32 protein-coding genes and 2 pseudogenes are annotated in these 48,230 nt (G+C 68.8%); 14 read left to right on the plus strand and 20 right to left on the minus strand.

Going from position 1 to position 48,230, the window contains the following annotated elements; translation table 11 throughout:
• Positions 1–456 precede the first annotated feature (456 nt).
• Complete coding sequence (locus ACN6LD_RS05755) at positions 457–2,226, minus strand: copper resistance CopC/CopD family protein (RefSeq protein ID WP_334450257.1); 1,770 nt, start codon at positions 2,224–2,226, stop codon at positions 457–459.
• 95 nt (positions 2,227–2,321) lie between these two features.
• Positions 2,322–3,038, minus strand: a complete 717-nt coding sequence (locus tag ACN6LD_RS05760) for a DUF1775 domain-containing protein (protein WP_334450258.1) — start codon at positions 3,036–3,038, stop codon at positions 2,322–2,324.
• A 957-nt stretch (positions 3,039–3,995) separates the two neighbouring features.
• Between ACN6LD_RS05760 and ACN6LD_RS05765 the strand changes: the two genes are divergently transcribed.
• Positions 3,996–5,789, plus strand: coding sequence for a chloride channel protein (locus ACN6LD_RS05765; RefSeq protein WP_334450259.1), 1,794 nt, complete (start codon positions 3,996–3,998; stop codon positions 5,787–5,789).
• A gap of 168 nt (positions 5,790–5,957) precedes the next feature.
• Positions 5,958–6,203 carry a hypothetical protein gene (locus ACN6LD_RS05770; protein ID WP_256905189.1) on the plus strand — a complete coding sequence of 82 codons (246 nt, stop codon included), beginning with the start codon at positions 5,958–5,960 and terminating at the stop codon, positions 6,201–6,203.
• 228 nt (positions 6,204–6,431) lie between these two features.
• Here the strand turns inward: ACN6LD_RS05770 and thpD are convergent, their stop codons facing one another.
• Genes thpD through ectA form a run of 4 tightly spaced genes read right to left on the minus strand, consistent with a single transcriptional unit; the run spans position 6,432 to position 9,520 of the window.
• Positions 6,432–7,289: an ectoine hydroxylase gene (thpD, locus tag ACN6LD_RS05775; protein ID WP_334450260.1), complete on the minus strand. Its 858-nt coding sequence runs from the start codon at positions 7,287–7,289 to the stop codon at positions 6,432–6,434.
• Between the two features lies 1 nt (position 7,290).
• Positions 7,291–7,689 (minus strand): ectoine synthase, encoded by a 399-nt coding sequence (locus ACN6LD_RS05780; protein ID WP_334450261.1) that lies wholly within the window; start codon positions 7,687–7,689, stop codon positions 7,291–7,293.
• On the minus strand, positions 7,686–8,975 hold the full coding sequence (gene ectB, locus ACN6LD_RS05785; RefSeq protein ID WP_334450262.1) for a diaminobutyrate--2-oxoglutarate transaminase: 1,290 nt from the start codon (positions 8,973–8,975) through the stop codon (positions 7,686–7,688). Before ectB ends, ACN6LD_RS05780 begins: the two co-directional genes overlap by 4 nt.
• 23 nt (positions 8,976–8,998) lie before the next feature.
• Entirely contained in the window at positions 8,999–9,520 is a 522-nt protein-coding gene (gene ectA / locus ACN6LD_RS05790) for a diaminobutyrate acetyltransferase (RefSeq protein WP_334450263.1), read from the minus strand.
• A gap of 1,318 nt (positions 9,521–10,838) precedes the next feature.
• Here ectA and ACN6LD_RS05795 point away from each other — a divergent pair.
• Positions 10,839–11,403, plus strand: a pseudogene (locus ACN6LD_RS05795) (transposase); the annotation flags it as partial.
• A gap of 90 nt (positions 11,404–11,493) precedes the next feature.
• On the opposite strand, the gene ACN6LD_RS05800 reads toward ACN6LD_RS05795, so the two are convergent.
• The 4 genes from ACN6LD_RS05800 to ACN6LD_RS05815 form a co-directional block, all read right to left on the minus strand.
• The gene (locus ACN6LD_RS05800; protein ID WP_445034229.1) at positions 11,494–12,063 is read right to left on the minus strand and encodes an SMI1/KNR4 family protein; all 570 of its coding nucleotides are present in this window, start codon (positions 12,061–12,063) and stop codon (positions 11,494–11,496) included.
• 634 nt (positions 12,064–12,697) lie between these two features.
• The gene (locus ACN6LD_RS05805) at positions 12,698–13,708 is read right to left on the minus strand and encodes a hypothetical protein (RefSeq protein ID WP_334450265.1); all 1,011 of its coding nucleotides are present in this window, start codon (positions 13,706–13,708) and stop codon (positions 12,698–12,700) included.
• A 737-nt stretch (positions 13,709–14,445) separates the two neighbouring features.
• Positions 14,446–15,276 carry a hypothetical protein gene (locus ACN6LD_RS05810; protein WP_334450266.1) on the minus strand — a complete coding sequence of 277 codons (831 nt, stop codon included), beginning with the start codon at positions 15,274–15,276 and terminating at the stop codon, positions 14,446–14,448.
• A gap of 65 nt (positions 15,277–15,341) precedes the next feature.
• The gene (locus ACN6LD_RS05815; protein ID WP_445034228.1) at positions 15,342–16,193 is read right to left on the minus strand and encodes a hypothetical protein; all 852 of its coding nucleotides are present in this window, start codon (positions 16,191–16,193) and stop codon (positions 15,342–15,344) included.
• Between the two features lie 420 nt (positions 16,194–16,613).
• Between ACN6LD_RS05815 and ACN6LD_RS05820 the strand changes: the two genes are divergently transcribed.
• A complete protein-coding gene (locus ACN6LD_RS05820; protein WP_334450268.1) occupies positions 16,614–16,778 on the plus strand; it encodes a hypothetical protein in 165 nt (54 codons plus the stop codon).
• A 93-nt stretch (positions 16,779–16,871) separates the two neighbouring features.
• Here ACN6LD_RS05820 and ACN6LD_RS05825 read toward each other — a convergent pair whose 3' ends face one another.
• From ACN6LD_RS05825 to ACN6LD_RS05845, 5 genes are all read right to left on the minus strand, one after another.
• Positions 16,872–17,477: a hypothetical protein gene (locus tag ACN6LD_RS05825; RefSeq protein ID WP_334450269.1), complete on the minus strand. Its 606-nt coding sequence runs from the start codon at positions 17,475–17,477 to the stop codon at positions 16,872–16,874.
• 172 nt (positions 17,478–17,649) lie between these two features.
• Positions 17,650–18,084, minus strand: coding sequence for a hypothetical protein (locus ACN6LD_RS05830; RefSeq protein WP_445034226.1), 435 nt, complete (start codon positions 18,082–18,084; stop codon positions 17,650–17,652).
• A gap of 107 nt (positions 18,085–18,191) precedes the next feature.
• Positions 18,192–18,338 carry a hypothetical protein gene (locus tag ACN6LD_RS05835; RefSeq protein ID WP_298561783.1) on the minus strand — a complete coding sequence of 49 codons (147 nt, stop codon included), beginning with the start codon at positions 18,336–18,338 and terminating at the stop codon, positions 18,192–18,194.
• 150 nt (positions 18,339–18,488) lie between these two features.
• Positions 18,489–20,825 (minus strand): sensor histidine kinase, encoded by a 2,337-nt coding sequence (locus ACN6LD_RS05840; protein WP_445042638.1) that lies wholly within the window; start codon positions 20,823–20,825, stop codon positions 18,489–18,491.
• Entirely contained in the window at positions 20,822–21,673 is an 852-nt protein-coding gene (locus tag ACN6LD_RS05845) for a response regulator transcription factor (RefSeq protein ID WP_355981768.1), read from the minus strand. The genes ACN6LD_RS05840 and ACN6LD_RS05845 overlap by 4 nt, the downstream gene beginning before the upstream one ends.
• A gap of 359 nt (positions 21,674–22,032) precedes the next feature.
• Between ACN6LD_RS05845 and ACN6LD_RS05850 the strand changes: the two genes are divergently transcribed.
• Positions 22,033–22,293: a hypothetical protein gene (locus ACN6LD_RS05850; protein ID WP_445034223.1), complete on the plus strand. Its 261-nt coding sequence runs from the start codon at positions 22,033–22,035 to the stop codon at positions 22,291–22,293.
• A gap of 30 nt (positions 22,294–22,323) precedes the next feature.
• Here ACN6LD_RS05850 and ACN6LD_RS05855 read toward each other — a convergent pair whose 3' ends face one another.
• On the minus strand, positions 22,324–22,551 hold the full coding sequence (locus ACN6LD_RS05855) for a hypothetical protein (protein WP_306187973.1): 228 nt from the start codon (positions 22,549–22,551) through the stop codon (positions 22,324–22,326).
• 320 nt (positions 22,552–22,871) lie between these two features.
• On the opposite strand from ACN6LD_RS05855, the gene ACN6LD_RS05860 reads away from it, so the two are divergent.
• From ACN6LD_RS05860 to ACN6LD_RS05870, 3 genes are all read left to right on the plus strand, one after another.
• Entirely contained in the window at positions 22,872–24,974 is a 2,103-nt protein-coding gene (locus ACN6LD_RS05860; protein ID WP_445034222.1) for an AAA family ATPase, read from the plus strand.
• Positions 24,967–26,223 carry an McrC family protein gene (locus ACN6LD_RS05865; RefSeq protein WP_445034221.1) on the plus strand — a complete coding sequence of 419 codons (1,257 nt, stop codon included), beginning with the start codon at positions 24,967–24,969 and terminating at the stop codon, positions 26,221–26,223. The genes ACN6LD_RS05860 and ACN6LD_RS05865 overlap by 8 nt, the downstream gene beginning before the upstream one ends.
• Positions 26,224–27,139: 916 nt before the next feature.
• A complete protein-coding gene (locus ACN6LD_RS05870; RefSeq protein ID WP_443042340.1) occupies positions 27,140–28,237 on the plus strand; it encodes an IS110 family RNA-guided transposase in 1,098 nt (365 codons plus the stop codon).
• Between the two features lie 568 nt (positions 28,238–28,805).
• On the opposite strand, the gene ACN6LD_RS05875 is transcribed toward ACN6LD_RS05870, so the two are convergent.
• Complete coding sequence (locus ACN6LD_RS05875; protein WP_445042639.1) at positions 28,806–29,234, minus strand: helix-turn-helix domain-containing protein; 429 nt, start codon at positions 29,232–29,234, stop codon at positions 28,806–28,808.
• Between the two features lie 537 nt (positions 29,235–29,771).
• On the opposite strand from ACN6LD_RS05875, the gene ACN6LD_RS05880 reads away from it, so the two are divergent.
• Positions 29,772–35,105, plus strand: a complete 5,334-nt coding sequence (locus tag ACN6LD_RS05880) for a sacsin N-terminal ATP-binding-like domain-containing protein (RefSeq protein WP_445034220.1) — start codon at positions 29,772–29,774, stop codon at positions 35,103–35,105.
• Positions 35,106–35,414: 309 nt separating this feature from the next.
• Here the strand turns inward: ACN6LD_RS05880 and ACN6LD_RS05885 are convergent, their stop codons facing one another.
• Both ACN6LD_RS05885 and ACN6LD_RS05890 read right to left on the minus strand, forming a co-directional pair.
• Positions 35,415–36,728 carry a PD-(D/E)XK nuclease domain-containing protein gene (locus tag ACN6LD_RS05885; protein WP_445034219.1) on the minus strand — a complete coding sequence of 438 codons (1,314 nt, stop codon included), beginning with the start codon at positions 36,726–36,728 and terminating at the stop codon, positions 35,415–35,417.
• On the minus strand, positions 36,725–39,007 hold the full coding sequence (locus ACN6LD_RS05890; protein ID WP_445034218.1) for an argonaute/piwi family protein: 2,283 nt from the start codon (positions 39,005–39,007) through the stop codon (positions 36,725–36,727). Before ACN6LD_RS05890 ends, ACN6LD_RS05885 begins: the two co-directional genes overlap by 4 nt.
• 496 nt (positions 39,008–39,503) lie before the next feature.
• Between ACN6LD_RS05890 and ACN6LD_RS05895 the strand changes: the two genes are divergently transcribed.
• Positions 39,504–42,434, plus strand: a complete 2,931-nt coding sequence (locus tag ACN6LD_RS05895) for a putative dsRNA-binding protein (protein ID WP_445042640.1) — start codon at positions 39,504–39,506, stop codon at positions 42,432–42,434.
• A gap of 37 nt (positions 42,435–42,471) precedes the next feature.
• On the opposite strand, the gene ACN6LD_RS05900 is transcribed toward ACN6LD_RS05895, so the two are convergent.
• Entirely contained in the window at positions 42,472–43,995 is a 1,524-nt protein-coding gene (locus tag ACN6LD_RS05900) for a hypothetical protein (RefSeq protein WP_445034216.1), read from the minus strand.
• Between the two features lie 248 nt (positions 43,996–44,243).
• Between ACN6LD_RS05900 and ACN6LD_RS05905 the strand changes: the two are divergent.
• The 4 genes and pseudogenes from ACN6LD_RS05905 to ACN6LD_RS05920 all read left to right on the plus strand — a co-directional run.
• Positions 44,244–44,486, plus strand: a pseudogene (locus tag ACN6LD_RS05905) (transposase); the annotation flags it as partial.
• An 89-nt stretch (positions 44,487–44,575) separates the two neighbouring features.
• The gene (locus ACN6LD_RS05910) at positions 44,576–45,934 is read left to right on the plus strand and encodes an AlbA family DNA-binding domain-containing protein (RefSeq protein WP_445034215.1); all 1,359 of its coding nucleotides are present in this window, start codon (positions 44,576–44,578) and stop codon (positions 45,932–45,934) included.
• A gap of 468 nt (positions 45,935–46,402) precedes the next feature.
• Entirely contained in the window at positions 46,403–46,657 is a 255-nt protein-coding gene (locus ACN6LD_RS05915) for a hypothetical protein (RefSeq protein ID WP_445034214.1), read from the plus strand.
• Between the two features lie 522 nt (positions 46,658–47,179).
• A complete protein-coding gene (locus ACN6LD_RS05920; RefSeq protein ID WP_445034213.1) occupies positions 47,180–48,070 on the plus strand; it encodes a DUF5655 domain-containing protein in 891 nt (296 codons plus the stop codon).
• The last annotated feature ends 160 nt before the right edge of the window (positions 48,071–48,230 follow it).

The raw sequence follows: 48,230 nt of genomic DNA on the forward strand, positions 1-48,230 counted from the left end.
CCCCCCCTCCCCCCCCCCCGGGGCGGGTAAGGACGGCCGGCCGAACCCCCTGCGCTCGAGTCGTCATCCCCGAGACGCGCACCGCTCGGGCGACGCGGCCTCGCCAGGCGCCGGCTCACTTCCGAGGCAGCCCCTACTCCGCGGCTTCCCAGCGATTCCCGCATAGTCAGCGCCTGGGCCGCCATCCACACCATCGACTTCGACCAGCGCCACCTCGCCCGGACGGTCACCCGTCGCCCAGAGTCAGGTTGCTTCGCGAACCCGGAGCCGACGGGCCAGAACGTCCGCCACGCTGCGTGTCTGGGCGCCCGCCTCGGTCCTGACCCACGCCGGACGAGCTCCTGAGTCAGGCGCCCGTGGACGACCAAGGGCGCCTCACTCGCCTGCTCCCGCCCAGGAAGACCCGGAGGCTCAGCGCGCGTTTTGTGCAGTGCGAGAAGACGGGACGAGGGGTTGTCAGGGTCCGATGTCGACCTGGTGCTCCACGGTGACCTGGTCGACTTCCGACACCCGTACAGTGACCCGCATCGTCCACGTCCCTTCCGTGGGCAGGGTGAGACTGTCACTGCCCCAGTAGCCGCGCTCGTCCACGAGCTCCGCATCCAGGGGGCCCACGCCCTGCGAGGCCAGGGTGAAGGCGAGACGCAGTTCGGGCACAGGTACGAGCCCGCCGTCTGCGCCGTAGACGACCGCCTGGACCGCGTTGCGTCCGACCCGCCCGGGTTCCAGGACGATCTGCACCCTGCCGCTCCCCAGGGGTCCCAGGGTGCGACTGCCGGTGTCGAAGGGGACCATCGACAAGGACTGAGTGGGCTGACCGGGCACGAGAACCGCCAGCGCCGCCGACTCCTCGGCCGCCCGTCCGGTCTGCGTCCCGGTCAGCATGGTGGTGAGCATCAGGACCACCATGCCGACCGCCACCTCGGCCAGCACGCACCGGCGCAGCCCGCGCCGCTGCGCTGTCCGCTCCGTCGAAACCCCGGCCCTGGACGGGAGGGTGCCGCAGGGATCGTCCGCCTCCCGGCCGCCCACCGCGATCGGCACCCGCTCCGGCTCGGTCGCCGTGAGCAGCCGCCCGGTCCAGCGCCGTGACTGCGCGGCCACCGCCAGTACCACCAGCACGGTCCACACCTTGAGCGACAGCGTCCTGCCATACCCGGTGTGCAGCAGCGCGTCCCAGGACCCAAGCCCGCGCCAGGACTGGTAGACGCCGGTGGCGGCGAGAACCGCCACCGAGACGAACGCCAGCCGAGAGAAGCGGGCGACCGCGGCGGGAGGGAGCGGATCCTCGGCCGGTGCCCGGTACAGGATGGTGAGCAGGGCGGCCAGCCCGCCCAGCCACACCGCCATCGCGAGCAGATGAAGTGCGGTGGAGACGACCGCCACGGGGACCTGGACGCCGACCGCGGCATGCTCGGCCACGACCCAGGTCGCTGCCAGAGCCAGGGCGAACAGGACACCGGCCATCCTCCCAAGTCGGCCGGCGCCTTCCCGGACCCTCCGGTCCCGAACGAGCACGGCCAAGACGAGCAGCAGCACCAGCCGCACCAGCAGGGCGACACCTGACCGGGTCTCCATCGTGCCGCGCAGCGACCGCGCGTCGAACACCGCGCCCGGTCCTTCGCCGCTGTCGTACGGTCCGCGGAGCAGCACCAAGGCCAGGGTGGACAGCGTCAGCACCCACCAGCCGGTCACGAAGAGTCGGCGTACGGCTCGCCGGGCCGTGGCCGTCGGCCAGCAGGCCAGGACGAACACGGCGATGCCGATGAGCAGGGCCAGTCCCGCGTAGGCGACGTAGCGGGCCGTCTCGTTCAGCGCGCTCGTGGCCCCGGGTACGGCCGGCTGCGCGGTGGCAGCGGGCCTGGCGGGCGAGCGTTTGCCGACGGAGAAGGTGAAGGCTCCGGTCACGGCGTGGCTGTCCGCCGACACCACCCGCCAGGAGACGGTGTACGTGCCCTGGCCAAGCCCTCCGGCGAGGCGGACGCGGGCCGTGTTGCCCTGTCCGTCGGCGTGCTCCGGATCGCCCGCAGTCGCCGGGCGGTTGTCGGGGTCGAGGACGCGGACGGAGTTCTCGACGAGAGCGACGGCTTCGTCGAAGGTCACCGTGATCTGTCGTGGCACGGCCTTCAGGACGACGCCCTCGCGGGGGTCGCTGCTCGTGAACACGGCGTGCGCGGAGGCCGGGGTCACACCGGCCAGGAGAAAGAGGGTGAACGCCACAGCCACGACGAGCAGGGCCCGGTACGTCCGGTGGTCGTCAGGTGTCGGCCGACGTACGGGACAGGAGGGCGTTACCCGGACGCCGAAGGCGGACGCTCGGTTCACCGCGCACCGCCCCGCCCGGCGCGGCGCCGGTTCAGCCGCCAGGCGAATGCGCCGAGCCCGAGCAGGGCGGCGGCTGTGCCGGCGGCGATCAGCCCTCCGAGCGGGTTCTCACCCTCCGCGCGCGCCGAGGCACTGGCGTCGCCGCCGCCGGAGGGGCCTTCGGACGGTGTGCGGGACGCCCGTGTGGAAGGCGGGCTGAGGGGCTGCGCGTCGGCGGTCGCGGGCCTCAGCTTCAGCACCGGAGCGGGCTGGTCCGACTCCGCTTCCTGCCTGGGCAGTTCGATCCAGCGCGAGACCCTGCCGTCGCCGTAGGTGTCGACGGTCTTGAACACGAGCTCCTGGACGTCGGGCAACTGCCGCACGGTGATCGCGTGTTCGGCGTCCGCTCCCGTCGCCAGAGCAGGGCCACCGATCGTGTAGCCGTCCGAGGTGGTCTTCAAAGTCCAGCCCTTCGGGGCATGCGCGAGCGTCACGTCGTCCGGCTCGATGCCTTTCGGCAGGGCGACGCGCACCCGCGCGAAGCCCGCCGTGTCGGACTCGGCCTCGGAGGTGAAGGTGAGGGTGACGTTGCGGGCCAGAGCCCTCGGGGTGTCGGCCTCGACCTCCGTGTGGGCGGACGCGGGGTGGGCCAGGACGAAAGCGGATGTCAGAGCGAGGGCGCCGACCACGGCGATGCGGCCGAACTCGCGAGCAGCGGGATTCAGGGATTGCACGGAAGACAGGGGCACGAACGAACTCCGGAAGCGTCAGGCCGGGCGGGCTTCGACCCGGCCGGGATGATGGCGAAGGGACCGGAACAACGAGGTCTTCCGGTGGCCCCCTGCGCGGCAGCGCACGTTCCGGCGCTCCGAATCCGATCGGCAGGCAAGTCCCTCGGCACGCCACTCGCCGCAAGACCGGCAGTGCCCGGCGCACCGGGCGCATCAGCAGCTTGACCCACAACCGTCTCAGCCGCCCACGCGCGGCCACCAGCACACGTCGTGCCATGCGGGCGCCGGCCAACGCGGCCGCGACGGCCGCGTCGGCCTGGTGCAGCAGCCATGCCACGGCGAGCGCTGCGCCCATGTGGACAGCGGTCATAGCGGCGGAAGACTGGTGCCAGGAGTGGCCGTCGCCGGAGGCCATCGACGAGCCGGCGGGACTGGCGTGGACCGCCGTGTTCCGGTGCCCGTCGGCCGCCCAGGCGAGAGCCAGATGGAGCGCACCCTGCACGGCCAGCGTGCATCCGACAGTGGCCAGCGGGGAGAAACGACGGCGGGCGGCGGGCCAGACACCCGCGAACTGCAGGAGCACAAGGGCGGCTACAAGGCGCCACGGCTCTGCCGCGCCGCCGGCCGCATGGTGGCCGAGGGCGGCGAGGACGCTGCCCGCCACGGCGAAGACTCCCGCCCGGGCACAGGCGCCCGACGTGTTCGCCCGCTCTCCCTCTCCCCTTTCAGGGAGGGACACGCAGGCGCCCTTTCGCACGTCTACCCCCTCGCAGGCTCGACCGTATCCGGTGCGTCGGCGCACCCCGTCATGGTGCGGGTACGGCGGCGGATCCCCCAGCGTTCACTCTCCTGGCCCCGCAGTGCCGCCCGCCCGTCGTCCTCACCGGAGGCCGAGCGGAAGTGCTCGCATCGCCCCACTTGACATGCTTTGCATAATGCAAAGGTACGGAAGGGGTAGCAATGAGTGCCATCCAAACGGCCAAGAACAGGCCGGCCGCAGCGCAGAAGACGCCGATCGGTCTCCCACCCTCGCGGAGACTCACCGATCTGCGCGCCGCGCCCTGGGGGCTGCCGGTACTGGCCGTGGTGGTCGGCGCCGGGGCGGGAGCGGGATCGATCGTCTTCCGCTGGTGCATCACCACCTTCACACACCTCTTCTCCGGACACGGCGACTACGCCGCGTCCCCGGGCTCCGGCAATCCGCACGTGCCGTGGCTGGGCCCGTACTTCGTGCTGATCGCTCCCGTGCTCGGCGGCCTGCTCTATGGGCCGTTGGTGTACCGCTTCGCCAGGGAGGCCCGCGGGCACGGGGTGCCCGAGGTGATGGTTGCCGTCGCCCAGCGCGGTGGGCGGATCAGCCCCAAGGTGGCCGTCGTGAAGACGCTGGCCTCCGCACTGACCATCGGCTCGGGCGGCTCGGTGGGCCGGGAGGGGCCGATCGTGCAGATCGGCTCGGCACTCGGCTCAACGCTGGGCCGTCTGGCGAAGGTGCCCGAGGGACGGATGAAGCTCCTCGTCGCCTGCGGCGCGGCAGGCGGCATCGCCGCCACCTTCAACGCCCCGCTCGCCGGAGTCTTCTTCGCCATGGAGCTGATCCTGGGCACGTTCAGCACCGAGGCGTTCGGCGCGGCCGTACTGGCCAGCGTGACGGCGAGCGTCATCGGCCGGGCGGCCTTCGGCGACGTGGCCTTCCTGAGCCTGCCGGACTTCCATGTGGACCATCTCGCGCAATACGGCCTGTTCGCCGCGCTGGGGGTGGTGGCCGCCCTGGTCGGCGTGGGCTTCTCGCGGTTCCTGTACCTGATCGAGGACGCCTGCGACTGGCTGTGGCGCGGCCCCGAGTGGCTGCGCCCGGCGGTCGGCGGCCTCGCGCTGGGCCTGGTGCTCCTTGCCCTGCCCGAGATGTACGGCGTCGGCTACCCGGTCCTGCAGAAGGCGACCGAGGGCGGGTACGCGGTCGCCTTCCTGCTGTTGCTGCTGGCCGGCAAGATGCTGGCGACCAGCCTGACCATCGGCATCGGCGGCTCGGGCGGCGTCTTCGCGCCCAGCCTGTTCATCGGGGCGATGCTCGGCGCGGCGTACGGCATCGGCGCGCACGACCTGCTGCCCGGCACCGCCGGTGCGGTGGGCGCGTACGCACTGGTCGGGATGGGCGCAGTCTTCGCCGGCGCCTCCCGCGCGCCGATCACCGCCGTGGTGATCCTCTTCGAGCTCACCGGCGAGTACTCGATCATCCTGCCGCTGATGCTGGCGATCGTGCTGGCCACCGCCACCAGCCGTCTGCTGTCCCGGGACACCGTCTACACGCTCAAGCTGCGCCGCCGCGGCATCGACATCGAGGGTCCCGCACGGGGCGCACGGCTCGGTGTGCAGCGGGTCGACGCCGTCATGGAGCCCCTGCCCTCGTCCCTGTCGTGGTCGACACCGCTCCCCGACGCCGCCGATCTGCTGAGCCTTTCCGGCCACGGCGCGCTGCCGGTCGCGGACGAGGCGGGCGCTTACGCCGGGGTGGTCACCGCCCAGGCGGTCGCCGAGGCCCTCGCCGAGCAGCCGGACGCCGTGCCCACCCAGGTCGGCCGACTCGCCGAGCGACCCGCGCCCGTCACCGCGGACCAGTCCCTCGCGCAGGCGCTGAACACTTTGCTCGCGGCGGCAGGAACAGGGGTCCCGGTCCTCGATCACGCGCACGGCGAGCCGGTCGGCTGGCTCAGCCACCAAAGCGCCCTGCGCGCGGTGCACACGGCGGGCGCATAGAACGCGCCCTGCCCCCACGGCCCCGGCAGAGCGAGTACCGGACACGCCTGGGCCACATGCACCGGCTCGGCCCTCGCAGACCAACGCACAGCACTTCATCCTTATGTTGCACTGTGCAAAAATGGGTAGAGGCGACTTTGACGCACCCATCGCTCCCGGGAGGCCACCATGCCCACGAACCACGTCCGGCGCGCGTACTCTTTCGTGTGCCTCGACTGCGGACACGGCTGGGAAGGCGCGTACGACATCGATGTGACCGTGGACGAGCACGCCCGGATCACCGCCGACTACCAGCTCGACGGCGAACGCGTACCGTCCCCGCTGCAGTCACCGCAGTGCCCGTCCTGCGAGGGGCACAAGATACGCATCATGCGGCCGGGGCGGGTGGCTTCGGCCCATCTGTACGAGAGGTGACCGGCGCGGCGGCGGGCTCCCGTGGGACCCCGCCCGACGGGGCACGCCATGCAGAGCAGTCGCCCTCCGCGTGTGCTGACGGCCCGGACAGGGGCGACCCGAAGACACGTTACTGAGGAGCCCCCGCGTCCGTGACCTGGCCATTGATCGGTCTCGTCATCTTCTCCGAGGTTCGACAGGGCAGGCGGCCCGGCCGTGCGCCTCCGCTTCGGCCGGGCCGCGGGAAACCTATCCCACCGGCAGGAAGTCGCGGGCCGCGATGAACTCCGGCCGGCGTACCGGGGCGGCGAAGGGCTCCACCGGCTGGTTCTCCACGCTGTTGAACACGATGAAGACGTTGCTGCGCGGGTAGGGCGTGATGTTGTCCCCGGAACCGTGCATGCAGTTGCAGTCGAACCAGGTCGCCGAGCCTGCGGGGCCGGTGAAGAGCTTGATGCCGTGCTCCAGGGCCATCTCGGTCAGCGCCGACGCCGAGGGGGTGCCGGCCTCCTGCATCCGCAGAGATCTCTTGTAGTTGTCCTTGGGCGTGGCTCCCGCGCAGCCGAGGAAGGTGCGGTGTGAGCCCGGCATGATCATCAGGCTGCCGTTGGTGTCACGGTTCTCGGTGAGGGCGATCGACACCGAGACGGTGCGCATGCGGGGCAGGCCGTCCTCGGCGTGCCAGGTCTCGAAGTCGGAGTGCCAGTAGAACCCGCCGGCCCCGAAACCCGGTTTGACGTTGACGCGGCTCTGGTGGACGTAGACGTCGGAACCGAGGATCCGACGAGCGGTGTCCACGACTCTCGGGTCCCGGACGAGTCGGGCGAAGACCTCACTGATGCGATGGACTTCGAAGATCGAGCGGATCTCCTGGGAGGAGGATTCGATGACGGCACGCTCGTCGTTGCGTACCGCCGGATCGGCGATCAACCGCTTCAGTTCGGCCCGGTAGGTCAGGACTTCCGTCCGGTTGAGCAGTTCGTCCACGGTGAGGAAGCCGTCCCGTCCGAAGTCGCTCAATTCCGCGGACGGTTCGCCCCAGAGCACGGGGTCTCGGCGGGGCGTCGTCACTTCGGTCGCACCGCGTGTCGGATACAGGTCGGTCATCTCAGGCTCCTTCCGTGAGCAGGGGGTAGGCGCCGTTCTCGTCGTGCACTTCGCGGCCGGTGACCGGCGGATTGAAGACGCAGACGAAACGCAGATCGGTGCGGGGACGCATGGTGTGCCGCTCGTGCCCGTCGAGAAGGTAGAGCGTGCCGGGGGAGATCAGGTGTGTCTCACCGGTTTCGTCGTCGGTGAGCTCGCCCTCGCCCTCGACGCACAGGACAGCCTCGATGTGGTTCGCGTACCACATGGAAGTCGTGGTGCCCGCGTACATGACGGTCTCGTGGACGGAGAAACCCACGCCGTCCCCGGCGAGGACGAGACGCCTGCTGCGCCAGGCTCCGGTCTCGGCGGTCACATCACGGTCCGTGCCCTCGATGTCGGTCAGTGATCGAATGATCATGCGTTCGTCTCCCTCTGCGCGGTCTGGCGTACGGCCCGGGCGAGAGTGCGCAGGCCCTCGTCGAGCTCGTCCGCGGTGATGGTCAGTGCGGGCAGCAGTTTGAGGACCTCGTCCTGGGGACCCGAGGTCTCGATGAGCAGGCCCAGTTCGAAGGCCCGGGCACTGGCCCGCGACGCCCATCCCTTGTCGTCGAACTCCAGGCCCCACACCAGCCCCCGCCCGCGGTGGCGGGCGCCGGTGCCGGCGTGCTCGGCGACGATCTCGCGCAGGACGGCCTCGGTCTGCTCGCCACGGGCGATGGTCTGCTTCGTCATGCTGCCGCTGTCCGCCCAGTACGTGTCCAGGGCTGCCGTCGCCGTGACGAAGGCGGGGTTGTGGCCACGGAAGGTGCCGTTGTGCTCCCCGGGCTCCCAGACGTCGAGTTCGGGTTTGAAGAGGGTCAGGGCCATGGGGAGGCCGTAGCCGCCGATGGACTTGGAGAGGGTGATGATGTCGGGGACGATGCCGGCCTCCTCGAAGGAGAAGAACGAGCCCGTCCGCCCACAGCCCATCTGGATGTCGTCGACGATCAGCAGCATGTCGCGCCGCTCGCACAGATCGGCCAGACCGCGAAGCCACTCCGGGCGGGCCACGTTGACCCCGCCCTCGCCTTGAACCGTCTCGACGATCACCGCGGCGGGCTGGTTGAGTCCGGAACCCTGGTCTTCCAGCAAACGTTCGAACCAGAGGAAGTCGGCGACGCGTCCGTCGAAGTAGTTGTCGAACGGCATGGGGGTGCCGTGCACCAGCGGAATCCCCGCGCCGGCCCGCTTCATGGAGTTGCCCGTCACGGCCAGCGAGCCCAGGGACATGCCGTGGAAGGCGTTGGTGAACGAGACGATCGCCTCCCGGCCCTTGACCTTGCGGGCCAGCTTCAGTGCTGCCTCCACGGCGTTGGTGCCGGTGGGGCCGGGGAACATCACCTTGTGCGTCAGGCCGCGCGGGCGCAGCACGAGATCCTGGAAGCGCTCCAGGAAGGCCCGCTTCGCGGTCGTGCTCATGTCCAGGCTGTGCGTGACGCCGTCGCGTTCCAGATAGTCCAGCAGGGCGCGCTTGAGTACCGGGTTGTTGTGCCCGTAGTTGAGCGCTCCGGCACCCGAGAAGAAGTCGAGATAGGTCCTCCCGTCCTCGTCATGGATGCGGCTGCCTCGGGCGCGGTCGAACACGACAGGCCAGCTGCGGCAGTAGCTGCGGACCTCGGACTCCAGGGTCTCGAAGATGGAGGGGGAAGGCTGAGTGACAGTCACTGAGGTCGGTCCTTCGGTGCGGTTCATGCCAGCGGGCTGATGCGGTAGAGGATCTCGGGCTCGTGCCCGTGTGCCGTCGGGAACAGGTCCTCGCCGAAGAGGACTTCGCGCTCGATGCGCGCCCCGCGCCGTTGGGCGAACGAGGCGAACAGCCGGTGCGAGGGTTCATTGCCGGGTGTGATCGTCGTCTCGACCTGGCGCGCCCCCGCGTCCACGCCGCGAACTGCGATGTCGTCGAGCATCCGGCCGGCCAGCCCGCGACCCCGATGCGCGCCGTCCACTGCCACCTGCCAGATCACCAATGTCTGCGGGTGATCGGGCCGAATGTATCCGGTGATGAACCCGATGGGGTGGCCGAGGACGTCACGCGCCACGACGGAGGTGCGGGAGAAGTCACGGCACCACAAAAGATAGCTGTAGGCCGAATTGAGATCGAGGACGCCGGTCTCGCGGGCGATGCGCCACATAGCTGCGCCGTCCGCAATATCGGGAAGGTCGAGAGCCGGTACCGGGTAGGGCGAATCCGTCTCCTTGCTGGATTTCATGGGTGACAAACCTAGATGGAGAAGTTGAATTACGCAGCACACGAACTTCTCACAAGAGACCTGTCGACGACTCTGATTCGGGGCGAAACGGATGAAACTATGACATAATAAAAGGGCATTTCGGTCATTGCGACACCGAGTTACACTGCGATAACGATCCGGAAATCCCCTGGTTTGATGGTCTCGTTATGGGGGAGGGGGAGGTTCGGGATCAGAATTTCAGGACCGATGAAAATGTGCGCATGCTTTCACGGGCCCCGGCGTCAGGGTTCGCGGGAGCCGTACAGGTGTGACAGTCGGGGCTTTCATCGATTTCTTATGGAACCGCCCTGAATTACCTCGCTTGCTATCCTGTTCCGAATGCCTGAAAACTTCTCCGATGAGCTCGGTTCGTTGCCGCGGCAGCCTCTGGCGTCGTGAACTCATCGCAGCGTTCCCGCGCGAACCACGGCTCGGCGTATGTCGACGCCTCGCCGAGGGCGTCACTGCCGTCCTTGAGGCCGTCGGGAGCATCGTCGCGAAGCTGATCCGGACGTGCCGCCGGATGTACTGCCGGTATGAGTCGTGAGGCGGACCCCTCCTGGACGACTGTTCGCACGGGAGGCCCCTCGGCGACTCGAACTGTGGGCCCCTGGAGTCCTCCCATCTTGAGCCTATGCAATCTTTGCTCTGTAGAACCATTGCCCTTCCTTTACCGTTATCGAACCGAGGCCGAAGCCCCGGCGCGCTTGGGCGTCGTCGGTGGGCGCGGTCCCTGCCTGCGCTGACGTCGGAGTGGCTTCCTGGCGTGCGCTTCGGCGCTCCGCTCCGGATCTGCGAGTCGTCATGTGGTGCACGTGATCGCGTTCCGCCCATCTCGGGGCCGTTGCGCCGACAGCGAGCGGAGGTGGCGGGCGGGAAGGGGGTTCGTAGCCGTCTCGCGTGAGGTTGAAGTGGCCGTTCACCAGGGAGATTTGCACGGTGGCCCGCCCTTTGCGCAGGGAGCGGAGACCGTCACCGGATGCACGCCCCGGGCATCAGCCCGCGTGCACCCGCACGGTGATCGCCTACACCATCACGCGGGACGCCATCGCGGATTGCTCCGAACAGGGTCCGCACCCGGCGACGCCGGATCCTCGAGCAGGGCTTGGACGGCTTGTGCGACGACCCACGGCCTGGCGTCCCGCGGAAGGTCACCGATGCCGACATCGAGCGGGTCATTGTGCGTTTCTCAGAGTGGCCACCGATCGGGTGACGGGTTGGTCTCCCGCAACGCACGAGGCTCCTGTGCCGTTGAGAGAGATATTCGACGTCTCAACTCAGCAGCGCAGGAGTCTCGTTGGTTCCCTATCGTGCCGTACTAGACCTACCGGCAGGCTCTGGTTGAGTGGGTAACCATGCTCATCGTCACCCGTGAGGGTGACCGCCGCTGCAAGCTCCCGCCTCAGCAGCGCGCTCTCGTCGGCCTGGTCTACTTGCGCCGGCACGACACGCTCGCGCAGATCGCCGCCGGTTTCAACATATCCGTCGGTACCGCCCACGCCTACGTGACGGCCCTCGTCGGTCACCTGTCCCGGCGGGCGCCGGGGCTGCTGCGTGCCCTGTGGGAGAGCGATCGCACCCACCGCGTCATCCGGATCTGCGAGCGCCAGGGCATTCCGGTCCTTGCCGACCGCGCCTACATCGGGGCCGGCTCCTGGGTGACCACGTCGATCAGGTGACTTCCTCACCAGGACCTCAGCCCGACCCAGCGGACAGTCAACCGGGCCCTGTCAGCGGCACGAGCCCCATTCGAACGAAGCGTCGCGAGACTGAAGTCCTGGCACGTCCTCCGTAAAGCCCGCGTCAGTCCCAACCGCATGACGGCCATCGCCGCGGCCGTTCTCACCCTGGAGCGTCAACGCTGGAAATGCTTCTTCACCGTCGCCTCTCCAGGGAGGACGGCTTTGGCGATGACGGTCATCCAGTTGGACCGACGCGGCGGATCTTTTGTTTCACGACCAGACGAGTCGCCCTTCGGCGACCTCACAGACCGGATAGTTTCCATCGGCGATCTTCGTCAGCAGCTCCGCCACGGAGTCGAAATAGTGAGCCAGCGATTCGTACTCGCCCGTGCTCGTGATCTCACCCACGAACCACCTGCCGACACGCCCGTCCCGCACGTCGATAAACTTTCCCATCCAGCCGTCCTGATCCGACAGGAACGGGATCCACTCATTACGCCAGAACGGGTTGTCCGGCTGGTCCGGAGGGTTGAATCCACCGGGCATGGAGCGGTTCGCGTAGAGCTTCTCCATCGCCCGGATGCCCAGAAAGAAGCTTCCCTCTTCCGGAAACCCGGCGAAGCCGCAACACGCCACATCGTCGTCCACGTCTTCCTCAGGAAGATCCAGATTGTTCTGCAACAGCCACGTCCGCAGATCCTGAGGGAGGGAGATACCCATCCGTTCCTCGGCGGTCGCGAGCATCTGTTCCGTAGCGGGCCCAGGCAGATCCGCGTGATCGGCCGGGGCGTACTGCCGAAGGAGATTCATCACGCGGGACCAGCTCTCCGCCACGCTCATTCCCCTCTGCCCTCTCTGCATGGATGCCCCATACGACTGCGCCACTGCGGGGGTTGCGGAGCGCCGACCTCACGACCTCGCAGGGATGGTACTCCGAGCAGGCTTCCTGCCCCCTCCCCTACGACCACCTTCCGGCCCGAAGTGAAGGACCGGCCGCTCAGCGAGGTGACCACCCGCCAACTCCTCACAAACCAGGCCGCTGTGCCCGGTGGGCCCAGCCGAGGTCGCCAAGGCCGTCCTCACCCTGGAGTGGCGAAGCTGAAAACGCTCATTGTCAAAACGCTCGAGGAGACACCGAAGAACGCGACCCCCGGGTCGACGAGGTAGATGGCCGCGGCCACGGGCATATGAGATGTGGGTCGGCACCGGTGAGGCGGAGCGAGCGCCTACCGCTGGCTGGGCCTCGTTGGGCGAAGGACAGATCATGCCTCGGCCGTGACGCTCGTTTGACGCTCCGAGCGTCTGCAGGGTCCTATGACTGGGCTATGAATGGCTTCTGACCTGGGGATACGTCAGTTCCTCCCCTTTCTGATGTCTTTCCGATGACCCACCACGTCGATGTGCCGCGATTGAACCGGTTGCGAAGAGCTCCTGAACTGCGGTTGTGTGTGCGCAAAATGTGCGGTGTGGGCGTTTAATAGGTGGGGCCGTAAGGGCTCCAGTGCCCGAGGAAGGGTTTCAGGTCGTCGCCTCGTGGCTTGGGAATGTCGGGCAGCCGAGGCGGTGTGTTCAATGGGTCGAGGCGCTCAACGGTAGCCGCTGCCCAGCTGATCCATTCCTCGGCCTCGGTTCTGGCCTGGCCCGGAGGCATGGCCTCGACTCGTGTGCGTACGACACTCAAGTACTCCGTCAGTTTGGTGGCGTGGCGCCATGCCTCTTCCTGGGCTTCGAGGTGCCTGACGCGGTACGCCTCCGCGTACCGGATGCGGGCTTGTGCCATGGCGGCTTCCCAGCGGATGCGCTTCTGGCGTGCCGCTTCGGCCTCGTCCTGGCGTCTGCGTTCGGCGGCTTGGCCGCGAAGCGTGACCTCCTGTGCGATCTCGGCGAGCTGCTCTTCAAGGGGACGGCCGGGAGCGTCGGCCCATTCGCTCGCCCGGTGTGGCTGGCCGCCGCTGAGGATGAAGCGGAGGCGTTCGGACGGGGTGTAGTCGAAGCGGGGGATTCTGACCCAGGAGTTCTTCTTGGCGTCGGCGAGTTCCTTCTCGGTGGCGACGTGCTCGGTCCGGTCCTGTTCCTGGAGGACGAGAAACCCCACGGTCTGGCCCTGGGCGGTGATGGTGAAGTGGGGCTTTGCCCTGCGGCGGCGATGAGGTGGGGGTGCGAAGCCGGTCTGCCCGGCCGAGCAGGTGTGTCCGTCGGCCTTGGCAGCGGTGATCAGTGCCTGGATGAGTCGGAGAGCGCGTCCTTGGACGGGCTTGGTCAGGCCGAGCGGCTGGCGTTCGTTCTGCATGGCCCGGATAACGGCGTGGGGCCAAGTGAGCCGCGAGGGCACGGGGACGGGGTCGAGGACGGCAACTCGCCAGGCGGGGATGTCGATGAGCTTGATCTCGTACCCGTCGCGGCACCAGTTTCCGTACAGCTCCTTCGCCTCCGGAATCCGTCCGGATCTGCGTGCGGCGGCGACGCGGGACGGCCACTTCTCCAAGTCAGGACCGCTGCTGCTCTTGACGATCCTGCCGCCGGCCTCCGCGAGTTCTTGCAGAAGCTGCTCCGTGAACGTTACGCGAGGCTGTGATTGAAGGCTTGGCTTCCGCTGGGTGACCGACTTTTCCTGCGCTCGGGCGGACCGGGGGCGTGGAGCGGCGGCTTGGGTCTCCCGCGGGCGTGATCCGCGGGAGGGGTACCTGCCATGTGCCAGGTAGTGCTGGCCGGCGCTTGTCAGGGTGACGCTCCACTGCCCGCTCTTCCGGGAGACCGTTACCAGGCCCCGGTTGTGCAGTGCCTGGCAGGTGGTCTTGTAGGAGGTGGTGTTCCACACGTCGGCAGGGCACCCGGCTCCCACCCACTGCAACACCGAGAGCTGCCGCTCATTGACCCGCCGTTCCAATGGTCTGCCTTCGACTCGAAGTGGTACGACGGCGGCATGGTGCCAGTTCCTGCTCGTCGGCGACAGGCGCTTCAAGTCAATTCGCTCGAACGAGCAGGCGGACGTGGCTGCAAGCCGGTTGGGCGGAGAATAATAGGCAGGTGCTGTTCTGCGGCGGGGGTCTGACTCCTGAGATGTCGTCCGAAGCCTCAAGCACTATGCGAACCGGGAGGTTTTCCACCTGGTCAGACCTGTACAGTCGTAGCCTCCATTATTAGGGGCAGTCGTGAGACGTGGTCGGGCCGGCAGGCGAGGCCGGCGCCCGCCCCGCGCTGGCCACTGCCAGCCCCGCTCGCTCACCCGGGCGCCCCGGGCTGGTCCTTGGCCCACCACAGGAACGCGGCGGAGTGCTGCTGGTTGGCGAATCCCTCGCCGACGAGTTCGCGCAGGAGGCCGTTGCTCCAGAAGACGAGCCGGCCGAGCGTCCAGTTCACCGACTCCGGCGCCGGCAGATCCAGCCCGTAGACCATCCGCGCGATCTCGCGCTTGCCGCCCGCCTCCGTCGTGTACTTGAGGACGGACAGGAACCTGTCCGGCTCCATGACGCAGAGAACCTTTGTGAGGAGGGCTTCCTTGAAGCCCGTCATGGCGAACGATTGGGTGCCGTCGAGGAGTTGCTGCAGCCGGTCCTCGGGCGGTACGTCGTCGGGGCCGTAGAGAAGGTGCTCGATCGTCCGGCGGGTCGACTCCGCGGCATCGGCGTCACCCATGGAGTTCCAGGCGGCGTTGAACATGGACTGGTTGCCGGGGTGGGCTCCGACGTCGGAGTTGGCGAAGTCCTTGAGGGCCTTGGGGTCGCCGGTGCGCAGTCCCTCGCGCGAGAAGATCTGCTGGTATTTCTCCCAGTAGGCCGCCACCTCGGGGTCGAGGCCCGGTCTGGTGGCGAGGAACTGCGCCTTGAGCCGGTTCGCGCGTTCCAGTACGCCGGGCTCGACGTCCTCGGACTTCGGGAATCGGGCCTTGAGGTCACTGATGGAGCGGGAGGGCTGCTTCTTCGGGTCGGTCGGTTCCCCGTGCTCCCATGCGAAGCCGCACCGGTGCCGGACGCGCCGACGCCCGCCCTCCAGGTTCTGTACCACCTCGATGTCCTCGTCGTCGCTGCACAACGGGCACATGGCCAACCCCATGGTGATCCCCTCCGGCCGTCGTAAGGCGTCGCGTGCGACCGCCCGGCGTGGGCTCGGCCGCTCGTTCAGCCCGCGCGACGCCACCGGTAGTCGTTGCCCGCACCGTACCGGCACTGCATACGGGTTCCGGCACCGGTGTAGCCGTACGCTCCGGGATCACCGCACCACGAACCAGGATGCACCCCTCGCCCGGAGTCGCTGTCCCGGGCTTCGGGGGCGGCGGTCTCGGATCCATCGTCGTACCGGTCGGTCGCCGTGGCTTGGGACTCGAGTGCGCCCGTTGGGCAGCCGTCGTGGGGGCTCGCTATTTCCATGGTGACCAGCCAGCCCGGCTCGTCGAAGGTGCCGCTGGCCAACTCCGCGGTGCACACCGTCCACTCGTCGCGCTGCGGATCGCCGCCGTACGCGAACGTCAGTGGAAGTCCGGTTCCATGCTCCAGGACGCTGATCGCGCCGCCGCCCGACCTCTCCTCCATCACATCCCGCGCCTCGCCCCATGTGCTGCCTTCGAGGCCGGACAACGAGAACGCGTCGCGAAGCTCGCCTTCCGGCGGGTCGGATGAACTCCCCGCGGCCTCCGCCGACGACTGCGCGCTTTCCGCTCCGCTGATGGACACGATCGCCAGTGCCCCGAGAACGAGTAGGAGAACCGCAGCGAGCAGTGTCTGCAGCAGCGCACTGTCACGAAGTGAACCGAGGGCCCGGTGCGTCGGTACAGCCGACCACGGCTTGCCGTCCAGGCCAGCTCTGCCCGGTGCGGAGCCTTCTCCGGCATGGGCCTCAGGCTTATCACTGCCGACCGGATGGGCGCGGTGGAGCCGTCCGCGTTCCTGTTCGTTTTCCCGTTGCCGGTCCCGCTCCCGGTCTTCCGGAGTACGCCACCGTTGACCGATCCCGCCGGGCAGTTCCCTGCGCACGCTCGACGGTGGGTGCCCGGTCGTGCGTGCGTGTCTGCGCACCGCCGTAGCCGTGGTCTCGTCCTCGGACTGAGGCACTTCGCCACCGCACGCCTCACACACCCACGTATCCACCCGGAGCCCCCCTTGCCGTCCCGGCGCGGCTCATCTTCACACGCGCCGGTCGGCACCCGCCACGCCGGGCGGCGGGGGCGTACGGTCATAAGGCGTCAGGAGGAGCGGGGCAGAGCACGGGAACCCGCTGGACGACGTTGTTGGTGAACCCGTCCAGGTTCCAGGGCTGTTCCACCGTGGTTGCCGAGACCGTCTCGGCCGTCCTGTTGCTGGCCGTGCTGGCCTTCGCCGTAGTTCGGCCGCGAGGCTGGCCGGAAGCGGCGGGCGCCGTCCCTGCGGCGACCCTAAGCCATGGCGGTGGACCCCGTGACTTCGCACGAGGCATGGCAGCAGACGCATAGCCTGCTGCGGGTCGTGGTCTTCCTCGTTCTGATCCTCGTCCTGGACCAGCTCTGCGTCGACGAGGGCCTGTTCGAGGCGAATGGCACTACCGTTGCCCGCCGGTGCGGCTCCGGTGGAGCAGCGCGTTGACGATCTTCCGTTTCGCGTACCGGCCCTCGTGCGAGGCGCGGGTGCTGCACCACGAGCAAGGCAGGCACAGCCCGCAGTGTGCGGCGGTCAGGTCTAGCCGTGCGGTCGGAGCACCCCAAGGAGCTGGTAGAAGTCGTAGGCCAGGTAGAAGTGCCCATATGCCGCGATGCCCAGCAGGGCCGCGGGGAAGAGGGCGAGGCATCCGCCGTTGCGGTAAGGGCTACCTGAGCGGTCGGCCAGCCACTCCGCGCAGGTCAGGTACGTGAAGGCCGCGAGGACCACGGGCGCCAGCACCGCCACGGCGATGGCCAGTACGGAGGCGACGACCTTCACCACGACCGCCAGGCCGCTGGTGCCGGCCGAACCCGTTGCCGGCGGCAGGTCGAGCCAGGTGGTGAAGAAGAAGGAATCCGCCATGACGGCCGACAGTACGGATGTCACCACGACCGCGGGGTAGTCGCCTACGCCGCCCGGGGGCCGCCCGCCGTCGCTGGTGTGGGGCTGTGGCGCGTCCGCGTGCCGCTGCGGCCCGCTGGTGCGGTGCGCCACACCGCCGCGCAGGTGGTTCAAGAACCAGTCGTCGATGAAGAGGCCGATGACGGACACAATGAAACTGCTCTGCCCCAGCGTGGTGTTGCGGAACTTCCAGAAGATGTAGAAGCAGGCGAGGGCGAACAGGACTTTGATCGCGTTGCGCATGACTCCGGCTCTCGTGATGCGACCGGCCCGGTGGCCTGCCTGATCTGGACCTGCCGCCGTGGGCCCGCGCGGCTGACGGGGGAACGTGGGTACCGGCCAGTCAGCCCGCAGTGTCGCGAGGACGAACCGGCAGCCGGCCGGGCGGCGTCGACCCGGCCTGCTGCCGGTTCGTTTAGCCCCGGTCGAACTCGCCCTTCTCGACGAGGCCCACGACCACCGACTGGAACGTCCCCCACTGCTCGACGAGCCCGTTGCACATCGCGATGCCGCTCGACCCGAAGTACGTCAGCCCGTCGAAGAACATCTCGAAGCGGAAGTCCGGCCTGGCGTAGAGCGCCTCGCGCATCTGCGCCATCTGTCCGGCGTCCAGTCCCGGCAGCGCACCGGCGTAAGCGTCCATCTGGCCCGCCAACATCCTGTCGATCGCCGCCAGCACCTTCTCCACGTCCACACCGCCCGGCCGGTCAGCCTGCCTGGCCGCTTCGACGGCGAACGCCAGCACGTCGGGCGCATCGGCCGCAAGGGGGCTCTGCTTCACCAGCGGGCCGGTGGACCAGTCCCGTACTGCCGAGGAACGCTTGGACTTGCTTCCGAAGAACCCCACCATGATCTCCTTGGTTCCGTTCTGCTGTGAAAAGCCGTGAGCACGGGGTCGCGGCAGACGGCCGGTCCCGGAGGGCCGCTGCAGACGTCCGGTGGCCGGCCGCGGGCCTGTCAGCCGTCGATGATCTTGCGTGCGCGGTTTCCGCGCTCACCGGCCTCCCGGTACAGGCGCTTGAGCATGTCCAATTCCTGCTGGTTGAGCTTGCCGCCGAACTCCGCCTTGCGGAGCACCCGTTCGTATTCCTCAGCCGTGGCCACGGCCACCTCCCGTTCGCTTTCGGTGCCCTGTGGAGCGGGCGGAACAACGGCCGTCCCGGTCAGGACCGCCTGGGCCGGCCGCAGTACGGTCCGGCCTTCGTAGCTCTCACCGACGGGCGGCCATCCCCCGAACGGCCGCCCGTCGTACGGTCATCCTGCCGCCGCGGCACCGATCGCGCTGTCCCCATCGATGGGGACAGCGGTAGGCGGGGCCACGACGCCGGCCGCGTGAGTGGAGACTTCCACCCAGGTGGATTCCGTACCGTCCTCGACGACCGCGGAGGTTCCCGTCAGGGCCTTGCGCAGGGCGGCGGCCCGCGCCGGATCTCCCGGCAGCGTCACCAGGCTGACCAGGAGCGCGTCCGGCCGGGGTTCCACGCTGAGGATCAGGTCCTGCGGGGTCGGGCCCGTGCCCAGCGCGCAGGTGAGCAGGGAACGCAGCAGATCCGGCGGGGGCGGATGGCCGGCGTCCGACTGGATGGTGACCACGCAGCCCTCGGCACGTGCCGCACCCAGCAGTTCACGAGTGGAGCGGCCGAGCGCACCGGGCAGGTGCAGCTCGTCGCGGACAGCCAGATCCAGCATCCGCGCCCGGACCCGGATCTGCGACGCTTGCGGGGAGAACTCCCCGGAGGCGGTACGGCGCAGGAAGGAAAGGATCTCCTCGTCGAGGTCGGCCAGACGTCTGCGGTGCATCGCCTCGCGGGCCTGCCGAGCCGATTCCACAGCGGCCAAGGCCGCCCGCTCGGCATTGGCCCGCATCACCGCCGCGCCCAGCCGGGCCACGGTCTGCCCGATGGCCAGCCCCATGCCCACACCCAGCGCCGGGGCGAACAACGCCGGCACAGCCTTGGCCACGCTCTCGCCCCATGAGTGGGCGAACGGCGGCCCGGCCAGCAGCACCAGGACGACCCCCGCCTGTTCCAGTACCAGGGCCAGCAGGGCTTCCCAGGGCGGCCGGACGATCACCAGCACGGTCAGCAGCGGGGTGACCGCGCCGATCGGCCAGGAGGTGTCATCAGCGATGCCCGAAGTGGGGATCACAAGGAAGCCGCCGACCGCCCCGGCGACGGCGAAGGCGCTCGCGGCGGCGGCCGCGCGCCCCCCGATCGCCGTCCGGGCGCGCAACAGCAACGCCACCGTCACCGCGGCCAGCAGCACGTACCACACCATCAGCCAGCTCACCCGCGGGGAATGTACGGTGTGGATCGCGGCGACGACACCGGTGGCGAGCAGATAGGGGACACAGACGGCGGCCAGCGGCCGGCGGATGTCCCCGACCGCGGCGCGGATGCTCGTCATCCGGTCCGGGGTTTCTGCGGCGGCCCCGCGCAGTTCGTCCGTGCGCACCGCTCGCGCCCGGTCGCGCTGCCAGACCAGCCGTACGGTGGTGCCGTCGCCGGGGGAGCTGTGCACCTCCGCGGTGCCTGCCACGTCGGCCATCCGCCGCAGCACCGATCTGCGCAGTCCCACCGAGGACACCTGCACCCCGGCCGGGGAAAACCCCACGCCGTCGTCGGCGACGGAGAGCACGAAGCCGTGCTCGTCCCCGCGCAGCCGCACCTTCAGCGCCCGCGCCTCGGCGTGCCGGACCGCGTTGCGCACCGCCTCGGCCGCCGCCCCCAGGGCGGCCTCGGCCACCTCGACGGGCACCGGGACGGCACCCGACACCTCGACGCTCAGGGGCGGCCCGCCTCCGGCGGTGAGCCTGGTGAGCAGGGCCGCGAGGTCGGCGGCCTGCCCTGGTGCGGCAGGCACCCGCAGCAGCGCGTCCACGGCACTGCGGCATGTCTGCCTCACCTGCGTCGTGGCGATCCCTGGCATGCTGACCGCCCGCAGCGCGGAACTCACCTCGTCGTGCAGCAAGTCCTGGAAGCGGTGGTGCGCCTCCCGGCGGGCCTGCGCGCGTGCGGCCGTGGCGCCTGCCGTCAGTGCCTGTTCCTGGGCGGCGTCGGCACGGGCTGCGGCGGTGCGCAGCAGTGGGCCCAGCACCGCGGCCGCCACCGCGGCGGCCAGCACCGGCCAGGTGCCCTGCACCGCGGCAGCAGGACCGTCTATCGGCCAACTCGCCATGATCTGCGCGCCGATGGCCGCCAAGGACACCGGCCACGCGAGTCGGCGCGGTCCGAACCCGATCGCCACCAGCACGGTGGCGGCGGTGGGTTCGCAGCGCAGCCCGACGACGATCTGCGACGGCCGCTCGACCGCGAACACCGTCTGCGTGACGAGCGAGACACACACGGCCGCCCAGACATCGTGACGGCCCAGCCGGACGAGTGCGCCGCGCACCGTCAGGGTGGCCGCCAGCGCGGTGAACAGCACGGCGGTGGCGAGAACGGCGGGCGCGAGCCGTCCGCCCGATGACAGCAGCAGCATCGACCAGCTCACCGCGAACAGCGCCGTGACCGCCGCCATCGCGCGCTGAAGACCGGACCACACGCCGTGGCGGTAGGTTCCCGGCCTCGGCGCCTCGGGGTTCGGTGTCACCACCCCAGGGTGTCCGGCAGGTCGTCCGCCGGAGTCGGCGCGAGGTCGATGTGGCCGTCGGCCACGGCGCGCCACACCAGCTGGCGGTTGTCCTCCAGCAGCCCTTCGCCCGCGGCGGCGTACGCCTCGATGGCACGCTTGCGGTACGTGCGGACGGTGTCCTCGGTGATGTGTAGCATCCGCGCCACCTGACGGTGCGGCAGACCCCGGGCGATCAGCTCCAGGACGCGGCGCTCCTGACCGCTGAGGCGGACGGCACCGCGCGGATCGGTGACGATGGCGTGTGCGAGCCGACTGGACAGATAAGGCTCCCCGCCGTGCACAGCGCGGATGGCGTCCACCAGTCGCGCCTCCGGGTCCTCCTTCAGCACCAGACCCGCGGCCCCCGCGTCCAGCGCCCTGCGTACCGCGGCGGGCCGGTGCTCGGTGGTGAAGACCAGCACCCGCGCTCCGGCGGCCCGAAGGCGCCGGACGTTGTCGTCGACGGCCTTGCCGTCTCGCAGCCGCAGGTCGAGCAGGACCACCGAGGGCATGGCCGGGAAGACCCCCGGCAGTGCGCTGGGATGCGAGTCCGGTGGTGCGCCGGGCAAGGCGCCCGCCGATGCGCCGGCAGGCGAGTGCGGGTGCAGCCCTGCGAGGAGCGCGTCCACGTCGGGCGCCACATGTACCAGCTCGATGTCGGCGGTGTGCTCGGCGAAGTACGCCTGCAGGCCAAGCAGGACCACCGGGTGGTCGTCGACCGCCGCTACGGCGATCCTGGCCTCGCTGTGCCCGCCGCGCCCGGCATCCTCCTGGCGCCCGCTGCGTCCGCCGTTCCCTTGGTGTTCCGTGTCCCCGGACGCCGACATGGTCCCCCTCCGTCCGCTTCGCGGCCGAATGCTACCGGGCCGGACAGTGGAGGAGTAGGTCAACGACCGCGAACTCTGTCGGCTCCGGACCTTCCACGCAAAGGCCCACGGAGGCCCCACTGGCGCTTACCCCGCCGGCGTACTGGTTGTTCTGCCACGACGGGTGCGGGTCGGGATCTTCGTGCTGCAGTCGGGTTGGCCGCCTCTGCGAGGGCGGTGTTCCGTCGGCTGTGGGCCTGGACGGCTTGGTGCTGGCGGCGCCGGGCGGATCGGTGTGGGCCGTGGCCGTGGCCGCGCTGCGGTGCCGGAAGCGCCGTGACGCGGAGCAGCTACGGTGTCGCGTTGTTACCCTCCACGCCATGCATCATGCGGCGCGGGAGATGCGCTCTCCGATTCTGTCGATCCACCCGTACATACCGGCCATTGGGCAACACGAGGACGTGATCTGTTCCATGGCCTCGCGCGGCGACTGCGACCACAAGCTCGTCGCGCAAGTACGCACCGAGTTCAGCGACGGCACCATTCCTCACTGGCGGGTGTGCGGTGAGTGGCTGACCAGTCATCCGTCAGCCATCGCGCACATCAAGACGAAGGGCTTCCAAGAGCCTGCCAACCCTTGACGGGTCAGTGCCAGAGGTTAGCGATGACGACTACGCCGGCCGGTACACGGCCTGGTCCGGGTCCGGTCTCACGATCAGACCGTCCTTGGCGAGCTCGCGCAGATTGTGGCGGGCCTCCTTGCCCGCGGCTTCGTCATCCGCCGGCCGGTACCCGGCGACTCGCAGGGCCAGCACGGCACGTTCGGTGTCCCAGGTGCCACCCAGCGCCCGGATCAGCGCGGCGAGCGCCTGCTTGTGCGTCAGCGGCTTCTCTGTCATCTCATCCTCTCCTTCTGAAAACCGCCACAGCATGGCACATGACATACGGCGGCAGGGTTCGCGCGGAGTCCGGAGGCCACTGTGGAGGCACCACCCACACGGTGCGCGCGAGGAAGTGACCACTGCGCGGCAGCGATGGTTGGGCTCGATGGGGCTACGACTCGAACCGTGGTCAGCCGGCCGACGCCTGCTCGCTCTGGGCAGGGGCGGGATCCACCCCAACCGTCCCCTTCTCAGAACCGTTCCAGGCTTTCAGCGCCTCCCAGGCTCGCCCTCAACTGCCCCGCTCAAAAGGTCGATGATCCGGCATGATGACGTTCATGGCGGACGAAATGGACCTACGGGCGGCAGCGGCGGCATTCGACCGGAGCAGCGTGCCGGACAGCGGGACAGCCGCCGAGGACGAACGCAAGCAGGTGCTCTCTCAGTTCCCCCTGGAGGAGTGGCCGACACTGCCCCTGTCGCGCTACGCCCTGGGGCAGGCGGCCGAGTCCGGGAGCGGACCGACGTACTGCAGGCTGATGGAGTTCGGTACACCGAACCTGGGCAGCATCAAGGGCGGCAGCGCGGCGAAACACATCATGTACCACCACAACTCCGGCGAGTGGCGGGTGGCCGCGCCGCTGCGCGGGATGGAACCGCAGGAGGCGTGGGAGGAACTGCGCGGACAGTTCGTGCGGGCCTTCGACGCCGTGGCCGCGGGGGACTTCGAGGCCGTGGACGACCTGGAGGCGCTGCGGTTCGGGCCGACGCTGGTGACCAAGTCGCTGGCCACCTACTTCCCCGAGCACTTCCTGCCCATCTACGCCGGCGAGCACCTGCGCCGGTTCGTCGGCCTGCTGGGCGGCTCCTCGCAGCCCGACGCACCGGCCTGGCGCAACAATCGACGGCTGCTGGAACTCGTCCGCGCGAAGCCGGAGTTCGACGGCTGGAGCGGACAGGAAATCATGCACTTCCTGTACGCGAAGTTCGATCCCCGTCCGCAGCAGCGCGCCGTCTGGAAGATCGCCCCCGGTGAACGAGGACGGCTGTGGGAAGAGTGCCGTGACGGCGGGGTGATCCGCGTCGGGTGGGAGGACCTCGGCGACCTCGGCCAATACCAGAGCGATACCGAGCTGAAACAGGCGCTCGACGCGTACTGGCCGCGCAGCAGCGGGGGCAGCCTGACGCTCGCCCGGCGACTGCTGGCGTTCCGGGACCTGGAGGTGGGGGACCGGATCGTGGCCAACCGCGGGATGGACGAGGTTCTGGCCACCGGGACCGTCAGCGGAAGTTACCGCTTCGAGGCCGACCACTCCGAGTACCAGCACGTCGTCCCGGTGTCCTGGGACGTCTCCCACGCGCGGAAGCTGTCGAAGCCCCAGCACGGCTGGCGGTCCACGTTCGCCAAGGTGCAGCCGACGCTCTTCGCCAGGATCACCGCGGGCCTCGCGGATACGGGCGCGGAGTCGACGGAGTCGTACACCGGCGGCCCCGTCACGCTGCCCGAGGATGTCGCAGGCGTACTGGAGGCGCTGGAGCGCAAGGGGCAGGTGATCCTGCACGGACCTCCAGGCACCGGAAAGACCCGGCTCGCACTCGGCGCTGCCCTCGCCCTCGCCGGTCGGGCGGACGCGCTCAACTCCACGCCGGACCAGCGGGCCGCGGCCCAGGCCGAGACGCTGCGGGACGGCCGCATCCACATGGTGGCCTTCCATCCGTCCTACGGCTACGAGGACTTCGTGGAGGGCTTCAAGCCGGAGCTGAGCGCCACCGGCCCCGGGCTGACCCTGGCGCTCACCGACGGTGTGTTCCACACCCTGTGTGCCCAGGCCATCGCACGCCCGGACGAGACCTTCCTGCTGATCATCGACGAGATCAACCGGGGTGATCTGCCGCGCATCTTCGGCGAATTGGTCACCCTGCTCGAACTCGACAAGCGCGGCCTGCCCCTCGCGCTGTCTGTCAGCAGGCGCACCTTCTCGGTGCCGCCGAACGTGCGGATCATCGGGACCATGAACACGGCGGACCGCAGCATCAGCCATCTGGACGCCGCCGTACGCCGCCGCTTCGCCTTCCTCCCGGTCGGCCCTGACCCGGACGCCGTGTCCGGCATCGTCGGCCCCCTGGACCTGGCACAGTTCTTCGACTCCCTCAACACCCGCATCGCCCGTCACCTCGACGCCGACCACCAGATAGGGCACGCCTACCTGCTGCGCAACGGCGAGCCGATCGCCACCGAGGACGACCTGGCCGCCGTCTTCCACCACGAGGTGATCCCGCTCCTGGAGGACTACTGCCTCGGCCGCGCCGACCTGCTGCACCGCATCCTCGGCAGCCTCGTCGACGCGGACACCGGACGCCCCGCGCTGATGCCGCCGCAGGACCTCGCCGCCGCACTGGCGACCGAGTTCACCAGCGGCACGCCGGGCCCCGATGCCTGACCACACCGAGGTCCGGCTCGCGGAGTACGGATCCGCACTGCTGGGGGCCGACCAGCTCACACACCGGGACGTCGAGCGGCTGCGCGCCCTCCAGACGCGCGGCAGCCTCGGCCTGGACCAGGCCCCGTCCGGATGGCGGCTTAAGGCCGACGCGACCGTCGGCATCCTGGTGCTCGACCGCATCCGCCTGGTCATCGAGCCCAAGTTCGCCATCCCGGGCGAGCAGCTCATGCGCTGGCTCGCCTACGCCCTCGGCGCGCCGGCGCCGCTCCCGGCGACGGCACGGCGCTGGGCCACCGGCCCAGAAGGATACGCCGACCTTGTGGCGGCGGCCCTGCTGGAGCAGTGCGAGCAACTGGTCCGGGAAGGGCTGCGCCGGGACTACGTACGCCGCCAGAGCCTGCAACCGGTCCTGCGGGGACGCCTGGACATCGCGGCACAAGTGTTCCGGCGCTACGGGCAGCTCGATCAACTGCACGTCCGCACCTTCGACCGGGAGGCGGACATCGACGACAACCGCGTCCTGGGAACCGCGCTGCGGCTGGCCCGCACCCTGGCCACACAACCCGACCTGGCCCGCGACCTTCACACCATCGCCGAAGCTTTCCCGCAGGCCCCGACTCCCGACGCCGCCCTGCGCGCCCTGGACCGCACCCGGTACACACGCCTGAACGCCCGCTACCGCACCGCGCACACGTGGGCACGCCTGCTCCTGCGTGGCGGCGGTGTGACCGACATCCTCACCGACGGCGGCATGACGGCGGACGGCCTCCTGCTGGCCATGCCCGCCCTCTGGGAAGCCGTCGTCCGACGTCTGGCCACCGAGGCCGCCGCCCCGCACGGCGGGTACGCCGTCCCCAGCGGCGGTGCGACAGGCATCACCGTCCGGGGCGACCTCGGCAGCACCTCGACCTTCCGGCCCGACGTACTACTCAGCCTTCCGGGGCGTGCCCCGTCCGCGCGCACTCTGCTGCCGGTGGACGCCAAGTACAAGCGCTACGACCGCTATGGCGTCGGCGCCGGCGACGTCCACCAACTCCTCACCTACGGTGCCGGCTACACCCCGAGCGCCGACCCGCGTGCAGTGATCGTCCACCCGTGTTCCGGTGGCCGCTCCCACCGGACCCTCCAGGTCAGTGGACCGCGGGGTGCACTCGGAAGCATCCACGTCCTCGGTGTCGACACGCAAGCGTCCCCGCACCAGGCGGCTCTGTGGGTCAGGTCGGCACTGCCCTGGGCCGACCGGTGACCGCCGCCCGCCCACGTCGGCCGAGGCGCTGGGTCCCCCGTCGCTCACAGGCTGGGAGTGCCCGAGCACTTGAAGCGTTGCAAGCCCGCGAAGCGCACCGCGCTCGGGTTCAGCCTCCGTCCCACAGGCGGTACCACGTGACGACATCAGGGAGCTATGGCCAGTGGCGGCCCAACGAGGAGAGCCGCCTCGGTGATCGCCTGGCCGAGCTGGTGGACGGAGAGTTCGGCGCCGACACCCGGGATCGAGTGCGGACAGGCTTTGGCTCGAGGCCGTTGGTGAGGAGGCCGATGATGTCGGCGCCCGGGTCGCCGCTCTTGCGGCTGGCGACGCCTGATTGCGCCGCTCGCCTTCGTGTGCTGTTGTGCTCGGCCGGGATCAGGTTCGCCGTGTTGGGCGGAGGGGTTTGAGCATGTCCTGCGGTTTCTGAGCGGTAGCGAGACGGGAGGAGGGGCGGGCCCCCTCCGCTCAGGCTGCGGTCTCGTAGAGCCCACCGTCGAAGCCGTCCGTGTGATGGCGATGCAAGGCGCTTGGTAGAGCGGGTCACGAGGCGGTCTGTCATTGCCGGTCGCAAGTGGGTGGGGAGCCAACCCATTATCAGCCTTCTCCGCCCAGGTTGAGCACTGGTTCGGGCGAAGCCATCCGGCTGTGGTCGGGTCGAGCCGATGCGCCGGGATGGATGGGATGGTTGCGCGATGCCGTCCCGTACGGGGGTCTGACTCTTGAGATCTTTGACCGAAGTGTCCAGTCACAGGCATGTCGACCATCGTTGCGGGATGTTTTCTGCTGTCACCGAGCCACAGGGCGTGTCCCTATAGGGGCCTTGCCGAGTCCAGGCGCCATCACGGTTCAGACCGTCCGAGCAGGCCGGTGCCGTTCACCCAGCCAGCACGTCACACGTGGGAGGCGAACCATCATGACGACCCGACAGCGCAGCACCTCCTCGAGCACGGATCCTCCCGTTCGGCGCGAGGTTGTCCTGGGTGTGGACACGCACGGGGAGGTTCACGTCGCCGCCGTGGTCTCCCCGCTGGGGAAGGTCCTGGGCACAGAGTCCTTTCCGGCGACGGCGGCCGGCTACCGTCGGCTGCTCGTGTGGGCCCGCAAGCGGGGTACGGTGCGCCGGGCCGGTGTGGAGGGTACCGGCACCTTCGGCGCGGGCCTGTCCCGTTACCTGCTGGCCCAGCAGATCCAGGTGTTCGAAGTGAACCGGCCCGACCGGTCGGCCCGCCGTCTGCTCGGGAAGTCGGACCCGCTCGACGCTCAGGCCGCCGCGCGAGCCGTGCTCAGCGGTCGTGCCCGTGCCCGGGCCAAGTCCGGCGACGGTCCGGTGCACAGCGCCCGGATCTTCAAGCTCGCCAAGGACTCCGCGGTCAAGGCCCGTACCCAGGCGATCAACCAGCTCAAAGCCGTCCTGGTCATCGCCGAACCCGCACTGCGGGAACAACTGTCCAGCCTGGGCAACCGCGAGCTGTTCCGCACCTGCGCACGCCTCGGGCCAGGCGATGGTGAGGACGGCGAGGACGCGGTGGCCCAAGCCACCCACATGACCCTGAGCATGCTCGCCCAGCGCATCGAACAGCTCACCGGGCAGATCAATGAGCTGAACCAGCGCCTGACCCGGCTCGTCGAACACCATGCCCCACAGCTACTCGTACCGGTGGGCATCGGCCCGGACAGCGCCGTCACTCTCCTGATCACCATGGGAGACAACCCCGAGCGGCTGAGCACCGAGGCATCCTTTGCTGCCCTTTGCGGAGTCAGCCCCGTCGAGTATTCGTCGGGCCGGCGGAGCACGCGCCGGCTCAACTACGGCGGCGACCGGCAGGCGAACGCCGCCCTGCACCGCATCGTGTTCACCCGCCTGCGCCACGACCCGCGCACCCAGGCGTACTACGAACGCCGCACCCAGGAGGGCAAGACCCGCCGTGAGATCATCCGATGCCTCAAGCGGTATGCCGCCCGCGAGGTCTTTAACCTGGTCAGACCGGTTTCTCGCACCCCCGCGTTATAGGGGCGTCTGTGCGACGAGAAGCCCCGCGGGTGCGGCCCGGCGGGGCTTCTGAGTAGGTGGGTTTCAGTGTCTGCTGTGGGCACCGTTGCACTCGGGTTCTCCTCTCTCAAGCACCCGAAGCAAGAGCGCGGTTACGACAGGAGTCTTACGGCCAACGCGCAGCATCCGACCCCGGGAACTCTTCGCGACCCACCAGGTCGTAGCCTTCACTCCTGCAAAGCCGAACGCCTTTGGAGGCGTCTGCGGCACTGCCAGTACTCTCCGATGTTGCGTGGACCGCGTGCGGCGACTACCACGGCGTTGCCGGAGACGACGGTCGCAGGCCGTCACGCGTCACCGCCGAGGACTTTGCCCGCTTCATCTCACGGCCGCATCGCTCCGCTGGCCTGGAAGCGGGTGGCATCCCTGCATGTCGCCCGCTGCCGAACGCTGCCCGCTCGCGGGCCATGTTGCGCCTGCCTCTGGGCCCTCGGTTCTTCCGGATCTCGAAGTCCATTGCATCCCCTGAACTGGGGTGTTGCGACGACCACTAGAACTCAGGGCTCGGCGGGGCTTCTGTGCACAGAGGCTATGACGGAGTGCAGCGGCTGGCGTGGGCACCGTTGTACTCCGGCTCTCCGCTTTCGAGCACGCGGAGCAAGGACGCGGTAACGACACGCGTGCTACGTCCGATGCGTAGCACGCGGCACGGGAACTCCCCGCGACGCACCAGGTCGTAGCCCTTCGCCCGAGAGAACCCCAACGCCCTGGAGGCGTCTTCCACGCTCCCCGTTCCGTCCCAGGTGGCGCGGATGTGTGTAGGGCTGTAACGGGTGCTTTGCACCTCGTTGGTCTGTCCGTGCAATTCGAATTCTCCAGTTGCTAAGGCGGTGCGGCTTGCGCGCAGCCGATGGGGTTTGAAGCTGCTGAAATCGTGCCGCGCTGCGCGGCAGGGGCAGTGGATCACGGTGCCGACCCGGAAATTAATCAAGACAGCTAGTGACGTAATTGAGGTCACCCAGCCTTGTGCGCTGAGGTTGATGCCGATGAGCAGGCCACCCCGCAGCAGGTCAACTTCATTCCTGGGTGCACTCGGGATGCGATAGAAGCCAACCCCCTACGGCGCGGGGGAGGTGGGGATGCCGCTACGGGCTTCGCCGGACCTCGAGCACCCACGGCACCTGTTCCACACGAGCTCTGCGGCAGCCAGAGAGCTGGCAGCCGCGCGACACTTTGAATTGACAGCCGTCTTGGCGATTCCTCTCGACGTAGGTGCAGGTTGTGGCGGTGGACCATCAATGATCCGGGGAAATGCCGGTTTGGCTAACCGGTGATCCCGCGCTATGTTGCTTCGCTTCGAACGGTCAACGTGCCGGAGCGTGCCTGCGCGTGCGAGTGCGCGTGCGAACCATCACCATGCAAGCGATTTGGGCCATCAGGCCCATACCGGCCACGTCGGGCCAACAGCGAGAACGACGGAGCCCTGGGCTTCTTCCCGCTCAGTAAGATCACCGGCAGAGCGGGGCGGGAGGCGCACGGGGTGGGGAGAAGCGGTATGGCTACGGGGGGCCGGCGACCGTCGGCGGAGCGTGTGCGGCAGCGCCGGTCGGCCGCCGTGCGCAGGCGGGTGCACGAGAAGGCGCTGGTCGAGGTGCGCGGCTGTCTGCGGGACTGGGACGACGGCCGTGACGCGGCCCGCGAGGCCAAGGCCGTGGCCGAGACGATCATCGCGCCCGAGTACGAGGGCCGGGTGCTCATCGAGTTGTTGCAGAACGCGCACGACGCGCACCCGGCCAGAGCCACCGACGGACGCATCGAGATCCGGTTGGACGAGGACGAGGGTGAGCACGGCACCCTCTATGTGGCCAATCGCGGCAAGCCGTTCGGCGGCAAGAACTTCAAGGACCTGTGCAGCATCGCCCTTTCCAGCAAGCGTGCCGACGCCGGGATCGGCCACAAGGGCGTCGGTTTCAAGAGCGTGCTGCACCTGTGCGACGCGCCCGAGGTCTACAGCGTGGCCAGGGAGGGGTCCCGGCTCCTCGACGGGTTCACCTTCCGGTTTGCCCGGCTCGACGACTACGACGCGCTCGCCCGGGAGGTGGCGCCCGAACGCGAGGGTTTCGCCGACTACTTGAAGGAGAACCTGCTCACGCTGAAGGTGCCGGTCTTCCTGGAGGAGCCACCGAAGACCGTCCAAGGCTTCGCGCGCCGGGGCTTTGTCACCGTTATCCGTCTGCCGCTGAAGTCGGCCGACGCGCGCTCGGCCGCCGGGGCGCAGGTGCGGGAACTCATGGACGACACCGCCCCGTTCGAGCTGTTTCTCGACCGGCTGGAACGTGTCCGGCTGGAGTGGCGGGCCACGGGGGAGACCCGGCGCAGGACGTACGACCGTCAGGTGGAGGTGCTGCACCACGCCCGTGGCCTGAAGGTGCAGCAAATCACCTTGCGTCGGCGGATGCGTCTGATCGTCATCTGCGGGAAGGCCGACCCGGACCGCGCCCGGGAGGCGCTCGCCGCGTCGATCGAGAAGAGCGGGATGCGACGCGATTGGATGGCCTGGGAGAAGAAGGCCGAGGTACGGGTCGCCGTACCGGTCGCCGATCCCCTACGGGAGGGGCGGCTCTACGCCTTCCTGCCGATGGGCGAGCAGATCCCGGCGCCCGTGCGCGGCTATGTCCACGCACCGTTCTTCGCGGAGATGAACCGTCGTTCGTTCAACGAGGCGGTGCCGTGGAACGGCCTGCTGCTCGACACCGTGGCTGAGGTGTGCGCCCGCGCGGTGCTCACCGCGGCGGACGGGCGGGCATCGATTCCGCCTGGCGCGCTCGTCGACCTGATGTGCTGGCAGCCCAAGGCACTGGCGCGGCTGACGTCTGCCTTCCAACGGCTAGACATTGGCATCGCCCACGTGCCGTTCATCCCGGTGATCGGAACGACACCCGAGACTCGCACCTCCCTGCACCGTGCACTTCTGTGGGAAGCGAAGGACGGCTCCACGGTCTTCACCCCGCAGGCGGTCGCCGCCACGGGGGTCACGGATCTCCTCGATCCGCATCTGCACCCCATCCGGTTGCGGCGGCTGGCGTCCCTGGCCAGGAGCGCGGGCACGCGCCTCGAACCCCCCACAGAACGCCTCGCATCGTGGGCGGAGGGACTCGCCAAGACCGCCGTATGCGACCCCTTCGATCCCGGATGGTGGGCGGACTTCTACTACGACCTCTCCCAGGCGTTCCCCGACGGCTCGGCCCTCACTGGCAAGCGGATCGTCATTACTTCCAGGTCGACGACGGCACCGGCCGGCGCGGATGGCGTCTTCTTCGACCGCGACACTCCGCAGGGCGGCTCCCTGCCAGCCCTGCCCGACGGCCTGTCCGACCGCCTGCACTTCGTGCACGAGGGCATCGCCTGGTCCGGCACGGGCCGCAAGCGCAGAGCCCAGGGCCGCAAGTGGCTCAGGACCGCGAACCTCGTCCACGACTACGGCGCCGACCGGGTGCTCGCGGTCGTCGCAGCCGCACTGAGCGCGGACAGCGAGGACAACGGCGTACGTCTGGCCTGCCTCCGCTACGCCTGCGCGGTCTCGCACGCTCTGGAGGCGGAGGGCCGCAGGGCTCCCTTCCTGGTGAATCTCTGCGTACCGACCCGGGCTGGCTGGATCGACGCGAGCCGCGCCATGTTCGGGCCGGGCTGGCCCGGAGAGCACTCCTCCGTCGACGACACCCTGACCCGATTCCTGGAGCGCGTCCGGGAACTGTCTCCTGTGCTCACCCAGACGGAAGGACGGCTCCTCGCCCGCCCCGGCGAGCTGTGCGGCGACGCGATCCCCGTGGAGGCCATGCGGCGCTTCCTCGAACGGCACCACGTCGCTCATGGCCTCCGTCCCCGGCACGAGACATTCCGCACCGGGGTCAGGGGAGACGCCCTCAACCGGCCCTCCCGTTTCTGGGCCCCGGGCCGGCCGGATCTGCTGCCTCAGTGGCGGACGAGCGCCGAGCGCTGGCGGAACCGGCGTAGGGTCGGCTACATCAGCGTGGAGTACCACTCACGCTCCCGTGCCGCGGCCATGCTGCCCGGTCAGGACGACTACGCTGCCTTCTCCGAGGAGGGCCGCAGACTCTACGCGGAGCTCATCGTGCACGGCCTCGCCTTCGCCTGGGCCGACTCCGCACTGGAGATGCAGTTCGTACGCCACAGCGATCCCACCGGGACGCCCTGGCCCACTCCGCTGTCCGCCTTCCTCACCCACGCACCGTGGATCCCGCAGACGGCTGCCCCGAGCGCCACCTCGGAGGGGACCGTGTTCGCCACCGCCGGCACGGCCTGGTGGTGGCACGGCACGCAGCCCCCGCCGCAGTTCCTCGGCGTGGTGCCGGCTTCCTTGCGCAGCAGGCGGTCCGCCAAGCTCGTGGCACGGCTCGGCCTGCTCGGCATCCGCTCCTGGGACGATCCCGGCGCCGCGCTCGACCGGCTCCGCCACCTGCCGGACCTGGTGCAGGCCAACGCCCACCTCAGGGAAGGAAGACTCGCGCACGAGATCGGACGGGAGTACGAGAAGGCGTGGGCGCAGCTGCTGCCGGCGGAGGGCGGGACGCGCACCGCCGACAGCGGGCAGCCCGCGGCGCCGCGCCGGCTGCTGGTGACCCGCGCTGGTGCCCTCGCCTCGCTGGACCCGGCGGAGACGGACGAGACGGTCTTCGTCCCGGATCCTGACGGGGCCCAGAACCGAGCCCTTCTGGACCGGGTCCTCGTGCCCGTGATCCCGGTACGGGACAGGGCACTGGGCGGCCGGGTCCACGCCTTCCTCCAACGGAGGACGACGTTCGATGTCCAGCGGTGCGGCGAGGCCGCGCACGACATCCAGGCCGACGGATTGCCCGTCCGTGATGCACCGCACGTGCCGTTGACGGAGTACGCGGGATCCTGGCTGCTCACCCTGGTCGCGGCCCTGGTGGAGTTCGACGAGGAACGAGCGTCCCGTCCGGAGCCCGTGGCTGCGGCCGACGTGGCCGGCCTACTGCATCGCTGCGACGTGACCGTGGCCGGCGAGGCCGTCCTCTGGATCGCCGGCCACCGCCTCACCGAGCACGGAGCGGACCGAGCCCTGCTGCACCCGCACCCAGACCGGCCCCGTGTGGTCGTCGTGCACAGCGAGCCGCGTACCGGCTGGCGAGTGCTCCGCACCGCCGCCCCCGCCGTGGCTGCCCTCATCGGCGCGCCCTACCTCGCAGACCTGCTGTGGAAGGCGCTAACCAAACTGGAGGAACGCGGCCTGAAGACCGACCACGTCCCGGAGGAGGATCTCACGGACGTCCTGGACCTGCGGCCGCACCAACTGCACGCCGTCCTCGCCGAGCGGGCGTCACAGCGTTCCGGCAGCGCGCGGCTGGTCCCCCTCCTCGCCTGCCTTGATCTCGACCTCGCGGAGCAACTGCGGCAACGCGCCGAGGACTTCTCCGACCGCGCCGCCCTCCTCACCTGGCTCACCGACCGGATCGGCGCACCGAACGCGGAACAGCTCATGCGGTTGCTGGAGGACGACGACCGGGAACGGCAACTGAGCGCCATATCCGTGCCCCTGGCCGACGCCAACCGCGCATGGCGCGCCCTCGGCCTCCCGGAGATCGACAACAGGGACCGGCATGAACGGCATTTCGCGGCATGGCTTCAGCGGAACCGTCCCGCGCTCGCCGAGCGGATCAGGGACGCCTATAGGGACGTCCACCGGTCCGGACGGTCCCGGGCCGGGTACGTGAAGCTGCGCGACCTCTCCCTACTCGCGCCGGACCCGGCCTGGCACACGACGCTGTGGCATCTCTCCGACGAACTCCTCCAAGCCCACGCGGACGCCTGGCTGTTGAAACAGCTTCCCGCACCCTCGTCGACGTCACGCCCGCTGAGGCCACTGGCCGAGGTACGCGAGGCATCCAGCACAGCGGTGCACAAGCAGGTACCGCGGCTGCGGCAACTGATCGAGGAATGGGAGCGCCTCCATCCCGCAAGTCGCCCCACGGTGCTGCCCCCGGCCCAGGACGTCCTGCGGGAACTGGACGGCGACGGCCTGCTGGACTTCGAAGTCTTGTCCGTGAAGGCGTTGATCGCCTGGCTTAGGGCTCGCGGCCACTGGCCCCAAGACATGCCTCTGTCGGACCGGCGCGCGGACCTCGGACTGGCCGCGACACGTCCCCCGGAGCCCGCGGGGAACACGGGCGGAGCCACGGGCGGAGGCCGAACCGGAGGGTCCGCACCCGGCCCCCATGTAGTGCTGAACGGCAGGCCCGTGTCGGCCCTGCCCGACGACCTGGCGGCGCTCGCCCGCGAGGTGGCCGCAGACCTCACGCCTGAGCAGCGGGCCACCTCGGCCACGTCCGCCACGGCGCTCGCGCCCCGTATTCCGCAGCCACGCACCTCGTCGTCGTCCGGTGCAAGGTCGCACAGCGGTTCGTACCAGGTCCCCGCGAGCGACCAGGACCGGACATTGGCCGTGGGCCTTGCGGGGGAGGCGGCGGTGGGCGCGTGGCTGCAAGAGCAGTTTGGGGTCGAACCACAGGACTCATGGAAGTCCGGTCTGCGAGTCCACGGGCTCGCCGGCGCGCAGCCGGGAGACGACCGGCTCGGATACGACTTCCTCATCCACGACGGCGACGCGACCTACCTCTACGAGGTCAAGGCATCCACCGGCGACAGTGGCGAGATTATCCTCGGCGAGTCCGAGGTTCGACGCGCTTCTCGCCTGAAGTCGGACGAGACGTACTTCATCGTGTACGTCTCTCACGTCCTCGACCGCGACCGTCGCAACATCACCGTCCTGCCCAACCCATTCGGCGCCCCCAACCTCGCTGGCTACGAACTGGTCAGCACCCAGCTGAGGCTCCGATTCAACCATGGCTGAATCAACAAGTTCGTGCCCGGCTGACTGTGGGACGACGGAGGTGGCTCGCTCCACCCAGGCATGCCCGCCCTCGGTCCATATTGCCGCCGAGTTCCTCGAACACGCCCCTGACGTGGTGCTCACGATTCCTCGATGGCCCAGTGCCCGCGAACGCGTTCCGCAAGGTCAGCAGCGTTCGCCTGGTGCACCGTCAGACTCGTGATCGCGTAGACGCGTTCGGGCACACACCGGCAGGTTCAGGCCAGCCGCGAGAACGACGGAGCCCTTGGTGCGAATGCGAGGCTGGACATGCCCTTTCGTATGCCTGGGTCACGCATCGGGAGCGCCGTCGGCCTGTTGATTCCTGCGTCGTCGTCGTGGCGTTCGTTTGGGTTTCGGGATGTGACTGGGACGGGAGACGATGATCACATCGGTGATGTCGGGAAGCTTCAGGAGAGCGTTGCGGGTCGTGTCGTGTTCCTGGACGGAGGAGGACTCGTCGTATATGAAGACGGTCATCTGCCGGTAGGACGAGTTTCCGGCAAGGTAGCCGATGTAGTCATCGTAGATCTCCTTCTCGAAGGTCTTGAAATCGGCGGCCTTGCGCGCGTATTTGACCTCGATGAGCAGAGCGAGCGAAGGGATGCCGAAATCCGCGCGGTAGGTGCTGTGGCCGAGCCGCCGGAGGGTTTCTTCCTCGACGAGGTCGTCGAATACGGGCCGGAGCATGAGCCAGAGGATGTTCTGGATCTCGCGTTCCGAGGTGATGGGCCACCTGATGGGGTTGTCGAGGTCGTCACCGTCGTAGCGCCATTGCCGCATCGCAGCCTCGAAACGGCTCAGGAGAACGCCTACATGGGTGCGGCTCAGGAGAGTCTCGTCGATGCTGGCGGTGACTATCTGGGCGGTTGCCTCAAGGAGTAGCGCTGCCCGAGGCGCGGTTGGCTGCCCTGTATCGGTCAGGAGGATGTCGCTGAGCAGCCGGGACTGCAGTCGCCGCAACTCGTCCTGGTCCGTGAGCGGTACGTCTCTGGCTGAGACGGTCAGCCAGTGAATACAGGCGGCTTCTACCGGATCGCGGATGCTGCGGGCGTCCACCGCAACGGCGGTTGTGGTGCCGAGGATGCGCCGGGCGTGTTCCTGGAAAAGGCTCAGGAGGATGTTGGCAGGGCGCAGCTTCGGGTCTTGGAGGACCTCGGCCAGCCATGTGCGGGCTTGCGGAGTGTCATCCTGCATTGTGTTGACGGCGAGCGCGAGTCCGATGATTTGTCCGGGGTCGTTGACGAAGGTGACCCCGTCGTCCTGGAAGGGGTTCTTCCGCATGAGGGCAGGCAGGCTGGCGGTCAGGTGTTTCCGGGCGGCGGACTGGGAGGCGGCTGTTGAGGAGAACCCGGCGAGGCCGTAGCCGAGGACGGCCAGGCCGTGAGAGTGGGCGAAGCGGTGCTCGTTGTCGGCGAGCCATGCCGGCGCCAGGGGGTTGACGTCCCAGTCGAAGCTGAGGCGTCGTCGGCTCAGGATGTGATAGGCGAGCAGGCCGTCGAGGTTGCCGGGCGCGTTCGCGCGTCGGATGCATTCCTCCAGGCGGGCGGTCTGCGCGGCCAGCAGGTGTCCGGTGGGTGTGGCTCTTCCGGGTTCTTCGGTCACAGGAACCACCGGCTGGAGCGCAGCTTGGTGGCGACCGCGTCGGCGTTCCAGTTCCGCACGTGGCGCAGCTGTCCGAGCAACTCGGCGATCAGGTCTGAGTACAAGATCGTCACAGGAATGCGTGACGGGTACATGCTCCGCCAGGACATCGCTGTGAACCGAAACGCCTGCCGTCCCAGGTATTCGATGTCAGTGAAGGTCGAATGGCGGTGGAGCTTGAGCAGAAGCGGCTTGGGGGCACCGTGCAGAGCGCTCTTGAGATCCATGGGCCCGCTGACAGCCACGAGCAGCTCACGCTGGCCGATGGGTACGGCATGGCCACGCTCCGGCACATAGTGCCCCTTGGCCCGGCCGCTGGCCCCCCGGTTCACTCCCGCGCTGGCCCGGTCGAACATGACCCAGTCGTGGTCGGTGCTCACGTGCACGAACGCGAACTCGACCCTGGCGTACGTCCGGGTAAGGCGCTCGACCAGCTCCTTGACCGCAGCGGCCTCAATGTCTTTGAGCGGTTTGAACACATGGAAGATAAGGCGCAGTTCGTCGCCCTTCTGCCAGGCGTTGCGGATCTTGATCGCGTCGATGCATTCTGTCAGGGAGCGCAGGAGTTCCCGGGGGTAGTCGTCGTAGTCGGCCTCCCGGGACGTGTTGGAGAGAAGGTAGTTGCCGTCTGCGCTGAACACGGTGGTGATGCCCACTACTCGTTCCGGCGCGGTGAGCCGGCTCTCTTTGACGTGCGCGCTTCCGATGCCGATGACCAATTCGTGGGTGAGTGAGCGTGGAGCGGCGATCACGAAGGGGATTCCGCCCAGCTTGGCGTAACAGGCCAGGGCAATGCTGTTGAGCGGGTAGGCGAGCTTACTCAGTCGGACCGTTTCGATTCTCACGTCCTGGACGGGGACGCCCTGTCCCATGAAGGCTGATTTCGCCACAAGGTACGGGCTGTTGTCGCCCGTGAGATGAGCCTGATCCTCGCTGGTGATGACGATGGCCAGGTCGATGTCCCCGCTGAGCAGTGCCCTCCGGCACGCCTCGCGGTAAGCGTTGGCATCGGTCGTGGCCCCGTCGAAGGGGTGCAGGGAGACGTCACAGCCGGACAGGTGATACTTGCGGATGAACCCGAGGCCGAACGTCCTTTCTCCTTGGATCCCGTGGAGGAACTTGAAAAGGAAGTTCTCGACGACACCTTTGTGCGCGCGGGGTGTGATGACGGCGATCCTCGGTTTCTTCTTCGCGAAGAATTCCACGTCGAACGGGCCGTATTCGTCCAGGCCGCGGTCGGGTGACCGGCTCGTCTTGTCTCCGGCCTGGTCGAACTGGAACGTCGGGGACTGGTAGTAAGTCCCGCTCACTTTCCTGCCGCTGCTCGACCCGACTGGCGGCTCGATGACCACGGACAAGTCACCGGCCACCTGTAGTTGGCCGAGTCGCTGCAAGCGGCCGGCAATGCTGACCGCACCCTCGTAGCGGCCGAAGGCCCCGAGCAAATCGAACGTCTTCTGGTCCAGTTCCTTGAGAATCCTGGCGCTGTCGGCTCCGGCCAGGGCACGGACCACGTCGTCGAAGGTCTCCCGTCGGCTCTCCAGCCACGCGTTGCTGGCAGAGATTCGGGTCACCCCGGGGGCATCGCGCAGTACCAGGTCGGTGCCGTCGACGTGGTCGACAGCACCGAGCGCCTGCCGGGCGGCGTGGTGATCCATGCGCGGGTCGGGTGTGCTCGCCGCGTCCTCGCTCAGCACGTAGCGCCCGCGCACGTCGAGGCCCTGGTGGATCAACTCGTCCACCGTCATGTCGATCTCGTAGCGGCTCTTCACCCCGACGATCACACCAGGGTGGTTCGAGGGACCGATGGTCCTGCTGTCCAGCCGGTATTCCGGATAGACGTGGAGCCTTCCGAGGGCCTCCTGACGCCGGCCGCGGACCGAAGGCTCAAGCAGATCCCTGCCCGCCAGGCGAGAGACGAACACCGGTGGGCTGAGCCGACGCACCTTGTACCCCCAGCCCAGCACCGACCGGAGCAACGCCTCCTGGACGAGACGCATGGTGAGGGACCGGTGATCGCGTGTCCGGAACGTTGTAGGCGTGCCGTAGACGTCGGTGTCGGCCTGCACGGGAATGCAGGCGATGCTTGTTCGTGTCTTGGCGACCACGTGGCTGTCGCCAAGCTTGGCTCGGAGGTCAGCGAGTTGCTCGGGTGACTCGAATTCGATCAGCCCACCCTTGAACTCGTCCGCCGAAAAGCGGACCGGCAGGAAGTTAAAAGCCAGCACCGGCGGATTCATTCTGCCCCCTTGCGTCCAAGCCCCATTCCCTCCCCGGCATCGAGGCGGTTACACGTCACGGCACCCCGTCACCAAGGTGCCCTTCACGCTCAGAGCATTGTGGCACCGGGGTATGACAACGGGCGGGGAAGAGCCGCTTGACCGGATCAATCAAGTGATGCCGGTCAGCCGTAATCGCCACAACCGGAGCTCTCCTTGAGTTCTCCGTGTGCCCGCGGGCCGCGCTCCTGCCCTTGGCGGACCGCCACCTCATCCTGCGAGCGATACGGAACGATCCGTGTTGGGTGAACCCTCCCCGAACCTGCGCTCGGCGGCATACGCTGGCCAGCCAGTGCCGCCGTGATCACCGGGAGCTCTGGGAGGCGCGGCGGGAGGAAGGACAGCAGGACCGGGGCAGGCCGCCCGCCTGTACGCAAGCACCGGGCACTGTACCGACGCCGTCTGGGAGCGCGTGCTGTGGCCGGGCAGGGCCGCGTCGCCCGGCAGGGGGAGGGCCATGAACCGCTGGGTCGGCATCGTGTCGCTGCGCGAGACCGCGCCGCCGACACCCGTGCACCGCATCGCGCTCGCCATCGACGCCGCGCGGAACCGGACGTCGTACCAACTGGCCGGCCGGACGGTGCCGTATGCGCGGATGCGGTCGGCGCTGCGCACGCTCGGTCAGGAGCACGCGCGCCACCATGAGTGGGGGCGGTACGAGTACTGCGTCGACCTGGCCGGCGACTTCTTCGACGGCGGCCACCCCCCGACCGGCCTGCCTTCCTGGCTCACCAACAAACTCCAGAACCTCCTGGACGGCAGGTCCGGCACACCGCCGACGGGCGGGCGGAGGGCGCAGGCGGCCCCTCGGCGGGCTGTCTCGCGTCCCGTCCACCAGCGCCCGGCGTCCACCCGCCGGGGCCGGAACACACCCCCCGAAGCCGCACGCCCAGCCCGGCTGGCGCGGTCGGCCCTGCCCGCGACCGGACAGCTTCCGTCGCCCGAGCCGGTCCGGCCCTACTCCCGCGCCGAACGGCGGCTCGACGTCCACGACGTCACGTACCCGGCGCTTTGCGAGCCACCCGTGTCGCTGGTGGGCACGTACGGGCAAGAGGTCCGCGAGGTCGTGGGGAAGGCCATGCGCGGATGGGACGCCAGCCCCGAGGTCACCGCCTGGCTCGGCCTGGCCGTCGAACACCGCAGTCACCTCTACGAGAGCCACCACGCCGCCCAGGTCACACCGCACGTGCTCGGCCTGCTCGACCGGCTCGGCGCCACCGCGCTCGACGTGATCCTGCTCGACGCTTACGCGCGATGGGCGACCCCTTGGAAGGCGGGCGAACAGTCGAGCGAACACGCCCGGCGACGCGCCGCCGCCGACCTCGCGCTCGGCGCGTGGGTTACCAAGCAGGGGTTGGTGCGCATGGGCGCGGGGGAGGCGCAACAGCCCGCCAGGTCCGTCTTCGAAGGAGTGGCCCGGCAGATCCTCGGCGTGCTCAGCCTGTGTGGCGAGCACGAGATCGCCCGGAGGCTGGTCGTCTCCGTGTGGCCCGACCTCGACCGCCCGTCCGCGGAGACGGGAGCCGATCCTGTCACTCTGGCGCATACGGCCTTCCACAAGGAAGGACTGACCTACGACTACGACGAGGAGGGCCCGGACCACCGCAAGGTCTTCCGCGCCGCCGTCCGCACCGGAACCGGCCGCACGGCGGAAGGCACCGGCCAGTCCAAGAAGGCGGCACGGGCGGCGGCGGCACGAGCCCTGCTCGACGCATACCCGCAGGTGGCCGCAGCGGCGGGTGCCGAGCGGAAGGCGGCACCCGCGACCCTGCCGGCCGCGTCGCCGCTGCCGTACGCGCAGCCGGGCAATCGGCACCGGGACGCGGTGAGCGGCCTAGCGGCCATGTTCGAGCTCGGCCATCGCGCGGACGGGCTCCTCGCCCAAGCCCTCACCCATGTCTCCTGGGTCCACGAGAACCAGGCAGCGGCGACCGCTGCCCGCCAGCGCGACAACCACCTGCTCGCCCACCACGGCTCGCACGTGGTGAACCACCTCGCCGCCCACGTTCGCGTCCGCCAGGCCCTCGCGCACAGCCTCACCCCCGACGAGGACGAGGCGCGCATCCTCACCGCCTCTGACGACGACACCGCCCGGCTCGGTGCGACCCTCCAGCTCGCGGAAGGGCTGCTGACGAGCCGTGGTGAGAGCGGACAGGGCCGCACAGCGGTGTCGGACGCCGCCCAGGCGGTCGTCGCCGCGGCCTGGCGCGTCCACGGGCCTCGGCTGCTTGGGCGCCGGCCCGCCGTCCTCGACGACTGGCTCTCCGGCCTGGAGCACCAGCACGACCCGGTGACCGTCCTCGCCGCCATGGCCACCATGTACGGCATCGAACACGAGTACACGTACGACGTCTCAGGGCCGGACCACCTGAAGAGCTTCACCGCCACGATCGGGCTGCGGGATGCTCGGGGCCGGGTCCACCGGTGGACCGAACCTCTGCCCGGAACCCCCGGAAAGCCGGAGGCGAAGAAGGCGACCGCCGAGGCCGTCCTCGACATCCTCGCCACCCCCGTCAACGGCGTCGTCGACGATCTCCCCGCCCCGGAACGGGGCCTGCTCGTCTTCCTCCTGCGCGCCCAGCTCGATGGCCTAGGCCGGCCGACGGAACGGCAACGCGCACGCATGCTCGCCCGCGGCGACCTCGGCACCGACCTCCTCACCACCGGCGACACCGAGGCGTTTCTTGCCTGGGCAGAACGCGTCTGCCCCCTGCTCGGGCCGGACGGCACGGCCGTACCGGACGCGTTGCGCGAGCTGTACCGGAAGGTCCTCGACGACACGCGCATCGGGCCCGGCTCGCTCCTGCGCCGCATGGCCGCCAGCCCCGGACCCGACGCCGCGAGCGTGGTCCGGCGAAACGCGACGGACGCCGTACGGCGAGCCCTGAGCAGCGGGCCGCAGGCCGCCTCGGTCCGAGACATCGTGCAGGACTGGTGGCGCGACCAGGCCCCGGCCACCGGCGTCACGGTCCGCGACGACATGCGTCAGGACGTCTTCCGCCCGCTTCTCGTCCACCTCGGCGCGCTGGACGAGACCCTGACGTGGTGCGGCGAAGCCGCCGAGGCAGCCGGCACCCGCATCGACGTCGAGCTGACGGTTCAGGACGGCACCCTGCACGTCTGGCTCGGCCTCGACAAGGTGGACATCCGGGCAGCCTGCGACGATTTCGCCCGCCTGCTGTCCCACACCCTTCCGTTCACCGACTGCCTGGTCGGTGACGACCATGTACTGCTGCGCCTGCACGGCGATCTCGAGACGGCTTCCCTCCATCCCCTGGCCACAGCGGGTATGGATGCCTACGTCTCCGTGCCGCTTGATCGGCGGAGGCTCACCAGGGAAGTCACCGACGGGCCAATAGGAGCACAGGACGTGCAGCCGTACTCGTGAGCCCGGCCACCGGCCCCAACTGCCCCGTCGCCACCGCTCAGAGGACGGTCCTTGACCCCGGTTCCAGTCGGCCGCTGGCCCAGGGGTAGGACGCCCATCCCTGGACGAGGATCGGGTTGAGGGAGTTCTCGTGCCCGTTCAGGCATTCGTTGAGCGCCCAGGTGGAGCGCTCGGGGTCGGCCGCCCGTTCCAGGAGCAGAGAGCTGGGTGTGGTGTCGGTGAGGGTCACCAGGCGTTCGACTTCGTGGGCTGCGACGACCGTGGTCGGGATGTCGGCGGTGGGTAGGTCGAGGTGGGGCAGGTTGGCGTTGGCGACGGGGAACGGTTCAAGGGTGACGATCAGTGCCTGCCGTGGACGGTCGGTCGGAATTTCGGCGAATGCCGGATGGCGCTGGTCGATCTGGCCCGAGGTGGCGTTGACCTGGCGGAAGGCGCGGGCGAGTTTGCTGTCGGTCTCGGCGACGCCAAGTTCCAGGCCGAGGCGGGCGTTCTCGGTCGGCATCATGGACTTGACCTCCACGAGCAGCACCAGGTTGTCGAAGACGACGAACCAGTCGACGCTTTGCAGTTCGTTCCGCTTGACCCGGTACGTGATCTCCGAGATGACATCGGCGTCCGGCATCAGGCGGAGCTGGCGGCCGACGTACTCCTCGAAGAGGTAGCCGGTCTCCTGCAGGAAGTCGGGTCCGAAGTGCTCGCGTCCTGTGTGGTATATGCCGGCTGGCGTCGCTTTGCGCCAGACCAGCTGAGGTGAGGGGCACAGCAGGCCGGGTCCGAAGCCGGTGACCGCGGGCCGGCCGAGCAGCGGGTTGTAGGTGAAGCGGCGCAGCTGGGCCGCTTTGCCGCCAGCCACCTTCGCCAGGTTCTGCGTGGTTCGCTTCTCGGCTGCTTTGAGGGAGGCCACGTCGGTGGCGAAGTGGCGTTCGACGACGCGCAGCACCGTGTCCCGGCTCACGGCGCGGTTGAACTTGTCCCCATCGGGGCCGTCGTAGAACGCGGGATCGAAACGCCCGGCGTTCAACAGCGCACATCCCCACAGCAGCTGAGCGGTGCCGACGTAGTCGGGCAGCGGGCAGCCGAAGACTTCGGTGTCCCAGCCGGGGACTATGCAGCGGGGTTGCCGGCGTGCGGGGAACGGTGTGTGCAGGTACAGCGCGGCGGTACGGGCGAGAGTGGCGAACTCCGGGGTCTGGAAGGCCATCTGCTCGCCGCCCAGACGCATCATGAAGTCCCTCAGGCGGATCGGATCCTCGTCGGTACCGTGCAAGGTCGGTTCCTTCAAGCTGGAATACGCCGCGAGGATCTCCAGCAGGTCACGCTCGGTGGCTTCGGCCCTTTGGTGCTCGGTGCCGTATGCCAGGCAGACGCGGGCCGCATCAGCCAGAGCCCAGGGCGTGTACTTCAGAAAGGGGCTTTCCAGCCAGGGCTGTGGCCGCTCGAGCGTGCTGTAGCGAGCCGCCGCTGCAGCGATCAGGGGAAGCAGCGAGCTGGGACGATGACGCCGGATGCGCTGACGGTATTCGTCCTCCGTCACCAGCCGGTCATACAGGTACGCAGCCATCCCGCCATGATCCTTGCCGCCGATAGATTATTCGAGCGGTTTCTCCTGGTTGGTACTGCACGCGCGTATGTTTCGGGCAGCATCCGACTGGAGCGGATCGCCCGCTCTCGCGCCCGGCTCAAGTCAGGCTGTCGCCGACCCACGGTGGGTGGTTCGTGATTCTTTGGGTCGTTCTTTGGTCGCCTGAGGGTGTGGGGTGTGGCTGAAATCCGCAGGATCGCGGTGCGGGCTCTGCTGGGGTTGGCGGGGTGAGTGAACGCAAGCTGCATCCCAGCGACTTATCGGACGAGCAGTGGTCGTTGGTCGAGCCGATGATCACCGCGTGGAAGGACCGGCACCGCTCGGTCTGCGGTCATCAAGGCGCCTACGGCATGCGGGAGATCGTGAACGCGAAGAACGCGACGTACTACTACTTCGCCGCCTGGCGGGACGACGGAACCGACCAGGTCATCCATGAACTCCTGCGCCGCCTGGTCCGGGACTGCGAACGTCTGCCACGGCACGGAGCGCTTTCGGCGCGCGCCGGTGGATCTACTTAATCCTGTGACAGATGGGGGTGGTTCGGGCAGCATCGGGCGTCATGGTTGCTCTTCGCTCCCGCCGTCTGGAGGGGCTCTTCGGAGCCCGGCTCGCCGCGGTCTCGCACGCTCAGATCGCCACCCTGAGGACGAACGCGGTCTCTGAGTCCTACGACCTGGAGTTCAAGGGGGAGCTCTATGGCGGTAACGACAAGGCCAAGCGGGACTTGGCCGGTGACGTGGCGGCCCTGGCCAACACCGCCGGTGGAGTCCTGCTGCTGGGAGTTGCCGAAGACGACCAGGCCCGGGCGACAGAGCTCCCCGGGGTCGCGCTCAGCGACGCTGAGGTGTTGCGGATCCGAAACATCGTGGCCGACCAGGTCCACCCCCTGCCCGTCTTCGACGTTGAGCAGATCGAGGACCCGGACAAACCTGGTCATGGGATTCTGATGATCGCTGTGCCCCGCAGCCCCTCCGCTCCGCACGGAGTCCTGGTCAACCAGGGCCTGCGCTACCCGCGCCGCAATGGCGCCAGCATCATCTACCTGACGGAGGCCGAAGTGGCCGCCGCCTACCAGGACCGCTTCGCTCGTCGCCAGTCCCGCCACGACGACCTGCTCCGCTACGAGCGGGACCTGATCGGCCGCCTGGACGTGAGCGACCAGACGTACGTCGTTGTCACCCTGGTCCCGGACCTCAGTGGGGACTTCATCCTCGACACCAAGGCCCTGCGAGCCTTCCAGCAGGAAACCCGCGACAAGGACCTGCTCGTCATCCCGCGTGGTGCGTACGTCCGGCACGTCACGGTAGGCAGCCGCCGTCTGATGGCGCACGGTGGCTCCGAGCCCGCGACGGCCAAGTGGATCGCGTGCGAGTTCCACCAAAGCGGCGCCGGCACCTTCGCCGCCGTCGCCGCCAACCGCACCGACCTTGCCCGACCCGGCCAGGTGGATGAGAACACCACGGTCAGTCGGATCGAAGACGAGGACCTGGTCCTCGACATCTGGTCCGGACTCCGGCTCCTGGCTCGCCACGCACGGGACCGAGCTGCCGCAGGAGGCACTGCCACAGTCCGCGTGACCATCGCCCCTGTCAACGCCGACCTTCCGGCCGAACTGCGTCACCCACGCGGACACGCCAATCTCGGCGGAAGTCTTGGCACTCACCAGGTGACCGAGCCACCCCAAGCGACTTCCGTCTTCGACATCGACGACCTAGCCGAAGACGGACCGGGCCTGATCGCGGCCACCTCCGTCCTCGCAGCTGGCCTGATCCAGCACTTCGGCTACCCGGAGACCCTCCAGATGACCACTGACGGCGTCATCCGGACCAAATACTGGAGTTCACAGCGCTACGGCCCTGGCGTGCAGCAGTGGGCCACTCAAGCCAACGTCGACATGACCGACGACACCGTTGACTGACTGTCGAGCGCTGGCCAGAAGGGGCTTCTGCGGTTTGATCGGCGTGGTCTGTCAGCGGCGTCCTCTAGGTTCGCACTGTGACAAACAATTGGACGAGTCTGTTCCTGGCTCCCTTCGATCCGGACCCGGACTCGTCGGGCCGTCGTTCCTACGGCGGGTCGACGGGCATACCAGCGGACTTGGACTGGAATTCACTGGACCGCATCTGCCGGGTCTTATCCCTACCCCACCGGTGCAGCCCCCCTCACCCCTGAGGCCATCAATGAGGCGCGCGCGGAGCTGAAACGCGGGCTGACCCCGCCGTTCCACGACCACACGGCGATTCGGCTCGGTGAGCTTCTGAGGGACGCGCTGAGAGCCCAGTGCCCGGAATCGGCCAACGGCAAGAAAGGCCGACTGTACGGACTGGAGTTCCAAGGCCCTTTCCAATACGTGCTGTTGGGGCATACCAGGAACGCGCCATGGCGGATGTCCCGCCACATCCTGGACGCAGGGCACCACGGTTACGGACTACTCAACGCTTGGGTCTCCCCCGTGCTGCCGCACGCTCAGCAACAGGAACGGGTGGCACTGGACCTCGCCGAAGCCCTGCACGGCCCCCCGCACGTCGGTGAGCGCTTCTACGGAATGCCCTTCGACACCGCGCTCACGGCGATCCGGGTGGCGGCGGAGACCGGCCTGCTGAGCGGTTCGCCGGACACTACCGATTCCGAACCCGCGTGAGGGGGCCGGAGTAGGCGTCAGACCCCGGCCTCTCTGGACCTACGGAAGCGATCAATTTGACCAAACAATGTCTCGTGAGTCCGCCATGACAGGAGAGTGCCGGGCGCTCGCTATCGACAACAGAGCATGGAGGCTGTGGCGCGCCCATGGCCAGCTGCCACCCGGATCAGTAGCGGCTGGGCCGAGAAGCTCGACGGGATCTGGGTCAGATGTTGATCACAATGGCCCGTCCGCCAAAGAGTGCGGTAAGCGAAGCACACAATAGAGCAGGAGCTTAGAAGGCGTCTGGCGCATCTCGTCGGCAGGTGCTTTGACCTGGTACTTTCTTCCTCACTGACACGCTGTCAGGGGTTTTGTGGGACGTATGTGGGATGAGGGCACCTCTGGGACGGATGGGATGCAGGGGTTCCCGACTGTGCCAGGCGGTCACCGTCTCACATCTCCTCACCTGTTCGGTGCGCCCGCGCGGAAATAGATCTACCCCTCTCCTGCGTTCTCGATCTTTGAGCCGAAGAGGGGAAGGTGTCGGGCCTGAAGCTGTTCCACACGACGAATGGCGGCGTGACGGAGGTCGCGCCGCGTCTTGCCGAGGTCGAGGCGGATGTGCAGGGCCTCGTCGAGGCGCACATGGAGACGATGCTCGGGGTACGGTTCCTCGCGAGCGAGTACGTCATCGACTGTGCTGACGGCGGCCGGATCGATTCGCTGGGGCTCGACGAGAACGGGGCGCCGGTGGTCGTGGAGTTCAAGCGCGGCACCGCGGCCGGCGTGATCAATCAGGGCCTGTATTACATGGCGTGGCTGATGGCGCACAAGGACGCCTTCCGGCACCTGGTCCGCGACCGGCTCGGGGTATCGGCCGCGTCCCAGGTGCTGTGGAGAGCACCGAGGTTGATCTGTGTCGCCGGCGACTTCACCCGCTACGACGCGCACGCCGTACGCGAGCACAGACGCAGCATCGACCTGGTCCGCTATCGGTTCTTCGGCAAAAACCTGATCGGCCTTGAGATCGTGGCTTCCGTCACCGGCCGGACGCCGACCGTCAGACGGCCGCGCCGGGGCGCGGCCGGGCTGCCGCCTGTCCGCGCGCAGGGCGGGGCGCTGGCCAAGGTGGCTGAGGCGGTCGATGAGGTGCTGCTCGGCCTCGGGGACGGCGTCAGCCGGGTGCAGCGCAAGCAGTACCGGGCGTATCAGCGCCTGCGGAACTTCGCGTGCGTCTGCCCGCCACAGAAGACCAAGCTCCTCGTCTACCTCAAGGCCGACCCCAAAGAGGTCGACCTCATTCCCGGCTTCACCCGGGATGTGACGGAGGTCGGCCACCACGGTACGGGCGATCTGGAGGTGCAGTTGCGCTCCGAGCGGGACGTGGAGCGGGCTGTGGACCTCTTCCGCGCGAGCTGGGCGGCGGCGTAACCGCCCATCGCGTCTGTGACGTCATCGGGTGCGGGACTGGGCCGCTGTGGATGCGGTGGCGATCGTGCCTTCCGACGTAGAGGGCAGGTAGCGGCGGTGGACCATCAATGATGCGCGGGATCGCCGGTTTGGCCAACCAGCGACCCCGCGCTACGGTGCC

Source organism: Streptomyces sp. SAS_272, from assembly GCF_052543235.1.

Bases quoted from the DNA above. Each gene is read 5' to 3' on its own strand.
- ACN6LD_RS05830 (WP_445034226.1), bottom strand. From the start codon at position 18,084: ATGGTGGGGTTCTTCGGAAGCAAGTCCAAGCGTTCCTCGGCAGTACGG.
- ACN6LD_RS05915 (WP_445034214.1), top strand. From the start codon at position 46,403: ATGTCCCGCCACATCCTGGACGCAGGGCACCACGGTTACGGACTACTC.
- ACN6LD_RS05845 (WP_355981768.1), bottom strand. From the start codon at position 21,673: ATGTCGGCGTCCGGGGACACGGAACACCAAGGGAACGGCGGACGCAGC.
- ACN6LD_RS05860 (WP_445034222.1), top strand. From the start codon at position 22,872: ATGGCGGACGAAATGGACCTACGGGCGGCAGCGGCGGCATTCGACCGG.
- ACN6LD_RS05770 (WP_256905189.1), top strand. From the start codon at position 5,958: ATGCCCACGAACCACGTCCGGCGCGCGTACTCTTTCGTGTGCCTCGAC.
- thpD (WP_334450260.1), bottom strand. From the start codon at position 7,289: ATGACCGACCTGTATCCGACACGCGGTGCGACCGAAGTGACGACGCCC.
- ACN6LD_RS05865 (WP_445034221.1), top strand. From the start codon at position 24,967: ATGCCTGACCACACCGAGGTCCGGCTCGCGGAGTACGGATCCGCACTG.
- ACN6LD_RS05825 (WP_334450269.1), bottom strand. From the start codon at position 17,477: ATGCGCAACGCGATCAAAGTCCTGTTCGCCCTCGCCTGCTTCTACATC.
- ACN6LD_RS05895 (WP_445042640.1), top strand. From the start codon at position 39,504: ATGAACCGCTGGGTCGGCATCGTGTCGCTGCGCGAGACCGCGCCGCCG.
- ACN6LD_RS05880 (WP_445034220.1), top strand. From the start codon at position 29,772: ATGGCTACGGGGGGCCGGCGACCGTCGGCGGAGCGTGTGCGGCAGCGC.
- ACN6LD_RS05890 (WP_445034218.1), bottom strand. From the start codon at position 39,007: ATGAATCCGCCGGTGCTGGCTTTTAACTTCCTGCCGGTCCGCTTTTCG.
- ACN6LD_RS05900 (WP_445034216.1), bottom strand. From the start codon at position 43,995: ATGGCTGCGTACCTGTATGACCGGCTGGTGACGGAGGACGAATACCGT.
- ACN6LD_RS05800 (WP_445034229.1), bottom strand. From the start codon at position 12,063: ATGAGCGTGGCGGAGAGCTGGTCCCGCGTGATGAATCTCCTTCGGCAG.
- ACN6LD_RS05870 (WP_443042340.1), top strand. From the start codon at position 27,140: ATGACGACCCGACAGCGCAGCACCTCCTCGAGCACGGATCCTCCCGTT.
- ectA (WP_334450263.1), bottom strand. From the start codon at position 9,520: ATGAAATCCAGCAAGGAGACGGATTCGCCCTACCCGGTACCGGCTCTC.
- ACN6LD_RS05850 (WP_445034223.1), top strand. From the start codon at position 22,033: ATGCATCATGCGGCGCGGGAGATGCGCTCTCCGATTCTGTCGATCCAC.
- ACN6LD_RS05910 (WP_445034215.1), top strand. From the start codon at position 44,576: ATGGTTGCTCTTCGCTCCCGCCGTCTGGAGGGGCTCTTCGGAGCCCGG.
- ACN6LD_RS05780 (WP_334450261.1), bottom strand. From the start codon at position 7,689: ATGATCATTCGATCACTGACCGACATCGAGGGCACGGACCGTGATGTG.
- ACN6LD_RS05855 (WP_306187973.1), bottom strand. From the start codon at position 22,551: ATGACAGAGAAGCCGCTGACGCACAAGCAGGCGCTCGCCGCGCTGATC.
- ACN6LD_RS05765 (WP_334450259.1), top strand. From the start codon at position 3,996: ATGAGTGCCATCCAAACGGCCAAGAACAGGCCGGCCGCAGCGCAGAAG.
- ACN6LD_RS05810 (WP_334450266.1), bottom strand. From the start codon at position 15,276: ATGGGGTTGGCCATGTGCCCGTTGTGCAGCGACGACGAGGACATCGAG.